This is a genomic window from Tenacibaculum sp. 1B UA (assembly GCF_033978845.1).
Classification (GTDB): domain Bacteria; phylum Bacteroidota; class Bacteroidia; order Flavobacteriales; family Flavobacteriaceae; genus Polaribacter.
This window is the reverse complement of record NZ_JAKVUA010000001.1, coordinates 288,357-346,027: the sequence shown is the minus strand read 5'-3', so window position 1 is coordinate 346,027 and position 57,671 is coordinate 288,357. Positions and strand designations below refer to the sequence as shown.

Here is a 57,671-nt window from a genome sequence, read left to right as displayed (position 1 = left end):
TCGACTCCCATTCAAAGCAAACTTTTTGTTGACTTAAGTGAAATCGAACAAAAAATATATGATTATTTACAAGTAAATGGTAAGCAGTTACTGGATGTTATTGCATTAGACTGTAATCTTCCTACCTATCAATTATCATCTATTTTAGTTCAAATGGAGTTGAAAGGAGCCATAAAACCTTTACCCGGAAAAATGTTTGAAGTTTAATCTACTTCAAAAGTAATCGGTAATGTATATCGTACATTTACATTTTTTCCATCAATCTTTGCTGGTATTATTTGGGGTAAATCTTCAACAAAGTTTATTATCCAATCTTCTACTTTTTGGCCTGGAGCTCTTGTTTTTATGTTAGAAATATTGCCCATCGTGTCTATTATAAATTGTGCATACGCTATTTCATTTTTTTTATATACTTCAAGTTTATTGAGTAGATCATTATCAAGTTTTTTTTCGATAAGACGATTAATGTCTTCTCCAAAACTAACTTTAGAGTTTTTGAATTTAGGCTTGATATCAACTTGAATAAAAGCGTACGGTTCATTTGGTTCTATTTCAATTTCACCCTCAACAATATCTCCCATAATTACAACTTCTGGAACACTATCTTTTTGAAATAATGGTTTCATTTTAGTATCATCTACAACAAATATTCCCTTTGTTAAAGGCGGTGGAGGAACTTTACGTTTCTTTTTTTGAATAATTGTGTCTTTATCAACCTTCAAAGAATCTATTGTTATTTCAATTTTAGGAATAGAATTAATTATTTCAACCTTTTCTATTTTTTGTGTTTTTCCTTTATCAGTTTTACAACTAAACAACGTAGTTCCCATTACAAATAACAACGATAAAATAAACAGTTTTTGAAACGTCAACGGTTGATAAAAAGTTGTTTCTGGTAGCTGAATTACAATACTATCTAATTGCTTTCTGTAAAAGTGACCACAAACTCTTTGTCCTTTGTTCGCTAGTAAATATTCTTGAATTTCTTTTGATGATTTTTGGGTAAAATCAACGACTGTTTTTGCACAAGAGCTGCAAAATTTTCCTTTTTCATTAGGTGTCATAGTATTCCAATCTTCGTGACATGGTTTTGGAATCGTAAGTTTGTAGCTTTTCATAGTAAGTAGTTTTTGTTAAGAATCAACAAATATTATTCCAAAAAAATAAATTGAATTATCTTTGAAAAAAAAGGCTTTTTAATGTCAGAATATAAACTCATATCACAAAAAAAACCAGCGTTTCCTGTTAACAAAAAACTAGGAAACTACTTAAAAAGGCATAACAGAACTATTAAAATTCCTATTTTTTATGACGATTTGTTACGTTTTCAAGGGGCAGTTGCTGTGTATGATAAACACGATAATGATACCTTATGGATACGCGTTTTTTACAATGAGTTTGAGCGAGCCGAAATTGATTTATACCTTAAAAAGGTATATAATATTTTACACTCTAACGGTTCTGATGCCAGTATTAAACACCTAAATGTTGATGCTATCGACTTTTGTACATTTGGTAACTCTAAACCTTTTCGTATTAAAATTAGAAATATTTTAAATGATAACTACACATATTTTTACGTAAAAAAAACTGATGCTTCTCGTATTTACGGGCTGGAGTTAGAGGATATTTTATCGCCTTATAACTTAAACTTTTTGGTATATGAAGACACCTTGATAGAAGAACATATATCAGGAATTCCAGGTGATGTTTTTATTAACGATTATTTAGAGGATTGTTTAGATATTGAAAAAGCGCAATTAGCCAAAGAGTTTGTAAAGTTTAATGAACGTTGTATGATTCGTTTGTTGGGTGACATGCGTTCGTATAACTATGTAGTAGTACCCACACACGATTTTGAAAATGTTGTGTATAAAATTCGTCCGATAGATTTTGACCAACAGTGTTACGAAGGAAAGTTTAAAGTGTATTATCCGCAATTTTTTAAAGAAAACATAAAACTCGTTCAACTAGTAGGAGATAAGCTTACTTCAGAGTCTATTGAGCAATATCAAATAGAAGAGCGATCAATTGTTGCTAAAAGAATTTTAGGTTCACGTTCTCGATTAAACCGTTTGCTTACTGCCATGAAATCTGATAATATTTCTACTCCTAAAAATATTGAAAAGCTAAAGTCTGAAATTTTTGAATTCACAGGTGATATTAACTTTAGGGATAGTGATGGTATGGGAGAGGTTTTAGATAGCGCACTCACTTTTGTTCGTAGAAATTATGAAGATGTGAGTATGAAAACCATTATTCAACAACAGCAAAGACTACACTAACCTTTTCTACTTCGAATACTTTCAATAATTACGGTTGTTAAAATCAAACTTCCTCCAACATACGTGTTCCATGTGGGGATTTCGTTTAAAAAAATAAACGCTAACAAAATTCCGAAAACAGGTTGAATACTACTAATTATACTTGCCGTTGATGCAGAAAAAAACTGTAATGAATGTACCATTAAACTATGTCCGATAGCCGTAGTTAACAACCCTAATAGTAACAAATAGGGGAGTTGCTCTCTAAAACCTGAAATATCCATAAAAAACAGTACAGGAACCAATAAAACGGTAATAATTACCGTTTGATAAAACATTAACATCACTCCGTTATATTGCTGTACATATTGCTTTAAAATTAAAATTCTAACAGCATAACACAATGCGGAAAGTAAACCAAACAAAACTCCTTGTACTTGCGTGTTTTTAATATCAAATTCTGGTGCTAAAATGTATAACCCAAGTAGTACTAACAAGCCTAAAATTATATGAATCGGATTGAATTTTACCTTTAAAAACAAAGGTTCTAAAAAAGCAATCATTACCGGAAAGGTATATAAAGAAAGTATTCCGATTGCAACATTAGATAGTTTTAAAGCATAAAAATAGGTAATCCAATGCGCTGCCATAAAAACACCACCTATAATAAACGGAAGCACATGCCTTTTCGATTGTATTTTTAAATCAATCTTTCTAAACCGACAAAAAGCATATAAAACTACCATGGCAAATACTGAACGAAACCAAACAATCACTTCCGAAGGCATTGCAATATACTTACCCAACACACTTGAAGTACTTATAAAAAAAGTGGCTAATAATAACCCTGAAATATTTTTTACGTGGTTGGTTTGCATGGGCGTAAATGTATGTCATTTCAACTAGAGGGAGAAATCTTAAGAATATGAGTTACTTCATTGAGTGAGATTTCTCGCTACCGCTCGAAATGACGTTTTGTTCATTCTCGTCATTACGAATGGACACTAAGCGAAGTCGAAGTGGAAAATAAAGCAATCTTTTGGTTATGAATTTAATTGTCACATCGAGTGAATTTCTTTTTCGATAGAGAAAAGAAATTTGTATCGAGATGCATATAAACTAGTTCTCGATACAATTTTCACTCATTCTAATCGTGAAAACCACTCGAACAGACAATCTTAACTATTAAACTTCTTTTTTGCTAAATTAGGTAGTTTTTCAAACTCATTATTTATAAGAGCTTCCTTTTTTTGCTCTTGACCATTTTTTAATTTGTTTTTCTTTTTCAATAGCCATTTCTACATTAGTAAATTCACAATAAAAGACTAATTCTACAGGTCTTCTTTTTGAAGTATAACTATCTTTAAAAGTTCCATTTTGATGTTGAAATATTCGTTGAGAAAGGTTGGAAGTTACTCCTGTGTAATAGGTTTTGTCTGAACATTGTAATATGTAAACAAAGTATATTTTCATTTTAAATTTTATCAACAAAATAGTTAATTTTTACATTGCGAATGGACACTGAGCGGAGTCGAAGTAAAAATGAAGCAATCTTCTGGTTATGAATTTAATTGTCACATCGAGTAAATTTCTTTTTCGATAGAGGAAAGAAATTTGTATCGAGATGCATATAAACTAGTTCTCGATACAGTTTTCACTCATTCTAATCGTGAAAACCACTCGAACTGACAAATCTTAATTATTAAACTTCTTCTTTGCTAAGTTCGGTAGTTTTTCAAACTCATTATTTATAAGAGCTTCTTTTTTTGCTCTAGACCATTTTTTATTTGTTTTTCTTTTTCAATAGCCACTTCTACGTTGGTAAACTCACAATAAAAAACTAATGAAACAGGTCTTCTTTTTGAAGTATAACTATCTTTAAAAGTTCCGTTTTGGTGTTGAAATATTCGTTGAGAAAGGTTGGAAGTCACTCCTGTATAATAGCTTTTATCTGAACATTGTAATATGTAAACAAAATATACTTTCATTTTAAAGTTTATCACCGAATTAGTTACTTTTTACAAAAATGACAATTCTTTATTCCGTAATTGTTAAGTGAGCATACCCATATTTTGGTTGCGAGCTTAATTGTCACATCGAGTGAATTTCTTTTTCGATAGAAGGAAGAAATTTGTATCGAGATGTATAGACTAGTTCTCGATACAATTTTCACTCATTCTAATCGTGAAAATCCCTCGAACAGACAACTTCTTTGTTCCTTCATTGCGAGTGATGACGTTTTACACTTTTTTTAAGGTTTCTAACGCTTTATGTACACTATCAATTTTAATAAATGTGATAAGTAAACGCAATCCGTTTTTGGTTTTCTTTTCTTTCATTACACAACTCTTCGGATTTTGCTGTACATACCTCAACATTTTGGTAAACGCTTCGGTTTGATAAAAAGCACTTTGCTGATCGGATACAAAATATCCTATTAATCGTTTTTGCTTTAAAATCACCTTTTCTAAACCTAGTTCTTTCGCTAACCATTTAATACGAACGCTGTCTAATAAATCGGCTACTTGGGTTGGGTATTCTCCAAAACGATCGATAATTTCTGTCTCAAAGGTTTGTAATTCCTCTTCCGTAGTTAAAGTTCCTAACTTGTTGTATAAACTCAAACGTTCGGTTACTGAGTTGACATAATCATCTGGGAACAGAATTTCAAAATCGGTATCAATTTGCACCTCTTTTACATACTCTTTTGGTGCATTTTCATCCGTAGGATATAAGTCTTTAAACTCATTTTCCTTCAATTCTTCAATGGCTTCTTGTAAGATTTTCTGATAGGTATCAAACCCAATATCGTTTATAAATCCGCTTTGTTCCCCTCCTAGTAAATCTCCAGCACCACGAATTTCCAAGTCTTTCATGGCAATATTCAATCCGCTTCCTAAATCAGAAAACAGTTCTAATGCCTGAATTCGTTTACGTGCATCGTCGGTCATATGATGATACGGTGGCGTGATAAAATAACAGAAGGCTTTTTTGTTTGAACGCCCTACACGACCACGCATTTGGTGTAAATCTGACAGTCCGAAATTGTTGGCATTATTGATGAAAATCGTATTCGCATTCGGTACATCCAATCCACTTTCAATAATCGTAGTAGAAACTAGTACATCAAACTCATTGTTCATAAAACCTAGCATGAGTTCTTCTAACTTTTTTCCTTCCATTTGTCCGTGACCAATACCAATTTTAGCACTTGGTACCAAACGTTGCAACAACCCTGCTACTTCTTTGATGTTTTCAATACGATTATGGATAAAAAACACCTGTCCTCCACGTGAAACCTCGTACGAAATCGCATCGCGAATAGTTTCTTCACTAAAGCGAATTACATTAGTTTCTATGGGGTGACGGTTAGGTGGTGGTGTTTTAATGACCGATAAATCTCTCGCCGCCATCAAACTGAACTGTAAAGTACGCGGAATTGGCGTTGCCGTTAAGGTCAACGTATCTACGTTTTCTTTAATGGTTTTTAGTTTGTCTTTCGCTGCTACCCCAAATTTTTGTTCCTCATCAATAACCAATAATCCCAAATCTTTAAACTGAACTGCTTTATTGGTTAACTGGTGTGTTCCTATTACAATATCTACACTTCCATCAGCAATCCCTTCTAACACGCCTTTACGCTGTTTTGTGGTTCTAAAACGGTTTAGGTAATCAATCGTAACCGGAAAGTCTTTTAATCGCTTAGAAAAGATTTTAAAGTGCTGAAATGCTAAAACCGTCGTTGGTACGAGCACCGCAACCTGCTTTCCGTTATCTACCGCCTTAAAAGCGGCTCTGATGGCAATTTCTGTTTTTCCAAAACCAACATCACCACATACCAAACGATCCATCGGTTGTTCTTTTTCCATATCGGCTTTTACCTCTTGGGTAGAAGAAAACTGATCGGGCGTGTCTTCGTATAAGAAACTCGCTTCCAACTCGTGTTGCATGTGCGTATCGGGTCCGAAAGCAAATCCTTTTTGTAGTTTTCGTTTTGCGTATAACTGAATTAAGTTGAACGCAATATGTTTTACGCGGGCTTTGGTTTTTTGCTTGACTTTTTTCCAAGCGTTCGACCCTAGTTTATATACTTTAGGCGGTTTCCCGTCTTTTCCGTTGAATTTAGAAATTTTGTGTAGCGAGTGAATACTTACGTATAAAATATCACGGTCGCCATAAATTAACTTGATGGCTTCCTGTTTTTTGCCTTCTACATCTATTTTTTGCAGTCCGCCAAACTTTCCAATTCCGTGGTCGATGTGGGTTACATAATCACCTACGTCTAATTTGGTGAGCTCTTGTAGGGTGATGGATTGCTTTTTCGCGTATCCGTTTTTCAATCGGAATTTGTAATAACGCTCAAAGATTTGATGATCTGTATAACAAACAATTTTGCTATCAATATCCACAAACCCTTGATACAACGGAAACACAATGGTTTCATAAGAAACCTTTTCTTCGTGGTCATCAAAAATATCGTGGAAACGTTGTGCTTGCTGTTCGTTAGAACATAAAATATAGTTGGTAAATCCTTTTGCCGAAAACTCGTTGAAATTCTGAATTAACAGGTCGAATTTTTTGTTGAAAGACGGTTGGGGGTGGGTATCGAAGTTGATACTTGGAACACCTTCATGAGATTCTTCTCTTCGTTCAGAATGAAGGTTTTTACCGATGTCAACCGTTATAAAATCTTGTAACTGGCTTCGAATTAACTCGCCGTTGCAAAACAGTTCTTCGGGTTTTGCGTGCTTGATTTCTGTAGAGAGTTCGTTGAACGACAATTCTGCTTTTCGGTAAAATTTGTCTAATGAATCGCTTAACAAGTCTACATTCTTCACAAAAACAGCCGTTTTAGCCGATATGTATTTTAAAAAACTTTCTCGCGATTCCTGCAATGTTTTGTTTTCTACATTCGGCATAATGCTCACTTTCTTCAGTTTTTCTTTAGAAAGTTGCGTTTCTACATCAAAGGTTCGGATGCTGTCTACCTCATCGCCAAAAAACTCTATACGATAGGGTTCGTCGTGAGAAAACGAAAACACATCAATAATTCCACCACGTACCGAAAACTCTCCTGGTTCGGTCACAAAATCAACACGTTTAAAATGGTATTCGAACAGTACTTCGTTGACAAAATCGAGCGATACTTGCTCGCCCACCATCACTTTTAGCGTGTTTTTTTCTAACTCTTTTTTGGTCACCACTTTTTCGAACAGGGCAGTAGGATAGGTAACAATAATCGCAGGTTTTTTACGAGAATTGATACGGTTTAACACCTCTGAACGTAGCAGTACATTGGCATTGTCCGTTTCTTCAATCTGATACGGTCTGCGATACGAACCCGGATAAAACAACACGTTTTTATCGCCCAATAACTGCTCTAAATCGTTTAGATAATAAGCAGCTTCTTCCTTATCGTTACAAATTAACAAGTAGGGTTTATCGGCTTGTTTAAAAGTTTCGGAAATGACAAAAGACAACGAAGAACCGACCAAATTCGTTAGTTGAAAATGGTGTTGTTCTTGTTGAAGCTGATGAACAATCTGTTTTACATTCTCAGATTGTTGATAGTGATTTACAATTGCTTGCTTGCTCAACGTACAAAAATTTTACGCAAATGTACGAGGATTATTTTTTTGTGTAAAATATGTTTTAGAAAGTTTAAAACTATATTATTCAATAAAAAAATTGTTTATAGTTTTACTGGTTGCAGACACTGTATCTTTCATCTACTTTACTATATAAATAATCTGTAAACTCCTTTGATTTAGCAATGTTAATAAGGTTTGATGAAGGATTTTCAGATAAATAACTATCTATTGAATTATTCAATAAACTAATTGATTCTTTAAACACATATTCATTAATATCATCCATATTTATTGTAGAAATCTCATTCAAACTAATATTTTTCTTACTCAATAAAACTTTAGGTAATAAACCACCTAAATGAAGTTTAAAATTAGAAGTTTTGTTTTTTTCATTGGAATCAGAATGCTTTAACCAAAAATTATGTCCCTTTCTATATATTAAACAGCATTTTAAATAGATATTAAAATCTTTATTAGGATTAAAAATTTTCTTATACGATGCTTCTGTCTTAAGTAATGATGTAGGTCTAGATCTTGCTGTATGTGGATCATCATAAGCAATAGATTGTATTGCTTGAGCAGTTAGCTGAATACTAAATATTTTTGTTGCAGGTTTTCCTTGGTTCTTATAATAGTTCTTACGTCTATCATAATAAAAACCTTCATTTAAAAAGAATAATTCTAAATTCCTTTGAATCGGTTCAGTTGCTCGAAGTAATGTTGCTGAAACTGGGTTCTGACTATTGGTACTTGCAATTATATGATCTGTAGTTTCTTTGTTATTATTAATTATAACTTTAACAAGAACTGAACGATTATCACTAGTATCTTCATTATGATTGTTAAAAATAGAATAAGAGGTTTGAAGACCGTTAACAATTTGAATATTCTCTATTGACAATTTTTTACCAACTTCTTTCGGTTCTTCAGCAATTATTGTAATTCCATTATTTAACCACCAAAAATCTTCACATGATGGATTTTCAATTGTTGATTTAATTTTTTTATTTACATCTACTAGACCTTGAAAGTGTCTTATATTACTTTCAAAAAGATCATCTCTAATGTCTCCATTTTCTGATTTAAGAAATTGTTTATAGTTTGCTAATTTAACTGTACCAATGTATCCTATTCCGTTATCTCCAAAATCAGTAGAGAGGGGTCTATCCTTAAATTCAATTGAAAGACGATTAGACTTTTGTTTTTGATAAAACTCTAAAAGTTCGGTACAACTATAACTTGAAAAAGTCACTGATTGACTAGATAAACAATTTTTAGTGATGTCTATTAATTGATCTACTTTTTGTTTAAATACATTATTTATAGTTATTTCTTGTGCATTACAAGTATATATATAATCTAATGAGATTTTACCTCCATTAATAGCTGTTTTCTTCCATACTTCAATTAAAAGTAATGCTTGTGTTACTAAATCAGAGTTAAACCTACTTAATAATTCTGTTTCGTTTTTCTCAAGATCTAATAATACTGGAATAGTTGTAATCAGCTTATCAATGGCTTTTTCTTTAAACGAATTCTCTTTTTTGCATTGAGTAAGAATAAATTTTGCTTCAGTCTTATTAGAGAAATTAAAATTTTCTAGATCATCAATATTTTCAACGAATTCTTCATCCATAAAAACCATTAAAGAATCTATCCCTCCATCATTTCCTCCATCTACAATAGCAGAAATAATATTTTCGTAAGTAATGTTTCTATCTTTATGAATTTGAGTTAATGAAAACACTTCAAAAGTTTCACTTTCAGAAAGTTCAATTTCATTTGTATCTTTAAAAGCTTTGATACAACCTTCCAATATTATTTTATTATTACTCATTGTTATTTATACTATTTAATTAACTTATTGTTTTCTTCTCAAAACTAAACATACACAACCACGATTCTTTACGACAATCCATAAAGAAGTGTTTGTTGTTACTTTTTTAATAAAAAAATAGTTGAGATAAGGGGTAGTACTACTTTTTGTTTTTTAGCATGTTAAACATAGTAAAAAAAGAGGAGGGATGCAAACCTTTTTGTTATTACGAGGGAAGTTATGACCGAAATAGTCTGTTCATTTAGAACTCGTAACAGAAAGATTGCTTTGTTTTAGCCTGTCTTGAGCGACAGTCGAAAGGCTCGCAATGACGGATAAGAAGCAATGGCGAGGTAACTGTTGTTTTGTACAAAAAAATAGTTGAGATAAAGGATAACACTACTTTTTTAGTTCACACTAAAGTCGCTACTCCTAAAATAGCCAACCCCGAAAAAGAAAAGCAACCCAAATGAAACTAAATGAGGAAATAACTAAACCAGCTATTGCAAGTCCTCTGGGTTTTTTAAATATTCCAACTAAAGAAAAAATAAATCCTAAAGCCCATATGAGCCATCCTAAAAAAGGAAACCATCCAAAAAATAAACCTATCACTGCTAAAATAAATCCTACTATTCCAACTCCATTTATTTTAGCAGTAAAACGTTTTTTCTGTTTCTTGTTTACAATAATTGTTTTACTTTGATTTTCAATATTTTGGTCTTTTAGATTTGCAATTTCTCTCATAGTATCTAGTTTTATATTTTCTTTGCAAATACATACCTATTCAACCACCATTCTTCACAGTAACCCATAAAAAAGTGTTTGTTGTTACTTGTTGTTTATAAAAAATAGTTAAGATAAGGGGTAGTACTACTTTTTGTTTTTTAGCGTGTTAAACATATTAAAAAAAGAGGAGGGAGGCAAACCTTTTTGTCATTTCTAACTGGAGTGCAACGGAGGTGAGAAATCTTACAGTCGTGTGTTAGTGACTTCTAAGAATATTTGTAACTCAAATGAATGAGATTCCTCTCTTCGTTCGGAATGACGAACCTAACGTCATTTCGAACTGAAGTGCAATGGAGGTGAGAAGTCTTATAGTCGTATGTTAAGTACTTTTAAGAGTGTTTGTGACTCCTGTGAGTGAGATTTCTCCCTGCGGTCGAAATGACAACTTATACGTCATTTCGAACTGAAGTGTAACGGTGGTGAGAAATCTTATTGTTATGTGTAGGGAACTTTCAAGAGTGTTTCTGACTCCCGTGAATGAGATTTCTCACTAGCGCTCGAAATGACAGGATGCTAAGAATGAAAAACAACAACTCCAAAGTCATTTCGAAGGAGGACACGACTGAGAAATCTTATTGTTGTGTGTAGGGAACTTTCAAGAGTGTTTCTGACTCACATGAATGAGATTTCTCGCTATCGCTCGAAATGACCGTATTAATTAAAACACTTCATTATTTAAAAAATTCCATTCAGGATTGAAACTATTAATCAGGCTTTCTTTCTTTTCTCTGCGCCATTTTTTCAATTCTTTTTCTCGATAGATTGCTTCGTTTATCGTTTCAAAAGCTTCATAATAAATCAAATAATAGCAATTATATTTTCCTGCAAAGGATTTTTTAGCATGTTCACTATCAAAATAATGTTGAGATAATCGTTTTTGGAGGTTGTTAGTCACACCAATATACAGCGTGGTTTTGTTCTTGTTTGTGATGATGTACACAACATATTTGTCTAGCATTTTTTATTTTAAAGATATGAAAAATTCTAAACGTCATTTCAAAGGAGCTACGACTGAGAAGTCTCAAGATTCAGCAGAGCTAAATCTTATAATGGTCTATTAGGTATTTTCAATAATGCTTCTAACTAGAATTAAACAGATTTCTCGCTATCGCTCGAAATGACAACTCATTACGTCATTTCGAAGGAGGCACGACTGAGAAATCTTACAGTCGCGTGTTAGGTATTTAAAAGAGTGTTTCCTACTCAAATTAAGCAGATTTCTCCCTACGGTCGAAATGACAGGACACCATGCAACCTCAACGTCTTTCTTATGTTGTACAAGGATTTTTTTTGTAGAAAAAAGTTTGTACAAAAAAAGGTTTTATTCCTTACAAATAGTAATCGCTCCAACTCGTGCTAACTGACTTACAAAATCAAATACATCCATCAATTCCCAAGTAGGAGTGAGGTGGTTTTGTAGTTCTTCAAAGCTTATGGTTTCTCCTGTGTTTAGCTTTTCTATAATTGTGCTTAGTTGTGAGTTATTGCTAACTACAACCTCGTTTCCTCTTGCCATTATGCTGGTTTTCTCTGTATTTTCTGTATGTAACAACAACGGAAAAATTGTTTTTCCCATAATTTGAAATGGCGGATTGAGTAAGCCTTCTTTGTTTTGAAGTATTGATGGGTTTAATACTCCTGCGTTACTTTTTAGTTGGGTTATGTATTTTGTAAGTGTGTTTTTGTATTTATTTTCCCACGTTTTTGAGTTTAATAAGGGATTCCAATCCAATTCTTCGGTTGTGGTATCTACAGGTGGTAAGTACCCTACTTTTGGATTTTTTATTAACTCACTAGACGCTATTTGTGTAGCAATTGTTTTTTCTAAATAGTCTCTAGACGGATTGATATAATCCATTACCACACTCAACGAAAATTCATCAGTTTTTGCAATATGATATACATGATACGGAATAAACATGGCTGATTTTGCTTTTAACGGATATTTTGTAGATGTTGATAACATTGCATTTACCTCGTGGAACACTTTGGTATGGTGTTCTATTTGGTTGTATTCTTCAATATCCCAAGTGTAAAAACCTTTATCATTTGGGCCTAAGTGAAACAAAAAACCATCTTCTCCTTTGGCATCTTTATGAATTCCGAAAGGGGTAAAACCATAATTTCCCATAAAAAACAAAAAAGAAAGTCCGCCCAAGGGCATTCCTGCTTTTTGAAGTAGTGGAGCAACTATATGGCACATTCTCTCTGTAAACTCATTGCTAAAGGTTTCTAAGCTATTGAAAACAACTCCGAATTTTTGATCTCCAAAGAGCTTTATACACCACTGTTCAATAGTTTCATTTTCTTTGGGTCTATTGGCAGCCATTTCTTCTGCAATTCCGTTTTGAAGCTCATGATTTATGTATACTTTGATGCCTTTATGCAATTCTCCTTTGTCTAAAAACCGATTGATGATGTTTTTTAATTCTTGTTTTAAAAAGGTTACATCGTCATCAGAAAGTATACTGTTTATTGATGTTGGTTTTGTGAGTTCTTGTGAGTTATGGTAAAGTTTTTTCCAAGTTTCAGAATTCTTTTCGTTATTCATAGGCTGGTTTTAAAGCTTCTGCTCATAAAAATAAGGTACTTTGAAAATTATTTTTATGCTTTTATTCCCTTATTTTAATCAGTTATACCACCTCAACGTTATTTCGAAGGAGTAGGTGACCAAAACAATCTGTTTGTTGAGATCATATAAAAGAAAATTGCTATCTAATTTACAAACATTTACCTGATTCAAAACCTTCTTTAGTAATTGGTTCTCCGTTAATTGTATCAGTATCCCAGTCTTGTGAAATTAACCATACACCATTCTTTTTATTAAGTACCACGTGGAACCTACCGTATACAATACGTGGTTCTTTGTCTTTTTCGGTATATATAACTCGGTAATAACCTACTTCATAACCAGTACTTTCTTTGTAAGTTCTTTGATTGAAACAAAAATCTATTTGTCTTTTCTTAGTCGTTGGTTTTTGATAAGATGTTTGCACTGATGTTTTGTATTCTTCACCTATACGAATTCCATACTTATTAACTCTTAAAACATCATTAATATGCAAACTATTAAATGTATTCCAATCTCTAGCTTCAAAAGATTTTTTAAATGGTTGCCATATTTGTTCGTTGACTTCTTTTTCTATTACTCCTTTATTTTGTGAAAAACTAAACGTAATTGAAATTAGAAAAATTAAAATAGTGTATGCCGTTTTCACTTTGATAAGATTAAAAATTCATTTGTTAACAAGTTAGTAATTTTAAAAACGAAATTAAGATTTATTGATTCTTTTTATGTGTTCTATAAGTATTCTCTATTAAATTTTCTTTTTTCTATTTTTTTTATTAAAACCTGTTTAATCGCTATTTTAAAGAATAAAAAAACACTAGTATAAACATTCGTATTAACTAAAAATAAAAACTCTTTAAAACACCTAAAAAATAGCTGTTATTTATTAGTAGTTTTTATGTGTTTTTAAATTACAATAAAAAAAAATAATACTTTGTTTTTGGTTAGAATTGTTAACTTTCGGCGGTATTTATGTGACTTTATTTAAACTTTGCTTCTAAATAAATACCACTTACTTTCAATCATAAAAAAACAAAAAATTATGTCAATATCAGATTTATATTCAACCGGAAAACATAAACAAGAAATAGGGCACTTTGCTAGTGTAGTAAAAATTGCTGAGACTGATGGAATTATTTCAGAAGGGGAACAGTTATTATTAGACAGAACCGCAAAGAAGTTAAATATTAGTGAAGAAGAATATAAGCTAATTTTAAAAAGTCCTGAAAAATATCCAATAAACGCCCCTGTAAGTTATGATGAGCGTATTGAGCGCTTATATCGTTTAACAAGAATGATTTTTGCTGATGAAAATGTAGCTAAAGAAGAAGTTGGTATACTTCGTAAAATTGCAGTAGCTTTGCATTTCTCTGCAGAAAATGCTGAGAAAGTTTGTGATGAAGCCGTTCATTTAGTTTTAAATGATAACAACTTAGATGATTTTACCGCAGCTATTAAAAAGGTGAATGCCAATTAATTTAATTATACTAAAAACTTATTAAACCAGTTATTACTCTAAACACTTATCTCCCGATGAAACATAAAATTTTATTCATAGCAATCTTTACCTGTTTAACAACATCCGTTTTTTCTCAAAATTTAAACGACTCTTGGCAAATAGGTGTAGGTTTTGGAATAACAAAATTTAGTGAAAGTGACGCTGCTTTTATTGGCGATCAATATTTATTTCAAGTACCTACTGTAAGTTTAACTATGCCTATTGGTGATCGTTTTTCTTTAGATGGTGCTGTGTCTTTTAATACTATTGATGATGTTGGTTTTATTAAAAATTCGGCAAAGTATTTTTCTATGGATGCTTCATTTCGTTATAACTTAAATGCAGTGTTAGATAAATTTGCTCCGTATGTTTTTATAGGAGGAAGTGTAGTAGATTCTGAACGTAAAATGACACCTACACTTAATGTTGGTGCTGGTGGAATTTACTGGGTTAGCGATAATATCGGTATTAATCCACAATTATACTATAAGCATTCTTTTGAAGGTTATGAAAGTATGCGTTCGCACATTCAAGGAACTTTAGGTGTTGTTTTCAAATTAAACTGGAACAATGGTGGTGATAACAATGGTCGTAATGCTGCAAAACATTTAGGAGGTTGTATGTTTTAAACTTCTCTAATTTTATAAAATAAGAAAGCCGCTTTTAAAGCGGCTTTCTTATTTTTATGATAATGCGTTTATTGCATTTTGTATTCTTGTCATGGTCATTTCTTTACCAATCATTGTCATAATTTCAAACAAATCGGGTCCTGCTAATTTACCTACCAAACTTAAACGAAGTGGCTGCATCACTTTACCAAAGCCTATTTCTTTAGAGGTAATCCATCCTTTAATTTCTGTTTGTGCATTTTCAATTGAAAAGTTTTCTATATTAGAAATGACTTCTATTAACTCTTGCATTAGCTCACTCGTAGTGTCTTTCCATTGCTTTTTAACTGCTTTAGCATCGTATTCTGAAGGGTTTTCAAAGAAAAAGCTAGATAACTCCCAAAAATCAGCTACAAACGTCGCACGCTCTTTTATTAAAGAAACTACTTTTTCTGCCTGATCTTTATATGTACTTATACCTTTTTCTTCAAGAATAGGTAAGAATAACGCTGTAAGCTCTTCGTTAGACTTTTGCTGTAAATACTGTTGGTTAAACCATTTTGCTTTATCAGGGCTAAATTTAGCTCCTGATTTGCTTACGCGCGCTAAATCGAACGCTTCTGTTAATTCTTCTAAACTAAAAATTTCTTGTTCTGTTCCAGGATTCCACCCTAAGAACGCTAACATATTTATAAAAGCATCAGCGAAATAACCGTCTTCTTTATATCCACGTGAAACATCTCCTGTTTGCTCATTGGTATATTCTAACGGGAATACTGGGAAACCTAATTTGTCACCATCACGCTTGCTTAATTTACCTTTTCCTACTGGTTTTAAAATTAATGGTAAGTGTGCAAATTTTGGTGCTTTCCAATCAAACGCACGATATAATAACTCATGTAGTGGGAGAGAAGGTAACCATTCTTCACCACGAATTACATGCGAAATTTCCATTAAATGGTCATCTACAATATTTGCTAAGTGATAGGTTGGCATTCCATCAGATTTAAACAATACTTTATCATCTAACGTGTTTGTTTCCACTTTAATCGTACCACGAATTTCATCTTGTAAAATCAACGTTTCATCTTGTGGAGTTTTAAAACGGATCACATACTTTTCTCCTGCACTAATCTTAGCTGCAACTTCATCAGCAGAAAGAGCCAACGAATTATTTAACTTTAAACGATTATGCCAATTATAGATAAACGTTTTTCCTTGCTCTTCGTGATTTTTACGATGTGCATCTAACTCTTCAGCTGTATCAAATGCATAATACGCCCAACCGCTTTCAATTAATTGATCGGCATATTTTTTATACAAATCTTTACGTTCTGACTGACGATACGGTCCGAATTTTTCGTTTTTACCTGGACCTTCATCAAACGGAATGTTACACCATTCTAAAGAATCGATGATATATTTTTCTGCATTGGCTACATAACGAGTTTGGTCTGTATCTTCGATACGTAAAACAAAGGTTCCGTTATGTTTTTTAGCAAATAAATAATTGAATAAAGCAGTTCTTACACCACCTATGTGTAATGGTCCTGTCGGACTCGGAGCAAAGCGTACTCTTACGTTCTCAGTCATTTTTTTATTGATTTGAAAGCGCAAAGATAGTTGTATGTTAATAGAAAAGAAAAAGGAGGAAAGAGAAAAAAGAAAAAAAGCGAGTTAAACTCGCTTTGTGTTATCTTATTTATACTGGCAGTAACCATGGAAACAATACATATCCCTTCTCGGACAGTCTTGATCATATCTACACCTGGTAAGTCCGAAACCTCCATTAATATTTTTCTGTTCAGTCTTTTTTAAGGTAGTACCTAAATTTGAAATGTTCTTTAGCATAATATATTTTTAAGATATTTGACAATAACCCCAGTAACAAAAGAAAACTTCATTTTCCATTCCTGGTAAAGAATTAAGAATACTACAATCACTATTCGAATTGCATTGCATACGTCCTCCTCTAGAACCACCATTAATAAATTTTTGTTCTTTTTTGTTTAGGGTAGTACCTAAATTTGAAATGTTTTTTAACATCTTTAAAGTTTTTAAAATTAATACTAGCAATTTAATTAAACTTTAAATACTCAACACTTTTTTTGCCTTACCTTTTGTAAGGCAAAACCTTACTTTTTTATTGATCAATAAAAAAGCGAGCTAATGCTCGCTTTGTGTTATCTTATTTATACTGGCAGTAACCATTAAGACAAAAAGAATCCCAAGGTGGACAATCTTTATCGGTATGGCATCTAATGTTTCTCCACCCTCCATTGATATTTTTTTGTTCTTTTTTCTTTAGGGTAGTACCTAAATTTGAAATGCTTTTTAACATCTTTAAAGTTTTTAAAATTAGTACTAGCAATTTAATTCAACTTTAAACACTCGTCGTCTATTTTACCTTACAAAAAGTAAGGAAAAACCATACTTTTTAAAATTTATGATACAATCCGAAACTCAATGCTGGGGCTTTGGCAACATTTCTTCCTGCAAAAGCTCCTCCGAAACCAACATTAGCTCCAAAAGATTTATTGAACTCACCTATAAGTTTTAATCCAAAGGCAGCATAGCTTTGATCGTTTACATACAAACCTGTAGCTAAATTTTCCTTAGATAATACTATATCTCCATTTTTTAAAGAAGCAACACCATCTAAAAACCCAGCTATCCATAACCAATTTAGTGCTTTATACCCTATTTCTCCTCCGAGTTTATAGTTAGAGCTATAATCATTAGTTCTAATATCAAACCCTGTGAACGCTTGTATATACCATGAATCAAAACCTCTACCTGTTAAAAACAACGGGGTAAATGTCCACGCATCGTAACCACTCCGTAATCCTGAATTTTCTTTATAGGTACTTGTATTTGCTTCTATAGAAAGTTGTCCTGAAAGTAACCATTTATTATTAGAAAAATTATGTTTTATTCCTAATTGAATATTCCCTAATAAAGTTTCTGAAGCTTCATCAATGGTAAAAGAAGGAAAAATTACTGACATGTCTTCGGTAAAATCGCCTGTTTTTACCATTTTTAAAGGAATGTTAGCAAATAGTGTTGTTTTGTCAGTTACACCATATTCTCCGTATAGTTGTACTGTATTATCGGTTATTTCTCGTTGTGGTTTATAGTCTGGGTTTCCATAGATTTTATCATAGCTTCCAATGGTAGTATATGATACTTGAATATATCCTTCGTTTTTATTTTTTGTCCATGGACTTTGAGAAAAAGCATTAAGTGTAATTAAAAATAATGCTGGTAAAACTAGTTGTTTCATGCTAAAAAGATTTTATAATTAGTTTACAAAAGCTTTCGTTCCTTACAAAAGACTTATTTTTTAAGTAACATTTTTTTATTATTAATTACACTTCACAGAAAAGCAGCATTAAATTTAATACTGCTTTCATACATTCTACTTGAAGTTTTTAACTTATGCAACACAATCCATTTTGTATAATTCCTACACAGCTTATATCATATGGCGTATCAAATGCACATGGATTTCCTTCTCCAAAACCAACATACCCATTTCCTCCAGGGTATCTTTCATGACAACCTGTAATATCACATTCATTATTTCCTGAAAACCCTCCATTAATATTTTTTTGAGCTACTTTATTCAGTAGAATACCTAAGTTTGAAATGTTTTTTAACATCTTTAAAGTTTTTAAATTAGTACTAGCAATTTAATTCAACTTTAAATACGAATCACCTATTTTACCTTATAAAAGGTATGGAAAGTCCTTATTTTTTCTTTAAATACTATTTTAAAATGATTTATTAAGAGGATATGTGCGTTTAAATAAATCTTTAACTAAGATTTCTTCATAAAACATGTATTTTTATACTTAGATATGAAAGATTTTAATAAAATACAACAAAAGCTACAGCAGTTTAGCAAGAAGTTTTACACTAATGAATTGATAAAAGGAAGCATTTTATTTGTTGCATTAGGATTAATCTATTTACTTTTCACACTGTTTATTGAATACTTTTTATGGTTAAAACCTACAGCTAGAACTATTTTGTTTTGGTTATTTATTGTGGTGGAAGTATTCTTACTATTCCGTTTTATTTGTTTTCCTATTTTTAAAATTGTGGGATTACAGAAAGGAATTTCTTTTGAAGAGGCTTCTAAAATCATCGGAAATCATTTTCCTGAAGTAAAAGATAAATTATTAAATGTTTTACAATTACAGCAAAACAATCAGCAGTCTGATTTATTAGCTGCTAGTATTGAACAAAAGTCGAAAGAGTTACAACCTGTTTCTTTTAATAAAGCTATCGATTTTAGTGGAAATAAAAAATATATAAAGTATGCTTTAATTCCTTTTCTTATTTGGGGTATTTCTTTGCTTACAGGAACTTCTACTAAGCTTTCGCAAAGTTTTAATCGTGTGGTAAATCATTCCGTAGCTTATAATCCTCCAGCTCCTTTTTATTTTAATTTAACTGCAAAAGATTTACGTGTTATTAAAGGAAAAGATGTAACCGTGTATTTACAAACAGAAGGGGAGGTAATACCTGAGGAAACTAAAATTCATTTTAATAATCAACAATACTTTATGGAGAATGAAGGAAATGGTTTGTTTTCGTATACGTTTTCAGAAGTTCAAAACCCAATTACTTTTTACGCAAGCGCCAACGGAATTGAATCTAATGAGTATAGTATAACAATTATTAAAACTCCTTCTATTCAAAATATTTCATTGAACTTAACGTATCCGTCATACATACGAAAAGCTTCTGAAACTATAAACAATACCGGAAACTTAAATGTTCCACAAGGAACAATTATAAAATGGGGTATTAAAACTTCTGAAACCGATACAGTTACCTTTATTGAAAAAGAAAAAAGAACAATTTTTAAACAAAAAGAAAACAACGAATTTGAGTATTCTAAACGTGTGCTAAACAATACGAATTATCAAATAACTACCTCTAATCAAAACCTAACAGATTACGAACAGCTACAGTTTTCTATTAATGTAACCAAAGATGAATATCCTACAATTACCGTAAATTCAAATATTGATAGTATTTCGAGAGGTAACGCACAGTTTGTAGGTCAAATTGCTGATGACTACGGTTTTAAGAAGTTACAATTGGTTTATTATGATAAGAATAACATCCAAAACACTTATAATCAATTAATTAACATTAAAAAAGAGATTATTCAGACCTTTTATTTTGAGTTTCCAGGAAACTTAGGTTTAAAGAAAGGAATAGACTATGAAATGTACTTTCAAGTATATGATAATGATCTTGTAAATGGTAGTAAAAAGACCATGAGTAGAAAGTTTAGTTATCGTCAAAAAACCGAAGAGGAAATAGAAGAAGAACTATTACAAGAGCAAAAAAACTACATTCAAAACATCACTAACTCGTTAGATCAACAACAAAAAAGTAAGAAATATTTAGAGAAAATTCAGTTTGATTTACAAAACAAAAAGAATATTAACTGGAATGATCAAAAGAAAATTCAGAATTTAATAAAGCGTCAGGAGCAATACAAGCAAATGATGCAACGTCAAACACAAAAATTACAAGAAAATTTTTCTGAAAAGAAAGAGGAAAATGAAACACTTCAAGAGAAAAAAGAGAACCTTAAAAAGCGTATTGAAGAACTTAAGAAATTAGAAAAGCAACAAAAATTATTAGATGAATTATACAAGCTAGCTGATAAACTTAAAAAAGAAGATTTAATTAAAAAGACAAAAGAACTAGCTGAACAAAACAAACAACAAGAACGTAGTTTGGAACGTATTTTAGAAATGACTAAACGTTTTTATGTTGAACAAAAGATGAATCAACTAGCTAATAAACTTGATGATTTATCTAAAAAACAAGAAGAGTTAAGTAACAAAGAATCTAGTAAAGAAGAACAGCAAGAGGTTAATGAAGAGTTTACAAAAGCAAAGAAAGAATTAGACGACTTAGAAAAAGACAATAAAGAGTTAAAACACCCCATGGATATGCCTTCTATGGAAGATTTAGAAAAACAAACTCAAGAAGAACTAAATAAAGCTGAGGAAAACTTAGATAAAAATAATGCTTCAGAAACTAAAAAAAACCAGAAAAAAGCTGCTAAAAAGATGCAGGAAATGAGTCAAAAAATGCAACAGTCAATGCAATCAATGAGTGCTGAAATGGAGGAGGAGAACATGGAAGGATTGCGTCAAATTTTAGAAAATTTAATTAAATTTTCTTTTGACCAAGAAGCACTAATGGATGAGTTTTCTTCATCGAATTCATCGCATCCAAATTTTGGTAAAAACCTACAAAAACAACATCAGCTTAAAACCTATTTTGAACATATTGACGATAGTTTATTTGTGCTTTCAATGCGAGTTCCTAGTATATCTTCAAAAATTCAAGATCACCTAGCACAGGCACATTATAATTTAGATCAGTCTTTAGATAACTTTGCAGACAATTATTTCCAGACTGGAATATCAAACCAACAGTATGTAATGACTTCAGCAAATACATTAGCTGATATGTTGAGTAATACTTTAGATGCCATGCAAAACCCTAAACCCGGTAACGGAAAAGGAAAGGGGAAAGGGAAATCGTTTAGCTTACCGGACATCATTCAAAAACAAAACAAATTGATGGAAAAGATGAAACAAGGTATGCAAAAGAAAAATCAAGGAAAACCAAAAGACGGAAAAAATGGTAAAAAGAAAGGCGAAAAAGAGGGACAAAACGGAGAACAAAGTGATGATTTAGATGGCGAGTTATATCAAATTTATAAAGAACAATCACAGTTAAGAGAGCAATTAGAAAATGCTATTAGGGAAGGAAAAAGAGGGAATGGTGATGCTAAAAAAGCATTAAAGGAAATGGAACAATTAGAAAATGAGATTTTAGAAAAAGGGTTTACGCAAGAAAGTATAAATAGAATGCAACAGTTAAACTATGAGTTACTAAAATTAGACAAAGCATCTTTTGAACAAAATAAAGATAAGCAACGTAAATCGAATACCAATTTACAAGAGTTTAATAACAATACTTCTAAAGAATTGAAGTTTAAAAAGTTGTTTTATAACCAAACAGAGATATTAAACAGACAATCACTACCTTTGCGCCAAAATTACAAAAAGAAGGTGCAAGAGTATTTTAGCCTTCCAAAGGATAAAAAATAACACATTAAAAAGCCTTTAGATTATACAAATACTATCGCTTTTTAATTGATTTTTTTTTAAGACATTAACAATAGTATTTGATATAAAGAAATGATTGCATTTAATTACGAAACCGAGTTTCAATTAAACAATGAAGAAAACACTTCTAAATGGATACAAGAATGTATCGAAAAAGAAGGTTTTGAATTAGGAGAAATCAACTATATTTTTTGTGACGATGCCTATTTACATAAACTCAATATTGAGTTTTTACAACACGACACTTTAACTGATATTATCAGTTTTGATTATACGTTGGGTAAGTTAGTAGGGGGCGATATTTTTATTTCTATAGAAAGAGTAAATGATAATGCTAACGAGTTTGGTACTTCTTTTAAAGATGAATTACACCGAGTGATAATTCATGGTATTTTACATTATATGAAATACAAAGACAAGACTGAGAAAGAGAAGCAAATGATGCGCTCTAAGGAAAATGAATGTTTAGAAATTTTAGATAAAATATAAAAAAGTTCCACGTGGAACTGACTATAAAAAATGAGTTTAGTTAATACAACATACGATGTAATTGTAATAGGAGGTGGACATGCTGGAAGCGAAGCAGCTGCAGCAAGTGCAAACATGGGAGCACACACTTTGTTAATTACAATGAACTTACAAAACATTGCTCAGATGAGTTGTAATCCTGCTATGGGTGGAATTGCAAAAGGGCAAATAGTACGAGAAATTGATGCTTTAGGTGGTTATAGTGCTATTGTAACTGACAAGACAGCTATTCAGTTTAAAATGCTTAATAAATCAAAAGGACCTGCTATGTGGAGTCCAAGAGCTCAATCAGACAGGATGCAATTTGCAGAGTGTTGGAGAACGATGTTAGAGCAAACAGAAAATTTAGACTTTTATCAAGATTCTGTTAATGGATTATTGTTTGATGGAGATGCTATTACAGGTGTTAAAACTGCTTTAGGTTTAGAAATAAAAGCTAAAACAGTAATCGTAACAGCGGGTACTTTTTTAAATGGTTTAATTCATATTGGTGATAAAACTTTTGGTGGAGGTAGAGCAGGTGAAGGAGCTTCAACAGGTATTACTGAAGATTTAGTTGCGAAAGGCTTTGAAGCTGGTAGAATGAAAACTGGAACTCCTCCTCGTGTTGATGGACGCTCTTTAGATTATTCTAAAATGACGGAACAACCTGGTGATGATTCTCCAGAAAAATTCTCGTATTTACCTATTACAAAAACATTAACTAAGCAACGTTCTTGTTATCTTACTTACACCAATCCTGAAGTACATGATATACTTCGTGAAGGGTTTGAACGCTCGCCAATGTTTAATGGTAGAATTAAATCTACAGGACCTCGTTATTGTCCTTCAGTAGAAGATAAGATTAATCGTTTTGCAGAAAAGGAACGTCATCAGATTTTCGTAGAACCAGAAGGTTGGAATACAGTTGAAATTTATGTAAATGGTTTCTCAACATCTCTTCCAGAAGATATTCAAGATAAAGCTATTCGTTCTATCGCTGGTTTTGAAAACGTAAAGTTTTTTAGATACGGTTATGCCATCGAATATGATTATTTTCCACCAACACAATTAAAACATAATTTAGAAACTAAGTTAATTAATAACTTATTTTTCGCTGGACAAATAAACGGTACAACGGGTTATGAAGAAGCAGCTGCACAAGGTTTAATGGCAGGTGTAAATGCAGCCTTAAAAACTCAAAATAAAGAACCATTTATTTTAAAAAGGAGTGAAGCTTATATAGGTGTTTTAATTGATGATTTAATTACAAAAGGAACAGAAGAACCTTATCGAATGTTTACTTCTCGTGCAGAGTATAGAACTTTATTACGACAAGATAATGCTGATTTACGTCTTACTGAAAGATCTTATAAATTAGGATTAGCTTCACAAGAAAGAATGGATAGAGTAGAAGAGAAGCAAAACAAAACTCAAAGTTTAATAGATTTCATTACTAAATTAAGTATTACAAAAGAAGAGGTAAATCCTATTTTAGAGAATAAGAATTTAGCAACCATTAATCAATCTATGAAATTATATAAGATTGCTGCTAGACCACAATTATCTTTTTCAGATTTTAGATCGATTGATAAGCTTGAAAATTATATTCAAGAAAACGATATTGATGAAGAAATAATAGAGCAAGTTGAGATTCATTTAAAATACTCTGGCTACATCGAAAAAGAAAAGAATAATGCCGATAAATTAAATAGATTAGAAAACGTACCTATTCCTTCTACATTTGATTATAGTAAAGTAAAATCTTTGTCGTATGAAGCTAGAGAAAAGTTATCTAAAATACAACCTACTTCAATTTCACAAGCAAGTAGAATAAGTGGAGTATCACCAAGTGATATATCTGTACTACTTGTTTACATGGGTAGGTAAATTCTAATTTAGAGTTATAAAAAATAAAATGTTCCATGTGGAACGTTTTGTTTTTTATATGTATAATTGTCCGATAAAAAATAATGTTCCACAAGGAACACTCAACACATTTTATTAGTTTGATTACAGATAAAGAATTCTACAGGAACTTAAAACCTTTTTTAAACTGTATTGATCATACAGTATCAAAAGAAAGTTATGAGGTAATGAGGAATGAAGATTACAATATGTTGGTAACTTCACCTGTACCTAACAACTTAGAAAAATATTATGCTAGTGAAGATTATATTTCACACACAGATAGTAAAACTTCTCTTTTTGATAAAACATATCAGTTTGTAAAAAATTACACTTTAAAGAAAAAACTAAAATTGATTAACTCTTTTAATACAGAAGAAAAATCAATTTTAGATATTGGAGCAGGTACTGGTGATTTTTTAAAAGTATGTGAAAAAGATGGATGGAGAATTAATGGAGTAGAACCTTCTGAAAAAGCTAGAGATTTTGCTAAAAACAAAAACGTAAATCTTATAAAAGATATTTCTAAAATAGATAATAAGCAATTTGATGTTATTACACTTTGGCATGTATTAGAACACATTCCTAATTTAACAGAATATATACAACAACTTAAGTCTCTTTTAAAACCAAATGGATTTTTAATCATTGCTGTTCCTAATCATAAAAGTTTTGATGCAAAACACTACAAAGAATTTTGGGCTGCTTATGATGTTCCAAGACATTTATGGCATTTTTCAAAAACAGCTATTTCAAAAATATTTTTATTATTTGAAATGAGAGTTGAAAAAACACTTCCAATGAAGTTTGATTCATATTATGTTTCTTTATTATCAGAAAAATATAAAACAAAAAAATCAAGACCTATTCATGCTTTTTTAACAGGTTTAAAGTCAAATATGAAAGCAAAACGTTCTGGTGAATATTCTTCTTTAATTTACATCTTAAAAAGTAAGTAAAACTAAATTTAAAGCTATTTTAAGTAGTTTTAAACACTAAAACATACAAATACCTTATTAAAATTTAAAAACCTCTTAAAATTAGATTTTTAAGAGGTTTTTAAATAATAAATATTAATTATTTATTATGTTTTTAATAGTTTTTATCTATTTAATAAATATACGCCTAAAACTGCAATTATAAAGTAAACTGCTAAGGTCATCGCCCCTGCATAATCTTTTGCTAATCGTTGACCAATTAATAAAAAGATTAATGTTACTGCAGATAATTCTACACCAATTAAAGCGATGTTATGATTTCCTGTTGTTGATAAGTGGAAAATTCCAACAAACATTAATGCACCTGCTAATAATTCCATCACTAAAATAACGGCTAATAAAATTGGTACTGAATTTTTTAAAGGTGAATCTTTAAAGTGGCCTCTAATAAAAGACAAATTTCCTTTCCAGTCACTCACTTTATCAATTCCCGATTGTAAAAAAGTAACGATTAAAAAAAGTAAGATTAAAATTTCTGTTATGCTTTGTTGTATAAGTTCCATGTAATTGATTTTTTACAAATATAATTTTAAAAAAATAATTGTAACAATTATGAAAAAATTCGTCCTATAAATATCTACTATTAAGTAGTATCTTTATCAAAAAAATTACTAACATTTAAATATTAAAAACTATGTCAATTTACATGTATCCGGTTATTGCTATCGGGGTTATCGTTTTATTATCTTCATTTTTTATTGTTAAGCAACAAACCGCTGCGATTATTGAACGTTTTGGTCGTTTTCAAAACATCCGTCAATCTGGTTTACAATTAAAAGTTCCTATTGTAGATAGAATAGCAGGGAAATTAAGCTTAAAAATTCAGCAATTAGATGTAATAGTGGAAACAAAAACCTTAGACGATGTATTTGTTAAATTAAAAGTTTCTGTTCAATACAAAGTAATAAAAGATAAAGTGTATGATGCTTTTTATAAGCTAGATTATCCACATGATCAAATTACTTCTTATGTATTTGATGTAGTACGTGCAGAGGTACCTAAAATGCGTTTAGATGATGTATTTGTTAAGAAAGATGATATTGCAATCGCTGTTAAAACAGAATTGAATGATGCAATGATGGATTATGGTTATGATATTATAAAAACTTTAGTTACCGATATTGATCCTGATGCTCAAGTAAAAGCAGCTATGAACCGTATTAATGCAGCAGATAGAGAAAAAACTGCGGCTCAATATGAAGGTGATGCACAGCGTATTTTAATTGTTGAGAAAGCAAAAGCGGAAGCTGAAAGTAAACGTTTACAAGGACAAGGTATTGCTGATCAACGTCGTGAAATTGCCCGTGGATTAGAAGAATCTGTAGAAGTATTAAATAAGGTTGGTATTAATAGTCAAGAAGCTTCTGCTTTAATTGTTGTTACCCAGCACTATGATACATTACAATCTATTGGTGAAGAAACAAACAGTAACTTAATTTTATTACCTAATTCACCACAAGCGGGTAGTAATATGTTAAATGATATGGTAGCAAGCTTTACAGCTAGTAACCAAATAGGGGAAGCTATGAAAAAAGCTCAAGAGAAAAAAGACAAAGAATAATATGATATTATCAACTACACCTTTGTTAGAAAATAGACCTGCTAAAGAATATTTAGGTATTGTTACAGGTGAAACAATTATTGGTGCAAACATTTTTAAGGACTTTTTTGCTGGTATTAGAGATATAGTAGGAGGTAGGTCTGGTTCGTATGAAAAAGTTCTAAGAGAAGCTAAAGAAATAGCTTTAAAAGAAATGACTGAAAGAGCTCGTAGTTTAGGAGCAGATGCAGTCGTAGGAATTGACTTAGATTATGAAACTGTGGGTTCAAATGGTGGTATGCTAATGGTCACAGCCTCAGGTACTGCCATAAAAATATAACTAAATAAAAAACCGAAACATTAAATGTTTCGGTTTTTTTTATTTGTGATACGTACTAATCTTATTTTTTATCTTCTGCTTTATCAGTATTCTCTTCATCTTCATTTTTAGTAGCATCTTTAAATTCTTTGATACCTGTTCCTAAACCTCTCATTAATTCAGGTATTTTTCTACCTCCGAATAATAATAATACTAATGCAACGACAATAGCTATTTGCCATGGTCCAATCATGCCTAAAAATATAGTAAGTAAATTCATTTTTATTAAATTTTGCGCTACAAAGATACGAAATTAACTTCGGTGTTCAATTACTCCACCAATTACTTTTTTGTCTCTAAATACTTCTGGTTTACCTTTGTAAAAAATGGAACCTCCAAACGATACTTTAGCATCTAGTGTTTCTCCAGACTGTACTTCAACCTTAGAACCAGATCCAGCTTTTACAGTGGTCATTTGTTCTACTAATAATTTATATCCATGATACATTCCACCTAAATCAGCATTCACATTTTGATTCTTGGTTGTACCAGAAAGCTTAATAACAGCTCCTGAAGAACTTTTTACATTCAAATGCTTAACATGAACCACAAGATTGATAAAAGCCCCTTCTTGAGCTCTAATTTCAACTTTTTGTTGATTAATATCTTTTCCTGTAATTGTTGCTCCTTCATTTGCATCAATGATTGATAAAGTTTTATTGTAATATAACGTTGCTTTAACTTTACCATCGGCAGTAGTTTCTGGGAATCTTAATAATACTTTTAAGGTAGTTCCATCCAACTTAATTTTAACTTTATCTGTTTTTTCACCAGTAACTATTATTTTAGATTCATCAGATTTTACGAGTTTTAAATCTATGCCATTATACACTTTTACGATTGAAAAGTCTCCTAAATTTTTAGTTATAGTTGTTTGAGCTGATGCTAAAACGGTCATCAAAAACAAACTTAATATTGCTAACTTCTTCATAATTAATTCCATTAGTTAATTGAGTATAACCAATAATTATACCAATACTATAAAGGTAAATCTTAATTTTTATTGTTTAAACTGTACAAATTAGTGTGAAATCAAATTGAAATCAAGATGTTTACGTTCCAAATCGGTGTGTTTTACTTTTACTACTACTTCATCACCTAGTTGAATCATATTCTTAGTCGATTGTCCAATCACAGCATATTGTTTTTCGTCAAAGATATAATAATCATCCTTAATATCTTTGATTCTAACCATACCTTCACATTTATTAGATTTAATTTCAACATAAATTCCCCATTCGGTAACCCCAGAAATTACACCTTCAAACTCTTGATCTTTATGATCTTGCATGTATTTTACTTGCATGTATTTAATAGAATCTCTTTCGGCTTTAGAAGCTAATTCTTCCATTTTTGAAGAATGCTTACACTTTTCTTCATAAATTTCTGCTTTTGGTGAATTTCCTCCGTCTAAATAATGCTGTAATAAACGATGTGTCATTACGTCAGGATAACGACGAATAGGTGAGGTAAAGTGGCTATAATAATCAAATGCTAATCCGTAGTGACCAATATTTTGTGTAGTATATTCAGCTTTACTCATAGAACGTATTGCTAAAGTTTCTACCATATTAGCTTCCCCTTTACCATGAACGTCTGATAATAATTTATTTAAACTATCTGATGTTTTTTGGCGGTTTTCTGTATCTATTTTATATCCGAACTTGCTAACAATATTTTGTAATGATGCTAACTTTTCAACATCTGGTTCATCGTGTACTCGATACACAAATGTTTTCTTACTTGGTTTTCCACCAGAAAAACCTATGAACTCAGCAACTTTTTTATTTGCTAATAGCATAAATTCTTCGATTAGTTTATTGGCATCTTTTGCTTCCTTAAAGAAAACTCCAGTAGGATTTGCATTTTCGTCTAATTCGAATTTAACTTCAACTCTATCAAAAGAAATAGCTCCAGATTTCATACGTTTCTTACGCATCTTTTTTGCTAATTCATCTAATTTTAATGTAGCTTCAACAATATTTTCGTCAACTTCATAGGCTTCACCTGTTAAAGAAACATCAGCAGGTATAATATTATTTTTGTTTTCAATTATGGCTTGTGCTTCCTCATAAGCAAAACGCTTGTCTGAATAAGTAACTGTTCTTCCAAACCATTGGTTGATAACTTGTGCTTTCTCATTCATTTCAAATACGGCAGAAAAAGTCAATTTTTCTTCATTTGGTCGTAATGAACAAACTCCATTACTTAACATTTCTGGTAGCATTGGTACCACTCTGTCAACTAAATATACTGAAGTAGCACGATCGTAGGCTTCATCATCTAAAGTTGTCTTTGGTTGTAAGTAATGAGAAACATCTGCAATATGAATTCCTATTTCATAATTTCCATTTTCAAGTTTGGTAAATGATAAAGCGTCATCAAAATCTTTTGCATCTTTAGGATCGATAGTAAAAGTTAAATCACCACGCATATCTCTACGTTTAGAAATTTCTTCTTTAGTTATTTCTATCGGTAATTCTGAGGCTTCTTTTTCTACTTCTGTAGGAAATTCGTACGGTAAACCGTACTCTAGTAAAATAGAATGAATTTCAGTGTCATGGTCTCCTGGTCTTCCTAAAACTTGTGTAATTTTTCCAAACGGATTTTTAGAATTCTCAGGCCAATCAGTCATTGTAGCAACTACTTTATCACCATCTTTTGCACCATTAAGTTTACTTTGTGAAATAAAAATATCGGCATACATTTTATTGCTATCAGGTATCACAAATCCGAAGTTTTTATTCATTTGTAAAACACCAACAAATTCTGTTTTAGCTCTGTCTATAATTTCAACAACATCAGCTTCAAGTTTATTACTTCTACGTTTTTTATACACATAGGCTTTAACAGTATCGTTATGTAAGCCTTTTCCTAAGTTTACGGAAGGAACAAAAATATCGTGTTCAAAATCATCACAAATAAAATAAGCATTACCGTTAGAAGTAGCATCTAATGTACCAATATGATACTTACGATCTTCGTTTATTTGATATTTACCTCTGTCAACTTCTTTAATTTTTTGATTGGCTGTTAATTCAGCTAGTTTCTTAATAATCTGATTTTTACCGTCAGTATCAGAAACCTTCAATTTGGCAGCAATTTGCTTGTAATTATAATTTTTATTACTGTCTTCGTTAAGTATTTTGAAAATGTTTCGGGTAAGATCTTTAATTACTTTACCCTTTTTTTTGTAGATTTTTTTCTTTCTAGTCATTAATCTTTCGTCTTATTAAATTTTCAACCAAAGTACAAATAAAATTAATGCTAGTAATTTAAATAACTGTTATAAATTCATTTCGTACTTTTCCATTCTTTATTTAAAGTATTTGTATGAATAATTCTTGGTTTGTTATTGTTAATCCTGCAGCTGGTAATGGTAATTTTAATAAATATTGGTCTGAAATTCAGCAGGGATTAAAAGCAAATGATATTACTTATGAATATGTTAAAACTGAGTATTCAAATCATGAAAAAATAATTGTTCAACAAGCTATTAATAAAGGGTATAAAAAAATAATTTCAGTAGGTGGTGATGGTACTTTACATCATATTATTAATGGAATTATGACACAAAATACTATTAATTCAAAAGAAATAACTGTTGCTGTAATACCTTTAGGTACTGGTAATGATTGGATTAAAACCTATACTACTCCTAAAAATGTAAAAGCAGCTATTAATTTAATTAAACAGGAAAAAACCATTTTTCAAGACATCGGTTACTTGGAATTATCAGATATTACTTCTTACTTTAATAATGTTGCAGGCATTGGTTATGACGGATATGTTGTTAATAAGTTGAATAAATTGAAAAGATTTGGACCTATAGCGTATTTAGTTAGTGGAATAGCAGGTTTATTACTCTATAAAAAAACTACTTTTAAAGTAGACATTGACAAAAAATCTATTAAAACTAAGTGTTTAATGACTTTGTTTGGTATTTGTAAGTATTCTGCTGGAGGTATGCAATTAACTGATTATAAAAACTCTAATAATGGATTATTTGATATAACAATAGCTAAAAATCTATCTTTTTTGGATTTTTTTTTCTATAAAAAAATTATACAACAGAAAAATTCTTCAGCATAAAAAAGTAGAAACATATACTTCAAAATCATTGTTAATAACTCCAAAAAACAGAAAGAATCTTCCTTATATTCAGGCAGATGGAGAGTTAATAGGTAAAGGAAAAGTAAGAGTTAGTATTATTAAAAGTGCTGTTCGAATAGTAGTTCCTTAAAAAGTTAAAAAAAACTTAAAGAAATTGTAACGTTTCTTAAACTCATACGTCTTTATAATAAGAAAGTCGTTATAAATGAAAAACTTACGCAAAATAATAGCGCTGTTTATTTTTATATTTATTACAGGAATTATCGTAACTGTAGTAAGTATTAATACGACTTTGAATAAAAAAACTCCTTCTGAAGTAGTTAAAGCTAAAGACACTCTTAACCTTATCAAAGCTTATAAAAAAGCCGTTTAAAGCACTTCTTTACATTTATTACCACTTATCAACAAACGTAGCATTAATACCTTATTTTTTGCAATTTGCCTACTAGAAACACAGAAAGGATTCTAATTTATTTAATCTCTCATATTACAAGTAAATTATTTAAAGTTCAAAAAAACTGTTGTTAACATATTATATAATATATATAAAAGATTTTTAAAATTTAAAAAAAGAAATGATTGTTATAATAGTGTGTTAATATGTAGCATAAAAAGTAGATTTTATTTTTGGTAAAGTGACTTATTAAAATAAATAAACAAGTTATTAGTTGAATAAAATCTTAAAAATCAACTACAAAATGGAGTTATTAACAAAAGTTATAAACAGCAATTCACTAAAAATTATGAATAGTTAATTTCATTTTAAATGTAAAGAAAGGGTTAATTTTATGTTGATAAATGTTCATTAAAATCTCAAAAAAAAAGTTGCATAATTAATTCTTGTTCTTGTATTGTAAAAAATATCTAGAAAATCAAATTTTCTTTTCAGAATCTATTACTAGTTCTTAACAATTTGGTAATACAGTTTAACCCCTTAATTTTAAAGAGGTTATTAAGAATGCTAAAAAAAGCATTGTTAATTACTGTTGATAACCGTGAATAACTGTATTTTTGTAGCTCACAACTGAATTAAAATCAACAAATTATGACAATCGCTGTAGGAAATGATCACGCAGGTACCGAATACAAATTTGAAATAGTTAACCTATTAGAAGAATTAGGACATAAGGTAATTAACTTTGGTACAAATGAAACCGATAGTATGGATTATCCAGATACCATTCACCCTACTGCTGAAGCTGTTGAAACTGGTCAAGCTGAAATGGGTATTATTTTATGTGGAAGTGGCAACGGAGCGCAAATGACAGCTAATAAACATCAGGGTGTAAGAGCTGCTTTATGTTGGAATAATGAATTAGTTGAATTAACACGTCAACATAACGATGCTAATATTTTAACGATTCCTGCTCGTTTTGTATCGTTACAACAAGCCTTAGGGTTTGTTAAAATATTCTTATCTACCGAATTTGAAGGTGGTCGTCATGCTAATAGAGTAAATAAAATAGCTTGTGATTGCTAATGGAATTTAAAGTTAAAAATTTTCAAGAATTAACAACTTCAGAACTGTATGAATTACTTCAATTACGTTCTGAAGTTTTTGTTGTTGAACAAGATTGTGTATATCAAGATGTTGATGGTAAAGATCAAAAAGCTTTACATGTTATAGGTGTAAAAGAAGGTAAAATTATAGCCTACACACGATTATTTAACAGTGGTGAATATTTTGATACACCTAGTATTGGTAGGCTAGTAATAAAGGAAACCGAACGTAAATATGGTTATGGACATAATTTAATTAAAGCTTCTATCAAAGCTATTGTTGATAACTATAATGAAACAACTATTACCATTTCTGCGCAAACGTATTTACAGAAATTCTATGAATCTCACGGTTTTAAACAAGTAGGTGAAGGATATTTGGAAGATGGAATTCCGCATATAAGAATGGTTAGAAACTAGTTTCTAATTAAAGCAAAAGCTCCATTTTTAGTTTCTCCATTAGTAAAAATTATTTGATACCAGTATGTATTACTAGGTAATGGTAATCCATTGCATAAACCATCCCAACCAATAGTATTTGCTTTAATCTTACTTACCATTTTACCAAATCTATCAGTAATATAAATATTTTTAATAAGATTGTTATTAGCGTTTACAACCCAAGTATCATTATTTCCATCGTTATTAGGTGTAAAGAAATTTGGTATAGTAATATCTTTTTGTTCAATGGTGATAGTAAAACTACTTTCATTATTACAATTTAAATTGGCTGGATTAGCATTATAAATAAAAATTGTTTGAGATTTATTTATAATATCTCCAGAGATTAATTGATTTCCATTACCTCCAGATTCAGTATAATAATTTCCGTTTGTTAGATTAGGTAAAGTAAATTCATTAAAAGCAAAAACATCATTTAAAATATCAACATCAGGTGAATTATTAATAGTAATCTGAAAAGAGGATTCATTAAAACAAGAAGGATTGTTAGGATCTTCATTGTAAATAAAAATTGTTTGTGATGAAGTTATAATATCTCCCGAATTTAATTGATTTCCATTTCCTCCACTTTGTGTATAATATTTACCATTAGATAAATTAGGTAAAGAGTAATTATCACAGGTAATAACATCATTTAAAGTATTTACTGTAATAGTACATGTAGTTTGGTTACATTTGTTTATATCTTCTTTAAAAACCGTATTATCGTCTATTTGAGTCCAGTTTACTGTACTGTAGTTAGCATTATCAACTAAAACACAAGTAAGGTTGGGGTTATATCTTAAATCAAAACTATTTGACAAAATATTAGTGTTGTTATTGTTTCTTATATCAACATTAGTTAATTGATTGTATCTACAGTTTAAAAATGTTAGTTCTTTATTATTAATTAAATTTAATTCTTTAATAGAGTTATTAAAACAATCTAATCTTGCTAATTTTAAATTATTACTCAAATCTAAACTTGATATTTTATTAAAATAAATATCCAACCAATATAAATCAGGATTGTTAGAAGTATTTAGTTGGGTAAGATTATTACTTGAACAACTTAAAAACCTTAATTTAAGATTATTTGAAATATCTAACACACTAAGGTTGTTACCATAAATAACAAAGTGTTCTAAATTAATATTCTTAGTAACATTTATACTAGAAAGTTTTGAATCATTAACAGAAAGAAATTTTATTAAAGTATTATTTTTTATATCTAATGTATTTAGATTACTTGCACCACAAATCAAGGTTTCTATTTTTATAAGTTTACTAACATCAATATTGGTAAAAAAATTATCAGAACAATCCAAGTATGTTAAAGAAACAAAATCTTGAATACCAGTCATATCACTAATATTCTTATTTTCTATATCTAATTTTTTTATTGTTTCAATATTACTAGTTAACACATAGTCATCTAAAGGACCAGAATCATATCCAAGGTTTATTAACTCTTGTTCAAAATTATCATCGGGTACATAAGTATTTTGTGAATAAGAAAATAAAGTAAAAAAGAAAAGAAAGAGGGTTATATATTTTTTCATAGCTTTTTATAAAGCTGTAAAAATAATAAACTAAATCAATTCCTCAACCTCTTTAACTTCACCAGAATCCATTTCACCTAATGCAATATCACCCACGCGAACTCGTACCAAACGTAGGGTAGGAAATCCCACTGCAGAAGTCATTTTACGTACTTGTCTAAATTTTCCTTCCGTTAAGGTAACTGATATCCAAGGTGTAGGACCATGACGAGCATCGCGAATTTTTTTAGAGCGTTCAGGAAAATTAGGAGTATCAATCATCTTAACCTTACAAGATTTAGTCATGTATTTTTTTCCATCAAATCCAATTTCTACTCCTTTTTGTAATTGTTTAACAGCTTCAAATGTAATTGCTCCATCAACTTGCACATAATACTCTTTTTCAACCTTGCCTCTTGTGGTAATAAAATCACTTACTTTTCCATCGGTAGTTAATAATAATAATCCTTCTGATTTTACATCTAATCTACCGACAGCCATAGTTCCTTCAGGAAAATTAAATAGTTCTCCTAACAATTTATGTCTACCACCTTTTTTTTGATTGGTAATAAATTGCGATAAGAAACCATATGGTTTGTAAATCATGAAGTGACGATGGGTTGGCATCTTTTCTTTTTTTAAGAAGCACAATATTACAAAATGTAACATAAAAAGATAGGATATTAAAGCTAGTTTTTCATAACTTAGCCGTTCTTATTACTTAAAATAATTAGCACGATTTATGGCAGCAGATAAAGAAAAAGAAGCGAAATTAAAAGCGCTTCAACTTACACTAGATAAGTTAGATAAAACGTACGGTAAAGGAACCGTAATGAAGTTAGGAGATAGCCAAGTAGAAGATGTAGATGCAATATCGTCAGGTTCTTTAGGATTAGATTTAGCCTTAGGAGTAGGAGGGTATCCTCGTGGAAGAATTATAGAAATTTATGGACCAGAATCATCAGGTAAAACAACATTAACCATACATGCCATTGCAGAAGCTCAAAAAGCAGGAGGAATTGCTGCTTTTATTGATGCAGAGCATGCTTTTGATCGTTTTTATGCTGAAAGTTTAGGCGTTGATGTTGATAACTTAATTATTTCTCAACCAGATCATGGTGAACAAGCTTTAGAAATTGCTGATAATTTAATTCGTTCAGGTGCTATTGATATTGTGGTAATTGACTCGGTTGCAGCTTTAACACCAAAATCTGAGATTGAAGGTGAAATGGGGGATTCTAAAATGGGACTTCATGCACGTTTAATGTCACAAGCCTTACGTAAATTAACAGGAACAATTAGTAAAACTAACTGTACGGTATTTTTCATTAACCAGTTACGTGAAAAGATTGGAGTTATGTTTGGTAACCCTGAAACAACTACTGGTGGTAACGCTTTAAAATTCTATGCATCGGTTCGTTTAGATATTCGTCGTAGAACACAAATTAAAGATGGTGATAAGGTAATTGGTAACAGTACCAAGGTTAAGATTGTAAAAAATAAAGTAGCACCACCATTTCAAATGGCTGAGTTTGATATTATGTATGGAGCTGGAATATCAAAAGTTGGTGAAGTATTAGATATTGGTGTAGATTACGGAATTATAAAGAAAAGTGGTTCGTGGTTTAGCTACGGAGATACTAAATTAGGTCAGGGTAGAGATGCTGTAAAAGGTGTTATTAAAGACAACCCGGAACTAATGGAAGAGTTAGAAAATAAAATAAAAGATGCTATTGAAAACCAAGATTAAGATTTAAATTAAAAAGTTCTAACTATTACTAAAAAGCTGTTGAAATATTTCAACAGCTTTTTTTTTGTAAATTAAATGTTGTCAATTTAAGACAAAAGTAAAACACTAATCCTAGCATAAATTTGCATTGTGGAAACAAAAGAATTCTATAAAAACCGGTTACAGCAAGTTGTTTCTTATTTACGATCTAAATACAATGAAAAAATTTCTATTAAAGAGCTTGAAGAGTTTTCAAACTTTTCATACAGAAATCTTCAAAGGGTATTTAAAGCATACTATAAAGAAACTATAGGAGCTTATGTTACAAGAATAAAGGTAGAAAACGGTGCTAAAATGTTAGTGTACTCTTCTACAGAAATTAAATTAATAGCTGAAGAAGTAGGATATTCTGATGTACAAACATTTAGTAAATCATTTAAAAATCATTTCGGAATTTCGCCAGCAAAGTATAGAAATAAAAAAGAAGAATTATTTCAAAAAAAGAATCAAATAAATATAGAAATTATGCCTTTTTTTGAAGAAAAAATTACTGTTTTACCCACAAAAAAAGTACTATATACTACTTTTAAAGGAGATTATAATAGTACAAAGTTAACTACTATTTGGGATGAGTTTTTAGAAGAAGCATCTGCACAAAATATAAATATTAATACAGCTGAATGTTTTGGAATTATATGGGACGAACCTAGTATTTCAGAAGCTATAAACTATGATTACGATGCTTGTATTGAAGTTAATTTTACAGAAAAAATACCTCAAAAAAAATTTAAGGTAAAAACTATTCCAGAACAATGTTATGCCGTATTTACACATGTTGGGTCGTATCAAAGTATTTCTAAAACGTATGACAAAATTTTTACAAGGTGGTTATTTACTACAAATTTTGAAGTTTCAGAAAAACCATTTATTGAAAAATATATAAAACATGAAGGAAATACAAATAATGAAAGTGAATTTGAAACAGAAATTTATATACCTTTAAAAAAGACGATTTCACAACACTAACAAAACATGAAGAAAATGAAGTTATTAGCTATTTTATGCAGTATAGTTTTTACAATGAAATCTTGTTCAAGTGATGTAGCAATTACAAATAAAAACACTGAAATAAGCAGTCAAAAATTATATTACAACGCAAAAATCTATACAGTAGATGAAAATAATCCTTTAGCACAAGCATTATTGTTAGAAGGAAATAAAATAATCTTTGTAGGAACAAATAAAGAAGCAAAATTAAAAGCCAATAAAAATGCTAAGAAAATTGATTTAAAAGGAAAATTAGTATTACCAGGTTTTCATGATGTTCATATGCATCCTATGGAGGTAGGATCTACTACCACAGATTTTGTGTTAAATGAAGAAGAAACTAATGCAGAAAATTATATTTCAACCATCCAAAAAGCTTCAAAGGACAATCCAAATGTTGAGTGGTTAATTGGTTTTGGGCATTCTATAAATACACTATTTAATGCAAAAAGAAATCCATTAGAAATTATAGATGAAGCTGTTTCAGACAGACCTGTAATTATTATGGAACAAACATCACACTCAATGTGGATAAATTCTAAAGGTTTAGAATTAGCAGGAATTACGAATTCTACAAGCAATCCTCAAGGTGGAATTATTATGAAAGAAGGAGGGAAGTTATTAGGAATTTTAATAGATAATGCTGGCGATGTAGTTTTTCAGCAAGCAGTAGCATCATTAAAAGATACAGATGGTGAGTATGACGGAATGGTTTCTTATGTACTACCGGAATTAGCAAAATACGGTATAACATCAGTTTCTGATGCAAGAACTTACTGGAAAAGAAAACAACATGAAACTTGGAAAAATTTAGCTAATGATGGTAAATTAACTGCTCGATTTAATTTAGGTTTATGGGCATATCCAACCGAAAATGATAAAGAACAATTAGCATCGCTAAAATCATTGTTTTCAAATGATGAAAATAGCCTGTTAAAAATTAATCAGATAAAATTATATTCAGACGGAATAACACATAATACCACAGCAGCGTTACATTCAAACTACAAAGAAGATTTTTTTGGATTAAAAACAAATAACGGACTTAATTATTTTACACAAGAAAGGATTGCAAAGTATATTGAAGAACTAGAATTGATTTGATTTTCACATTCATACTATAGGAAATAGAGGGGTAACAGAAGCTTTAAATGCCATTGAACAAAATGGAACCTCAAAAGGAAGACATCGATTAACGCATGTAGAAATGATAAATAATTCTGATTTAATTAGGTTTAAACAATTAAATATAACAGCTGATGCTCAAGTAGCTGGAGATTTCACCCAACCACAATATTGGCATGAAAACAATCATTTACTAGGTGCAGAATTATCTGACAATCAAGTTCCAATAAAATCATTAAAAGAAGCTGGAGTTAGAATAACATTGAGTAGTGATTGGAATGTAAGTACTTTAAATCCGTTTGTAGGAATTCAGAATGCCGTTACAAGGGCACCGCAAAATATATCGTTAAAAGAGGCCATTAAAGCGTATACAGTTAACGGAGCATATGTAATGCGTCAAGAAGATAAAGTAGGGTCTATAAAGGCAGAAAAACTAGCTGATTTTATTGTTCTTAATCAAGATATTTTTACAATTTCATCAAATACAATTAAAACAACTAAAGTAGTTTTAACGGTTTTTAATGGTAAAGAAATATATGAAAGTAAATAAACAAATTGTTTTGAAAATTATATAAAAAGAAGATTTAGTGTAAATCTAAAACTAGTAAATAATTATACTGTTTTTATAAGTAATTTTGTATTTAAAAAGACAATGATTAATGTATCTAAAAGCATACAATTAAAAGAAATGTTGAGTTCCGATTCAACATCTCTTTTTAATTTAATGGAAGAAATATATCCAGCAGCATACAGTCATTTTTGGAAAGATGCAGGTAGTTGGTATGTGCAAACTCAATTCTCTAAAAGTAATTTAGAAAAAGAATTACTGGAAGATAAAACAAGCTACTATTTTATTCTTTACAAGGGAGAAATAATAGGGGTTTTTAGAATTCTATGGGATGAAAAATTATCAGGGATTGAGAATAAAAAATCATTAAAACTCCATCGAATTTATTTACATAAAAGCACTCAAGGTAAAGGTGTTGGTAAACAATTATTAGCTTGGTTAGAAGAGGAAGCTAGAAAAAAACAATATGAATTAATATGGTTAGATACTATTGATGAGCAACCGCAAGCTTTTGAATTCTATAAAAAACTAGGGTACCAACATCATTCACATTGTTTTTTAAACTTTGAATTATTGTTTGATGAAGTTAGAAAAATGAGTCAAGTATATAAAAATATTACTTAAACTCCAGTACTTCCAAAACCACCGGCACCACGTTCAGTTTCGTTTAAAACTTCTACTTCTTGCCAGTTTACACGTTCATGTTTTGCAATAACTAATTGCGCAATACGTTCACCATCATTTACAATAAACTCTTCATTAGATAAGTTGACTAAAATAACGCCAATTTCACCACGGTAATCCGCATCAACAGTACCAGGAGAGTTTAATACAGTAATTCCTTTTTTAGCTGCAAGTCCACTACGTGGTCGAACTTGAGCTTCATATCCAACAGGAAGAGCAATAAATAAACCTGTTTTTATAATAGCTCTCTTTAAAGGTTTTAAAGTAATAGCAGCATCTATATTTGCACGCAAATCCATACCTGCAGAACCTTCGGTTTCATACGTTGGAGTTTGGTGTTTTGATTTGTTTATGATTTGTACATTCATAATTCTTGATTTTCAATTTTCAAATATAATAACCTTTAAGTTTAGAGAGTCGTTTATAGATTTCTTAATTTTGTAATACAAACAAATACTACTTATGAGCAATCAAACTAGAATAGCCGTTTTAGGAGGAGGAAGTTGGGCAACAGCTATTGTTAAAATGTTATCTGAAAACTTAGAAACTATTGGTTGGTATATGCGCAGCATATATGCTATTGAACATATTAAACGTAACAAGCATAATCCTAGTTATTTAAGTTCTGCAGAATTACATCCAGAGCAATTAGATTTGTCTGAAGATATAAACTATATTATTGAAAATTACGATGTGTTAATTTTTGCTATTCCATCTGCTTTTTTAAACACCGAGCTAGAAAAACTAACAGCTTCTTTAGAGGGAAAAATTATTTTTTCAGCTATCAAAGGAATAGTTCCTGAATCAGGATTAATTGTTGGTGAACATTTTCATACATCATATAATATTCCATACGAAAATATTGGAGTGATATCAGGACCCTGTCATGCAGAAGAAGTGGCAATGGAGCGCCTATCGTATTTAACATTGGCGTGTCAAGATGAAGACAAAGCAAAAAAACTTAGCAAAGCTATAGCAGGACGCTATATTAAAACTAAAATATCTGATGATATTATTGGTACCGAATACGCAGCAATGTTAAAAAACATCTATGCCATAGCAGCTGGAATTGCTCACGGTTTAGGATATGGAGATAATTTTCAAGCGGTATTAATGAGTAACGGTATTCGTGAAATGAAACGCTTTATTAAAAAGATTCACAAAATGAAGCGTAATATTAATAACTCAGCATACTTAGGTGACTTATTAGTTACAGGCTATTCAACATTTAGTAGAAATAGAATGTTTGGAAACATGATAGGTAAAGGGTACACTGTGAAATCTGCAATGTTAGAAATGAGTATGGTTGCTGAAGGATATTACGCAACAAAAAGTGCCTATAAAATCAATCAAAAAAACAAAGCTAAAACTCCAATAATCGAAGCTGTTTATAACGTATTGTACGACAAAAAAGAAGCGAAAGATGAGTTTTTAAAGTTAACAAATAGATTAGATTAGTTGTTTGCATTTGTACAAATAATCCTTCTTAATATATAATTAAGAAGCCCCATCAATCGCTTCTAATAAATTGAGTTGTGTATAGGTCTTGTATACAAGATACAATAGTAACAAATTTAGTTTAAAAATCTGATTAACAAAGTTTTTAATTAAATATATTACAAATTAAAAATATAGTATAAATTCACTTTTAATTGTATTTTTGTTACTTTTAGTTTAAAATTAAACAAGCATGAAAACAATTCAAGAAGCTGTTGAAATTACCATCAGAAAAACTCCTTTTATAGAAGAGGCTTTAAATGAGAAGTTAATTAATGTATCATCGTTAGCAAGAGAAATTTTACCAGAAGTTTCTAAACTGTTAAAAAAAGAAGTAAAAGTTGGTGCAGTTATGATGGCTATTAATAGGTTATCTCCAGCAAACGAATTGAGAGTTCGTAAAAATATTAAACGACTTGCATTGAATTTAGGAGATGTAATTGTACGTTCAGATTTGTGCGATTTCACTTTTAAAAATACCACATCATTACTAAAAGAAATTGCTAAAATTTTAAGTAAATCAGCTGATAGTAAAGATTACTTTTTAACGGTTTCTCAAGGTATTTTTGAAACCAATATTGTTACAAGTAAAAACTTAAAGCCTTTTGTTGAAGAAATTTTTAAGAAAGAAGCATTAATTAATAACGTAAACGATTTAGCTTCCATAACTATAAAACTTCCAAAAGGTAATTTAGATCAATCAGGTATTTATTATTTCATTTTAAAACAATTTGCTTGGGCAAATATAGCGGTACAAGAAGTAATTTCTACGACACATGAAATGACCATAGTGGTAAAAGAAAGAGATGTGAATGAAACATTTGCTATTTTAATGGATTTGAAACTAAATTAATTAATGGAAAAAAAAGATCCCTACGCTTCCCTAAGAATCAAAGAGTTTAATATTTTTCTTTTAGTACGATTTGCCCTAGTATTTGCATGGTCTATGCAATTTATTATTATAGAATGGCAAGTATATAGTATCACTAAAAACCCATTATCACTAGGAATTATAGGTCTAATGGAGGTAATTCCAGCAGTATCTATGGCGCTGTTTGCAGGTCATATTGTAGATCAAAAAGAAAAGAGGAATTTATTAGCGTTGTGCATTGGGTTATTTTCACTCATTAGCTTAGGACTATTCTTTTTAACCTTACCTAGTTTTATTGAAGGGTGGAATAAGAACACAGTATTATACGCTATTTATGCCTTGGTATTTTTTGGTGGATTGCTACGTTCATTTTTCGGACCAACTATATTTTCATTAATTGCATTAATAGTACCTAAAAAATTATACCCAAACGCAGCAACTTGGAGTAGTTCAACATGGCAAATAGCTTCTGTACTAGGACCTGCTTTTGCAGGATTTACCATTTCTTGGATTGGAGTACATTGGTCATTATGTGTTGTATTTGGTTTAGTATCTATATCATTTCTAACAGTATTTTTCATTAAAAAGAAACCAATTTTAAACCCTAAAATTGGTGAGCCAGTAATGAAAAGTTTAAAAGAAGGAGTACGTTTTGTGTATAAAACAAAAGCTATTTTAGGAGCGCTTACGTTAGATATGATTTCAGTATTATTTGGTGGGGCAGTAGCATTGCTTCCAGTATATGCTCAAGATATATTAAAAGTAGGGCCGGAAGGTTTTGGTGCTTTACGTGCTGCACCAGCCATAGGAGCTTTTTTAACAATGTTAATAACTGCTTACATACCTATTAGTAGAAATGCAGGAATGAAGCTTTTAGCAGCTATATTTGGTTTTGGAATTTGTATTATCGTATTTGGATTGTCTTCTGTTTTCTGGATTTCAATTGTAGCGCTATTTTTTAGTGGTGTAACTGATGGAGTTTCGATGGTGATTCGCCAAACAATATTACAATTAAAAACACCCGATCATATGCGTGGTAGAGTGGCTTCAGTAAACTCTATGTTTGTAGGTTCTTCTAACGAATTAGGAGCTTTTGAAAGTGGTGTAACAGCAAAATTAATGGGTACCGTTACAGCAGTTGTTTTTGGTGGTACCATGACTTTAATTACCGTTATTACTACGGGAGTTTTAAACCCAACGTTACGAAAGTTAGATTTAACTAAAGATTTAGAAGAGCATGAGAAGGAAGAATAACAAGTTAACTATTTTAATAAGTAAATCAATTATGACATATCGAAATAATTAATTTTTGTAATTTTTTTAGTTGCTTGATCAAAATCTATGTTAATAAAAACATCACAATTATCACATTCGGCATATAAAATACTTTTAGAGCCATTTCTACCAGTACTTAAGGTAACATTACCTAATTTACTAATAGAATCCCCTACAGCAACTGTAATTCCTTTAATTGTAAAAGAGGCTTCATCACTTAAAACATCTAAAGATTCGATGTAAGGCTTTCTTCCAGAAGTAGAAAAATCAAGTTTTAAACCATTGAATTTAAAATAGTAGTAGAAACCATTATCTTCAAAAGAAGTAGTCGCACCCAATAAAGATTCTACCTTTGCTTGTTTTCCAAAGGTCTTTTTTATATCAGTTAAAGCAACATTATTTATTTTAATATTATCAAAATCTGAATTAGAAATAATATTAGTTTGACTTTTTGCTAAAAGAGTGGTTAATAGAAAAAATACGAGTACTAGTTGTTTCATATTACTTAAAAAATTAATTGTACAAACCTTTTTTGTAGCTAAATTTTGCAGTCGCCAAAGATATAATACTCGATTAATTTTCTAGATAAAAACTAGTTAAAATTTAAGGTTAAAGCTATTTTTTTATCCAACTCTTGTTTGTGTTTTAAAGATGTGTTTTTATTCCAATTAAAACGTTTGGTAAACTCTTGAATAATAAAGTTTTTGTATAGATCTACACTTGGTTTATCAAAAAACAAACGACCAGTTCTTCGCATAAAAAAGTCGGTAGGAGTACAGGTCATTTCGTGTTTTATGGTAAACCATACTTCTGCTTTTAACAAACGTTCTTGCATATTTTTTTCATTTAGCTCATCAAACTTATCTAAAATAAGTTCAGTTTGTTTACCATAGTTGTGCACTAAATAGCTAGCATCTTTTTCTGAAAAACCAAATGATTTTATACGTTTATAAACCTGATTACTATATAATTTTACTGATTTATAGTTTTGAAAAGGACCTCCTGCTAAAACAATTTCTTCAGTTTGAATTGGGTCAAATTCTACCTCAAAGCGGCGTTTCATTTTTTTAGCGACAATATCTATGATACGTTCTGCCATTTTTCTGTAACCTGTTAGCTTACCTCCTGCAATAGAAATTAACTTGGTATCAGATACAAAAATTTCATCTTTACGAGACAATTCCGAAGCCGATTTTCCTTCTTCATGAATTAACGGACGTAATCCTGCCCAAGATGATTGAATATCATCCATAGTTAATTGGATGTCAGGAAACATATTATTTACTGCTTCAATTAAATATAAAGCATCTACCATTGAAGTTTCAACGGAATCTTTGTCTTGTTGATAATTGGTATCTGTAGTTCCGAAATAGGTTACTTTTCCACGAGGAATAGCAAACATCATACGACCATCAGGAATATCAAAATACACCGATTGTTTTACAGGTAATTTTTCATGCGGAACGACCAAATGAACCCCTTTGGTTAAGTGTAAACGTTTTCCAATTTTAGAATTGTTAATTTGGCGTAATTCATCTACCCATGGTCCTGCTGCATTTACTACATATTTAGCTTTGATATCGTAACTTTCATCAGTAAAAGTATCGGTTACCTTAGCACCTATGACACGTTTATTTTCGTAAATAAATTCGTCTGCGTGCGTATAGTTCAATATTTGTGCATCGTATTGGCTAGCAGTTTTTAAAACCTCTATGGTTAAACGAGCATCATCCGTACGATATTCAGCATAAAAACCAGCGCCATTTAAAATACTTTCAGGTAACAAAGGTTCTTTTTCTAATGCTTCCTTTTTATCAAGCATTTTACGTTTATCATCTCCTTCAACAGAAGCTAGTACATCATATACTTTTAATCCGATAGATGTTAACCATGAACCGTAAGTTCCGCCGTCAATTAACGGTAAAATCATTTTTTCAGGAATTACCAAGTGCGGAGCTAATTTATGAACAATAGCACGTTCAGTACCTACTTCTTTCACCAACCAAAAATCAAACTGTTTTAAGTAGCGTAAACCTCCATGAATTAATTTGGTAGATTTACTTGAAGTACCCGAAGCAAAGTCGTTTTTTTCTATTAAAGCAACTTTCATTCCACGTGAGGCTGCATCTAAAGCGATACCTGCACCGGTAATACCACCACCAATTACTAGAATATCAAATTCAGTTGTTTGTAATTCATGTTGAATGTTTTTTCTATTAAAAGAAGAGAAATTATTCATAGAGCTTTCTTTATCAACCAAAAATAAGAATAAAAAATAACCAAAAAACAAAAAAAGAGCTGGATTTATCCAGCCCTTCATCCCCCTAAATAAATGAATCAATTACTGATTCACTGTTCTCCAATTTATATCTGCTTGTTTTTTGAGTTTTTCAGGATTTTCTTTTAACCACATTTTTAATGTATTGGTACCCCAAGAATTATAAAATAAATACAGTTTACCATCTCGTATTTCAAAAGTTTTCGGGTTAATATCAACCTTTGCTCCAGTTTTACCAATTGCATAGGCGCAATATCCACCATATTGTGGATTGTATTTTTTAGGATTTTTAAGAAAAGTACCTAAATTTTCTTTTGATGAAAAACGAAAGGAAACGTTGTTATATTTAGTCGTAAATTTTTTATTCCCTTTTTCGGCTATATCATGAAAATAACTAACTACATCATAACCTTTAACAGCTACACCGTTTTTAGTATTGTATTCTTGTGAGAAAGTAATGGTTGAAAAAAGTAGAAAAATTATGAATAAATGTTTCATGTTAATTCTTTTTATGCTTTAGTTCTTCCCAATTTATATCTCCTTGAGCTTGTAACTTTTTAGTATTACCATTTCTCCAATCATCAAGTTTACTAGAAATCCAAGAGCTATAAAAAAGGTATAGTTTACCATCTCTAATTTCATAAGCTTCAGCATCAATGTACATTTTTGTTTTTTTAGCAGCTACAGCATAAGCACAATATCCTCCATATTGAGGAATGTATTTTGTTGGATTTTCTTTAAATAGGGATAAGTTTTTTTCTGAGGAAAACTTAAATTTTGCTCCGTCGTAAGTTGTTTGAAACTTCTTTTTTCCTTCAATAGGTTCACTATTTGTAAAGTAAGAAACAACGTCGTAACCTTCTGACACGTAGCCTTTTTTGGTGTTATAATCAGTTTTTTGAGCGTATAATGCAGTAGAAATTACTACCAAAAGCAGTGTAAAAAAGTTTTTCATTGTTTGTAGATTTTATGAGTAGTCGATGAAAAGCAATGAACATTACAATTACAGTTAGGAATTGTTTAATAATTGCCAAGGTTTTTGAATTTTACCTTTTCTAATGGGTAAAATTTCTCCGAATTGAAGAAAAACAAATTCACTTTGGTGTGGTCTTAAAAACACAAACTCATCTACTTGTAAAGTTATATTTTTAGGAATATTAATTATGGTTTGATTGGTAGATGCTCCAAACAAATTATTCTGTTTTATTCCTTTCGGATAGTAATAATCAGCTTTCCAAAAACCACCATAAATAAATGCTGATTTTTTAGTGAATAGATTCTTTAAAGTTTCTAATCCTGGTAACGTAGTGTTTGAAAAAGTTTTTAAAACAGGTGTGGCAATAAAAGCTGCAGGAATGTAGTTTTTTAAAGAAGGAATGTCAAAAGCTGTAGGTTTTACAAAGCATGAGCCAATGGCAATATCGTTTATTGGAGAATTTTGTTCTTTATGTAAGTTTAAGGTTGGGCTTCCGGCTCCGTTAAAAGTTAAATTCTCGTTCCATAATAAAGGGAATTCTTTTTGAAGCAAATTTTTACATTGTTCATAAAACTGATTGGCCAATTGTAATGCCTTTTTTTCAGAACGAATAATTGTTGGAAGTTTTACCACATGAGGATCGTAGCCCATAAATCCTGAAAACGCCACAAATTCTTGATTGTTTTCAATCAATGATAATCCTTTTGATAAATTTTTTAGAGAAGAAAATCCACCGCGATGTAACCCCACATCAATTTCAATGTTTAATCGTAATTTTTGATTGAGTTGTTTGGCTAAGTTGATGTATTCTTTAATTCTTTTTTCGGTATCTACCAACCATTGAGTTTGTGTAAACGGATTAAACCCGTTGTGTTGCTGAGGTAAGTTGTTGTAAAAATATTCAGCAGTTTTTATAGGCATGGGTTTACCCAATAAAACATCCGATTTGTTATCTAATCGAGAGGCTAAATCGGTTAAAAAAGGTTGATGAAAAACCATCAACTTATTTGAGTGTGTTTTTTCTAATATATATTCAATTAATTGAAATGAAGGTAATGATTTCACTACAACTCTAAGCGAAGTATCTTTTCTAAAATTAGAAATTACTTCTGTAATATTTTCATCTAAAATATCTAAATCTACTAACAAACAAGGAATCGCTCGTTGGTAGTTTTTTAATTCTTTATTTAGGGTTTTAAAATACATATCCATAGAATTAAATACCTAGCAGTTTTTGAAGATACGGATTCACAAATATATTTTCTGGGTCATGCTCTTTTCTGAAAGCCATAAAATTGGGGAATTTAGGATACATTCTAGCAATATCTTCTGAAGTGAATGTATTCATTTTACCCCAATGAGGTCTTCCATTATAGGCTTTAAAAACTTCTTCTAAAGCAGTAAAATAAGCACTGCTATCCTTTTTATTGTAAACATGGCAAGCGATATATGCAGAATTTCTATTGTAAGCAGGACTCATGAAAACGTCATCTCCTTTTACCCAACGATTTTCAATCGGAAAATGAATATTGAATTTTTTAGAATTGACAATTTTTTGCACATCTTTAAATACATCTTGGTAAGTTTCTGCAGGAATATTATACTCCATTTCATGGAATTTTACCATTCGTTGCGTAGCATATACTTTGTGACTGTGATATACTTTTTTCACATTGCTTATACTGGCCGCAGTGATGTTAGCTACTGTTTTATTTTGTGATGGAAAAAGGTTAGCATATTCACACATGAGTTTAAAAACATGGTTTTCTAGTATATATTCAGTCCAGTAGTTGAAAAAATTCACTTTATCGGGTTCAGAATCTTCCACAATGTTTGAAGTTTTTGTCCAAGCAGTATCGGTATAAGGAATCCAGTAAAATTCAAAATTTCTATTTTGAGAGTTTCTTTCGTTCAAGGTTGCCAAAACATCACTTAATTTTTCTTTTTTGTTTTGAAGTTTTAGTTTGTAGGTTGGCACACATTGTAAAGTAACTTCTGTAATAATTCCTAAGCATCCTAAAGACAATTGTGCTGCTTTGAATAGCTCTGTGTTTTTTGAGGTAGAACACTCCATAATTTCACCCTTTCCATTCACAAATTTTAATCCGATTACTTGGTTGCTGATGGATTTAAGTCCGACACCTGTTCCATGTGTTCCTGTACTTATGGCCCCTGCAATTGATTGAACGTTAATATCGCCCATGTTTTCCATAGCTAATCCTTCATTAAATAATAATTCTCCTAATAAAGAAAGCTTCGTTCCTGTTTTTACAGTAGCTTGATTTTTTTCTTTGTTTACCGAAATAATTCCTTGAAAATTATCGAGAGTTACTAATATTTCATCAGTACTACACAAAGAAGTAAAAGAATGTCCAGAACCAATAACTCTGATTTTTTGGTTAAATTGAATAGCTTTTAAAACAAGTTGCTGAATTTCATTTTCCGAATGAGGAAATGCAACAGTTGATGGATTCCACTGTACATTTTCTGCCCAGTTTTTCATAATACCTTGAACTAATAGAGGTTAATAGCAAGGTAAGATAGCAAAAAATAAAAAAGGATTACAAAACCATTAAATTACAACCACGAATATCAGAGTTATCAAAACGACCGATAATTTCAAAACTATTGTCTTGGTATACTTTACCTAAATCTTGTGTCGCAATAAAAGAACAAGAATTATAGTTTGCCAAATCAATAACATTAATTCCGCCTGATTTTTCTTTAGGTAAGATAGTTAAAGCATCTTCAGTATCACGAGTTAAGATTTGCATCCAAGGTGGACAGTTAAAAACACCGTTTCCTTTTGAATATCCTTGACTTAACAACTCTGTCATTCCATATTCAGAATGAATTTCATTTACACCAAACCCGTTACTTAAAATAGTATGTAGTTCGTTACGAATAAGTTCTTTTCTTTTTCCTTTCATTCCACCAGTTTCCATAATGATAGTATTAGAAAGATTGAAATCATATTGTTCTATTAAATCTAACAAAGCAAAAGAAACACCTATAAGTAATACTTTTTTTCCTTGTGAATCTAAATGTGTAAGCTTTTGAGCAAGTTCATTTAAATTATTGAGGTAAAACCCACTTTCAGGGTTTTTAGAACGTTTAATTAAATCATCTACCATATAAATTAAAGAAGATCCTTTACGTTCTAAATAATTAGGTAACAAAGCTAATACTACATAGTGCTCTATATTTCCATAAAAATAATCAAACCCTTTTAAGTAACTGGTTTCGTACCAAGATAAATCGGTAACTAAATGTTTACTGGTTGTATTTCCTGTAGTTCCTGAACTTGTAAAAGTTTCTTGAATTTCTTCGGTAGAAGAAAGTACCTCACGAGTTTTAAAAAACTGAATAGGTAAAAACGGAATTTGTTCAATAGTGTTTACATCAGATGGATGAACATATATTAAATCGCAAAAAGAACGATACACCTTGTTGTTTGTAAACTGATGTTTAAAAACTTGTAGTGCAGTTTTATTGAAATCTTCTGTAGACTGTATGTTAAAAATGGTGTTTTTCATAAACTTCTACAAAAGTAAGAGTATTCGACGCAACCTTTTTAATTTTTTTTCATCTAGTATATAAACCATAGAAAATTAAAATAATAATAACCCCAATTATATATGTCATGAAAAAAATTTTAATCCTTTTTTTAAGTGTATTTACGTTTTATTCTTGTTTAGATGATGACGGCCCTAATGTTAGGTATGAGTTTTTAAAGGTTGATAGTGCCACAACCCCTGAAAGTTTTACATTCGGAGAAGTTGATACAATTAAGATAAAGTATACGTTGCCTAATAGTTGTTATTCTTTTGATGGATTATACTACCAAAAAGTAGATACAACTAGAATTGTAGCTGGTACAGCAATAGTAGCTCTTGATGTTGCTTGTACTGAAGATATAAGACAAGAAGAATATGCTTTTCCTGTTGAGGCAACTCAGGAAGAAGATTATGTTTTTAAGTTTTGGAAAGGTAAAAATGATGAAGGAGAAGATGTATACGAAGAAGTGGTAATTCCAGTAAATTTGTAACATCAATTTAGAAAAACTCATACAAGGATGCTGTCATCAAAATATCACAGCGCAAGCGCAAGTTTACCAGTTATTTTCTGGTAAACTTTTTGCGCTGTGTTTAAAGTATTCACGTAATTCTCAAGATGCGGAAGATACTTTACAAGATAGTTTTTTAACTATTTTTAAAAAGATGCCTCAATATCAACATAAAGGTTCTTTTGAAGGATGGATGAAAAGAATAACCATAAATACAGCATTACAAAAGTATAGAGAAAAATCACCTTTACACTTAGTTTCAGAAGCTCCTGATGAGGAAATAGTTGAAAAAGTAGCCCTTGAAACAGAAAATGTTAATATTGATGTTTTGTTAGATTTAATTCAAAATTTACCAGACAGGTATCGTTTAGTTTTTAATCTTTATGTATTAGATAATTACTCACATAAAGAAATAGCAGAACTATTAAATATTTCTGTAGGAACATCAAAATCAAATTTATCACGAGCAAGACAGATATTGAAAAAGGAAATGGAACGATATCAAGTAAAAGAGGAAAACGCATAACTGATGGAAGAAAAAAACATCGATAGACTATTTCAAGAGAAGCTTAAAGATTTGGAGGTAACTCCTAATGAAAGCGTATGGAATGCTATTGAAGAAAAACTACAAAAAAAGAAAAAACAACGTGTTTTTCCTATTTGGTGGTTTTCTGGAGGGGTTGCTGCTATACTTGTTTTAGGTCTTTTGCTTTATCCATTTACTCACGAACAAGAAAATATAGAAGATACAGATGTAATTTTGGTTGAATCGCCAAAACCTGAACCTAAAGAGCAAGAAAAGAAAAATGAAGAATTAAAAGATGATTTATTGATAAAACCAACCAAAGAAAACTTAAGGGAAACACTTGTAGTAAAAGAAGAAACGAAAAAGAAAAAAGTATTGAAAGAAAAGCTTCATGAAAATGAAGTTTTAACCGCTAATCATGTTGTGAAGGTTAGTAAAAAAGAATTGCAAGAAAAAGATAGCAATAACGTGTCAAGTAGAGTAGTTGAAGGGGCTTTACTGGCTAAAAAAGATGTTGTGAAAGAAGAAAACTCTACTGGCAAGCTTGAAAATAGCTTGCCAGTTCTTAAAAACGAAGAAAAAAGTGTTTTCAAAAAAGAAAAGGATACAATTTATAAGGTTGTAAAACCTAAAAAAGACTTTTTAGCAGTTGTAAATGATGAAGAAAATAGAAAAGAAGAGGAAGAAAAAAAGAAACTGTGGACTGTTTCACCAACTGTAGCTGTATTAAACTCTAATTCATTTTCTGAATCATCCCCTATAGATGTAAATTTATCAAACACTACAAAAGGAAATACAAGTTATTCCTATGGTGTTCAAGTTGCATATCAATTAAATAAAAAATGGACACTTCAATCGGGGATACATTTACAAGAAATGGGGTATTCTAATACTAATGTAGCTGTAAACCCTGTAGAATCAAGTAGCTCTAATGTAGCCTTTAGTTCTGGAGAGAATTATACATTAAATGATACTTCTCAAACAGATTTTAGTACAAATTCAGTATCTATAAGTTCAGGAAGCCTTGATGGTGAGTTAAATCAAAGTTATGGGTATATTGAAGTTCCAGTAGAAGTTAAGTATAGTGTATTAGAAGGAAAAAAGCTAAAAACACAATTAGTTATGGGTTTTAGTTCTTTGTTTTTAAGCAAGAATGATGTAAACTTAAAAACTACTGATTTTTCAACATCAGGAGAAGCAAACAACTTAAATAGCGTTAACTTTAGTGGAAATTTAGGGATAGATCTTAGTTATAAGTTCAGTAAAAAATGGTCTCTAAATATTAATCCAATGCTAAAAACCCAGTTAAATACATTTAAAAATGATTCAAATGGGTTTCAGCCATATTTTATTGGTATTTATACAGGTTTAAACTATCAGTTTTAATCGTTATAAATTTTAATTACTAAATGACCGTTATCATCCATTGAAGCACGATACATTCCTGCAGTATTAAATTCAAAAGACATATTACCATTTTTATCTAAAGCAACCACACCACCAGTTCCACCAAGCTTGGTTAGTTTATTTTGAATAACATCTTTAGTAGCTTCTTTTAATGATTTTTGTTGGTATTCCATTTGAGCAGAAATATCATAAGCTACTTGAGTACGGATAAAATATTCACCCCAACCAGTTGAAGAAACACCACAAGTTTTATTATTTGCATAGGTACCTGAACCAATAATAGGAGAATCTCCAATACGCCTCCAACGTTTGTTAGTCATACCACCAGTAGAAGTTCCCGCAGTAATATTTCCATTTTTATCTAAGGCCACACAACCAACAGTACCAAACTTACTATTTTTAATATCAGTATCGTAAAAAGCAGCTTCTTTATCATCATGGTCTAATGCTGTTTTTTCTTTGTCCTTAATTCGTTGTAAAGATTTGAAACGATTTTCAGTATAAAAATAACTTGGGTCTACAATTTCCAATCCTTGTTCTTTAGCAAATTGAGAAGCTCCTTTTCCTGATAACATCACATGGTCAGAATTTGTCATTACAGTCCTAGCAGCCTCAATTGGACTTTTAATAGTACTTACACCTGCTACAGCTCCCGCATTCAATGTTTTTCCATCCATAAAAGAGGCATCAAGTTCATTCGTTTCATCATGGGTAAACACAGCTCCTTTTCCCGCATTAAACAGAGGAGATTCTTCCATTACTTGAATGGTTTTTACAACAGCATCACCACTAGAACCTCCGTTTTTTAAAATTTCATATCCTGTTTTTATAGCTTCTTCTAGTTTAGCTTTATAAGCAGCTTCTTTTTCAGGGGTCATATTCTTTTTTAGAATAGTTCCAGCTCCTCCATGAATAATAATAGCGAACTCATTTACAGGAGTATCATTTTGTTTATTTGAAGTTGTTTTAGGCGAATTACAAGCTGTTAATGTTACCAGTAAAGAAAGAAAGTAATAAATGTTTTTCATGATTATTTGTTAATTTTTAAACAAAAACAACTGTGTTTGTTTAATTTATTAATTGTAAAATTATTCGTAGTTTTGAGCTTTAAATTTAAACAACTAAAATTAGAATATAAAAATATGGCAGATTTTGGTATTAAAGAAGCGTTAGCTACTTTAGGCTTACAAGAAATAAATAAAGGAACTTCAACAGGTTCAGTAAACTTTTCAAACGGTGAAATTATAGAATCATACTCACCAGTAGATGGAAAGTTAATAGGAAAAGTAAAAGCTTCTACCAAAGAAGATTACGAAAAAGTGATGGATGCCGCTACTTCAGCATTTAAAAGTTGGAGAACAATGCCTGCACCTCAACGTGGAGAAATTGTACGTCAGTTTGGAAACAAATTAAGAGAGTTAAAAGAGCCTTTAGGAAAATTAGTTTCTTACGAAATGGGAAAATCTTACCAAGAAGGTTTAGGTGAGGTGCAAGAAATGATTGATATCTGTGATTTTGCTGTAGGTTTATCTCGTCAATTAAACGGACAAGTAATTCCTTCAGAAAGACCAGGACACGTAATGAGAGAGCAATGGCACCCATTAGGAGTGGTTGGTATCATATCAGCATTTAACTTTCCTGTGGCTGTTTGGGCTTGGAATACAGCTTTAGCTTGGATTTGTGGTAACGTATGTGTATGGAAAGGTTCAGAAAAAGCACCTTTATGTTCTGTTGCTTGTCAAAATATTATTGCTGAGGTTTTAAAAGATAACAATTTACCACAAGGAATTTCTAGTATTGTTAATGGAGACTATAAAGTTGGTGAATACATTACTGAAGATACACGTATTCCTTTAGTATCTGCTACTGGTTCTACAAGAATGGGACGTATTGTTGGTACTAAAGTTGCGGAGCGTTTCGGTAAATCATTATTAGAATTAGGAGGAAACAATGCAATTATTATTACTCCAACTGCTGATTTAAAAGTAGTAGTTCCAGGTGCTGTATTTGGAGCTGTAGGTACATGTGGACAACGTTGTACATCAACACGTCGTTTAATTATTCACGAATCTGTTTATGACAAAGTAAGAGATGCGATTGTTGGAGCTTATGGTCAAATCAAAATTGGAAACCCATTAGATGAAAATAATCACGTTGGACCATTAATTGATAAAGACTCTGTAAATACTTATTTAGCTGCTATTGAAAAAGCAAAAGCTGAAGGAGGAAACGTATTAGTTGAAGGCGGTGTTTTAGAAGGTGAAGGTTACGAAAGTGGTTGTTATGTTAAGCCAGCAATTATTGAAGCTGAAAACCATTTTGAAATTGTTCAACATGAAACATTTGCTCCAATTTTATACTTAATGAAGTATTCAGGAGATGTTGAAAACGCGATTGAATTACAAAACGGAGTTGCACAAGGATTATCTTCTTCAATCATGACAAATGAAATGAAAGAAGCTGAAAAATTCCTATCGTTTGCAGGATCTGATTGTGGTATTGCAAATGTAAACATTGGTACCTCAGGAGCTGAAATTGGAGGAGCTTTTGGAGGTGAAAAAGAAACAGGTGGTGGACGTGAGTCTGGATCTGATGCTTGGAAAGTGTACATGCGTCGTCAGACAAATACTGTAAACTATTCTGATGAATTACCTTTAGCACAAGGAATTAAGTTCGATTTATAAGAAAACATAGTTTTCAAAATATGAAAAAGTCTCATCATTTTGATGAGACTTTTTGCTTTTAAACAAGTTTTATATTATTTTTCTAAAGCAACAGAAATAACTTTATAGGCCTCATGTGCTTTCGACATTTTAGCATATTCTAAGGCAGTATATCCTCTTTCAGACTTTGTTTTCAACTTGGCTCCGCTATCAATCAAAAGTTTAACGATGTCTACTTTGTTATATCTAGCAGCAAACATTAAAGGAGTTAATCCAGTAGATTTTCTGTTAATATCTGTTCCGTTTTCAACCATAGCTTTTACAGCTTCAAAGTTTCCAACTCTAATTAATTTACAAAAAGTACTTACGTTAGGATATTCTAAGTTAGTTTTAATAGGTGCTTCATATGAAGTTGAAGCAGCAGTAATAGTTCCGAAAGATAAAGCGATTGCTAAAGCAGTTAATACAAATTTTTTCATGATGTTAAGTTTTTTTATGATTAGGTTACAGCTAAAAGACGCCTATAAAAACAAAACGTTTCAACAAATACATAGACTTAACAATTATTTAAGATAAGCTTTTAAAAATCTCTTAACAGATTTAATGTTTTTTAATAAATTAAAAATCAGTAATTTAACTAGCTATTAACCGAATAATTAAATCATGAATTGGTGTATATTAATTTCATTAGCAGTAGTAGTAATTGCCGCTATTTTAGGCTATTTATTAGGAAAACTATCGAGTAAAAATATTAGGAAAGACGAGATAGTTCTTTTAAAGAATAAAATAGTAAAATTAGAATCTAGTTTAAGGAACTGTAAAGAAAGTAAGTCAGTATTAGAAACTGATTTAAAATTAGCAAAATCTAGTATAGCACCCTCTATATCTGAAGAACAAAAACCATTTAATACAAATGAAATTAAAAAGGTGTTTGGTAGAAAAATAAAAGAGAATGATTTAAAAATAGTTGATGGAATAGGACCTAAAATTGAAGAACTTTTTTATAATTTTAATATCAATACATGGAAATTACTATCGGAAACATCTGTAGAAAAATGCCAAGAAGTATTAAAAAGTGGAGGAAATCGTTATAGAGTTCATAAACCTAATACATGGCCCAAACAAGCAAAACTAGCTTACAAAGGTAAATGGAAAGAGCTTAAAAATTTGCAAGATAATTTAGATGGCAAAAAGGAATGAAAGACATAAACTTCATATTTTTAGTATTAGCTTTAATTGCCGAAATTATTGGAACAATAGGAGGTTTTGGTTCGTCTGTTTTTTTTGTTCCAATAGGAAATTTTTATTTCGATTTTTACTCTGTGTTAGGTCTTACAGCTATTTTTCATTTGTCTAGTAATGTGAGTAAAATCTTCTTATTTAAAAAAGGCCTAGATAAAAAATTGTTGATAAACATTGGAATTCCTTCAGTGGTTTTTGTGATTTTAGGAGGTATATTATCAAAATATGTGAACAGTGCCTATTTAGAAATATTTTTAGGAGTCTTTTTAGTGGGGTTTAGTGCTTTCTTCCTGATTAAAAATAAATTCATTGTTTCCCCGAATAAAAAAAATGCCATTATTGGAGGTTCATTTTCAGGATTTTCAGCGGGATTGTTAGGTACAGGAGGAGCTATTAGAGGGTTAACCATGGCAGCTTTTAACTTAGAAAAGAGTGTGTTTATAGCGACTTCAGCCTTTATAGATTTTATGATTGATTTTTCAAGAA

58 protein-coding genes and 2 pseudogenes (2 of these 60 cut by a window edge) are annotated in these 57,671 nt (G+C 30.7%); 29 read left to right on the top strand and 31 right to left on the bottom strand.

Going from position 1 to position 57,671, the window contains the following annotated elements:
• On the top strand, nt 1-207 hold the final stretch of the coding sequence (gene dprA / locus MK851_RS01715; RefSeq protein ID WP_320240889.1) for a DNA-processing protein DprA. It extends 891 nt beyond the left edge of the window; only the last 207 of its 1,098 coding nucleotides appear in the window; the start codon falls outside the window, past its left edge; it ends in the stop codon at nt 205-207.
• On the opposite strand, the gene MK851_RS01710 is transcribed toward dprA, so the two are convergent.
• Nucleotides 204-1,118, bottom strand: a complete 915-nt coding sequence (locus tag MK851_RS01710) for a hypothetical protein (protein ID WP_320240887.1) — start codon at nt 1,116-1,118, stop codon at nt 204-206. The two genes, dprA and MK851_RS01710, sit on opposite strands and share 4 nt — an antisense overlap.
• 81 nt (nt 1,119-1,199) lie before the next feature.
• On the opposite strand from MK851_RS01710, the gene MK851_RS01705 reads away from it, so the two are divergent.
• Nucleotides 1,200-2,285, top strand: a complete 1,086-nt coding sequence (locus tag MK851_RS01705; protein WP_320240885.1) for a hypothetical protein — start codon at nt 1,200-1,202, stop codon at nt 2,283-2,285.
• Here MK851_RS01705 and MK851_RS01700 read toward each other — a convergent pair.
• The 9 genes and pseudogenes from MK851_RS01700 to MK851_RS01660 all read right to left on the bottom strand — a co-directional run bounded on the left by MK851_RS01700 (nt 2,282) and on the right by MK851_RS01660 (nt 13,675).
• Nucleotides 2,282-3,142 carry a DMT family transporter gene (locus tag MK851_RS01700; protein WP_320240883.1) on the bottom strand — a complete coding sequence of 287 codons (861 nt, stop codon included), beginning with the start codon at nt 3,140-3,142 and terminating at the stop codon, nt 2,282-2,284. The two genes, MK851_RS01705 and MK851_RS01700, sit on opposite strands and share 4 nt — an antisense overlap.
• Nucleotides 3,143-3,442: 300 nt before the next feature.
• A pseudogene (locus tag MK851_RS01695) lies at nt 3,443-3,737 on the bottom strand (GIY-YIG nuclease family protein).
• Nucleotides 3,738-3,959: 222 nt separating this feature from the next.
• Nucleotides 3,960-4,252: pseudogene (locus tag MK851_RS01690) on the bottom strand (GIY-YIG nuclease family protein).
• 252 nt (nt 4,253-4,504) lie between these two features.
• Nucleotides 4,505-7,861 carry a transcription-repair coupling factor gene (gene mfd / locus MK851_RS01685; RefSeq protein ID WP_320240881.1) on the bottom strand — a complete coding sequence of 1,119 codons (3,357 nt, stop codon included), beginning with the start codon at nt 7,859-7,861 and terminating at the stop codon, nt 4,505-4,507.
• Nucleotides 7,862-7,964: 103 nt separating this feature from the next.
• The gene (locus MK851_RS01680; RefSeq protein ID WP_320240879.1) at nt 7,965-9,692 is read right to left on the bottom strand and encodes an AIPR family protein; all 1,728 of its coding nucleotides are present in this window, start codon (nt 9,690-9,692) and stop codon (nt 7,965-7,967) included.
• Between the two features lie 411 nt (nt 9,693-10,103).
• On the bottom strand, nt 10,104-10,415 hold the full coding sequence (locus MK851_RS01675) for a hypothetical protein (RefSeq protein WP_320240877.1): 312 nt from the start codon (nt 10,413-10,415) through the stop codon (nt 10,104-10,106).
• A 700-nt stretch (nt 10,416-11,115) separates the two neighbouring features.
• Nucleotides 11,116-11,415 (bottom strand): GIY-YIG nuclease family protein, encoded by a 300-nt coding sequence (locus tag MK851_RS01670; RefSeq protein WP_320240875.1) that lies wholly within the window; start codon nt 11,413-11,415, stop codon nt 11,116-11,118.
• 363 nt (nt 11,416-11,778) lie between these two features.
• Complete coding sequence (locus MK851_RS01665) at nt 11,779-13,008, bottom strand: RNA methylase (RefSeq protein WP_320240874.1); 1,230 nt, start codon at nt 13,006-13,008, stop codon at nt 11,779-11,781.
• 169 nt (nt 13,009-13,177) lie between these two features.
• Nucleotides 13,178-13,675, bottom strand: a complete 498-nt coding sequence (locus MK851_RS01660) for a hypothetical protein (protein WP_320240872.1) — start codon at nt 13,673-13,675, stop codon at nt 13,178-13,180.
• A 393-nt stretch (nt 13,676-14,068) separates the two neighbouring features.
• Between MK851_RS01660 and MK851_RS01655 the strand changes: the two genes are divergently transcribed.
• Both MK851_RS01655 and MK851_RS01650 read left to right on the top strand, forming a co-directional pair.
• Nucleotides 14,069-14,503: a TerB family tellurite resistance protein gene (locus MK851_RS01655; protein WP_303504953.1), complete on the top strand. Its 435-nt coding sequence runs from the start codon at nt 14,069-14,071 to the stop codon at nt 14,501-14,503.
• Nucleotides 14,504-14,559: 56 nt separating this feature from the next.
• Nucleotides 14,560-15,153 carry an outer membrane beta-barrel protein gene (locus MK851_RS01650; protein WP_115899651.1) on the top strand — a complete coding sequence of 198 codons (594 nt, stop codon included), beginning with the start codon at nt 14,560-14,562 and terminating at the stop codon, nt 15,151-15,153.
• A 54-nt stretch (nt 15,154-15,207) separates the two neighbouring features.
• Here the strand turns inward: MK851_RS01650 and gltX are convergent, their stop codons facing one another.
• From gltX to MK851_RS01625, 5 genes are all read right to left on the bottom strand, one after another.
• Entirely contained in the window at nt 15,208-16,725 is a 1,518-nt protein-coding gene (gene gltX / locus MK851_RS01645; RefSeq protein WP_320240869.1) for a glutamate--tRNA ligase, read from the bottom strand.
• 267 nt (nt 16,726-16,992) lie between these two features.
• Nucleotides 16,993-17,178, bottom strand: a complete 186-nt coding sequence (locus MK851_RS01640; protein ID WP_303504946.1) for a hypothetical protein — start codon at nt 17,176-17,178, stop codon at nt 16,993-16,995.
• A gap of 142 nt (nt 17,179-17,320) precedes the next feature.
• Nucleotides 17,321-17,473: a hypothetical protein gene (locus tag MK851_RS01635; protein ID WP_303504944.1), complete on the bottom strand. Its 153-nt coding sequence runs from the start codon at nt 17,471-17,473 to the stop codon at nt 17,321-17,323.
• Between the two features lie 96 nt (nt 17,474-17,569).
• Nucleotides 17,570-18,415 carry a hypothetical protein gene (locus tag MK851_RS01630; protein ID WP_303504942.1) on the bottom strand — a complete coding sequence of 282 codons (846 nt, stop codon included), beginning with the start codon at nt 18,413-18,415 and terminating at the stop codon, nt 17,570-17,572.
• Nucleotides 18,416-18,563: 148 nt separating this feature from the next.
• Nucleotides 18,564-18,794 carry a hypothetical protein gene (locus MK851_RS01625; RefSeq protein ID WP_115899646.1) on the bottom strand — a complete coding sequence of 77 codons (231 nt, stop codon included), beginning with the start codon at nt 18,792-18,794 and terminating at the stop codon, nt 18,564-18,566.
• Nucleotides 18,795-18,992: 198 nt separating this feature from the next.
• Between MK851_RS01625 and MK851_RS01620 the strand changes: the two genes are divergently transcribed.
• The 4 genes from MK851_RS01620 to MK851_RS01605 all read left to right on the top strand — a co-directional run bounded on the left by MK851_RS01620 (nt 18,993) and on the right by MK851_RS01605 (nt 25,678).
• Entirely contained in the window at nt 18,993-22,286 is a 3,294-nt protein-coding gene (locus tag MK851_RS01620) for a DUF4175 family protein (RefSeq protein WP_320240866.1), read from the top strand.
• Nucleotides 22,287-22,376: 90 nt separating this feature from the next.
• Nucleotides 22,377-22,793: an rRNA maturation RNase YbeY gene (gene ybeY / locus MK851_RS01615; protein WP_320240864.1), complete on the top strand. Its 417-nt coding sequence runs from the start codon at nt 22,377-22,379 to the stop codon at nt 22,791-22,793.
• Between the two features lie 30 nt (nt 22,794-22,823).
• A complete protein-coding gene (gene mnmG / locus MK851_RS01610; protein WP_320240862.1) occupies nt 22,824-24,701 on the top strand; it encodes a tRNA uridine-5-carboxymethylaminomethyl(34) synthesis enzyme MnmG in 1,878 nt (625 codons plus the stop codon).
• A 119-nt stretch (nt 24,702-24,820) separates the two neighbouring features.
• A complete protein-coding gene (locus MK851_RS01605; protein WP_320240860.1) occupies nt 24,821-25,678 on the top strand; it encodes a class I SAM-dependent methyltransferase in 858 nt (285 codons plus the stop codon).
• Nucleotides 25,679-25,821: 143 nt separating this feature from the next.
• On the opposite strand, the gene MK851_RS01600 is transcribed toward MK851_RS01605, so the two are convergent.
• On the bottom strand, nt 25,822-26,220 hold the full coding sequence (locus tag MK851_RS01600) for a DoxX family membrane protein (protein WP_303504928.1): 399 nt from the start codon (nt 26,218-26,220) through the stop codon (nt 25,822-25,824).
• Between the two features lie 131 nt (nt 26,221-26,351).
• On the opposite strand from MK851_RS01600, the gene MK851_RS01595 reads away from it, so the two are divergent.
• Nucleotides 26,352-27,278, top strand: a complete 927-nt coding sequence (locus tag MK851_RS01595; protein ID WP_303504926.1) for an SPFH domain-containing protein — start codon at nt 26,352-26,354, stop codon at nt 27,276-27,278.
• 1 nt (nt 27,279) lies between these two features.
• Nucleotides 27,280-27,597, top strand: coding sequence for a heavy metal-binding domain-containing protein (locus tag MK851_RS01590; RefSeq protein WP_303504924.1), 318 nt, complete (start codon nt 27,280-27,282; stop codon nt 27,595-27,597).
• A 61-nt stretch (nt 27,598-27,658) separates the two neighbouring features.
• On the opposite strand, the gene MK851_RS01585 is transcribed toward MK851_RS01590, so the two are convergent.
• The 3 genes from MK851_RS01585 to rnr all read right to left on the bottom strand — a co-directional run bounded on the left by MK851_RS01585 (nt 27,659) and on the right by rnr (nt 30,853).
• Nucleotides 27,659-27,856 (bottom strand): twin-arginine translocase TatA/TatE family subunit, encoded by a 198-nt coding sequence (locus MK851_RS01585; RefSeq protein ID WP_115899639.1) that lies wholly within the window; start codon nt 27,854-27,856, stop codon nt 27,659-27,661.
• 33 nt (nt 27,857-27,889) lie between these two features.
• On the bottom strand, nt 27,890-28,567 hold the full coding sequence (locus MK851_RS01580) for a head GIN domain-containing protein (protein WP_320240854.1): 678 nt from the start codon (nt 28,565-28,567) through the stop codon (nt 27,890-27,892).
• 90 nt (nt 28,568-28,657) lie between these two features.
• Nucleotides 28,658-30,853, bottom strand: coding sequence for a ribonuclease R (rnr, locus tag MK851_RS01575; RefSeq protein WP_320240852.1), 2,196 nt, complete (start codon nt 30,851-30,853; stop codon nt 28,658-28,660).
• Nucleotides 30,854-30,969: 116 nt separating this feature from the next.
• Between rnr and MK851_RS01570 the strand changes: the two genes are divergently transcribed.
• From MK851_RS01570 to MK851_RS01550, 5 genes are all read left to right on the top strand, one after another.
• Nucleotides 30,970-31,728, top strand: a complete 759-nt coding sequence (locus MK851_RS01570; RefSeq protein WP_320240850.1) for a diacylglycerol kinase family lipid kinase — start codon at nt 30,970-30,972, stop codon at nt 31,726-31,728.
• Nucleotides 31,729-31,756: 28 nt separating this feature from the next.
• Nucleotides 31,757-31,879 (top strand): hypothetical protein, encoded by a 123-nt coding sequence (locus MK851_RS01565; RefSeq protein WP_320240848.1) that lies wholly within the window; start codon nt 31,757-31,759, stop codon nt 31,877-31,879.
• A gap of 75 nt (nt 31,880-31,954) precedes the next feature.
• Nucleotides 31,955-32,122, top strand: coding sequence for a hypothetical protein (locus tag MK851_RS01560; protein WP_170136987.1), 168 nt, complete (start codon nt 31,955-31,957; stop codon nt 32,120-32,122).
• A gap of 672 nt (nt 32,123-32,794) precedes the next feature.
• The gene (rpiB, locus tag MK851_RS01555; protein ID WP_303504910.1) at nt 32,795-33,229 is read left to right on the top strand and encodes a ribose 5-phosphate isomerase B; all 435 of its coding nucleotides are present in this window, start codon (nt 32,795-32,797) and stop codon (nt 33,227-33,229) included.
• Nucleotides 33,229-33,669, top strand: a complete 441-nt coding sequence (locus MK851_RS01550; protein ID WP_320240843.1) for a GNAT family N-acetyltransferase — start codon at nt 33,229-33,231, stop codon at nt 33,667-33,669. Before rpiB ends, MK851_RS01550 begins: the two co-directional genes overlap by 1 nt.
• Here MK851_RS01550 and MK851_RS01545 read toward each other — a convergent pair.
• Nucleotides 33,666-35,252: a T9SS type B sorting domain-containing protein gene (locus MK851_RS01545; protein ID WP_320240841.1), complete on the bottom strand. Its 1,587-nt coding sequence runs from the start codon at nt 35,250-35,252 to the stop codon at nt 33,666-33,668. The genes MK851_RS01550 and MK851_RS01545 overlap by 4 nt on opposite strands.
• A gap of 30 nt (nt 35,253-35,282) precedes the next feature.
• The gene (locus MK851_RS01540; protein ID WP_320240839.1) at nt 35,283-35,858 is read right to left on the bottom strand and encodes a pseudouridine synthase; all 576 of its coding nucleotides are present in this window, start codon (nt 35,856-35,858) and stop codon (nt 35,283-35,285) included.
• 115 nt (nt 35,859-35,973) lie between these two features.
• On the opposite strand from MK851_RS01540, the gene recA reads away from it, so the two are divergent.
• The 5 genes from recA to MK851_RS01515 all read left to right on the top strand — a co-directional run bounded on the left by recA (nt 35,974) and on the right by MK851_RS01515 (nt 40,324).
• The gene (recA, locus tag MK851_RS01535) at nt 35,974-36,981 is read left to right on the top strand and encodes a recombinase RecA (RefSeq protein WP_303504904.1); all 1,008 of its coding nucleotides are present in this window, start codon (nt 35,974-35,976) and stop codon (nt 36,979-36,981) included.
• Nucleotides 36,982-37,110: 129 nt separating this feature from the next.
• A complete protein-coding gene (locus tag MK851_RS01530) occupies nt 37,111-37,986 on the top strand; it encodes an AraC family transcriptional regulator (RefSeq protein ID WP_303504902.1) in 876 nt (291 codons plus the stop codon).
• A 15-nt stretch (nt 37,987-38,001) separates the two neighbouring features.
• Nucleotides 38,002-39,111: an amidohydrolase gene (locus MK851_RS01525; protein WP_320240836.1), complete on the top strand. Its 1,110-nt coding sequence runs from the start codon at nt 38,002-38,004 to the stop codon at nt 39,109-39,111.
• Nucleotides 39,112-39,118: 7 nt separating this feature from the next.
• Nucleotides 39,119-39,682: an amidohydrolase family protein gene (locus tag MK851_RS01520; protein ID WP_320241271.1), complete on the top strand. Its 564-nt coding sequence runs from the start codon at nt 39,119-39,121 to the stop codon at nt 39,680-39,682.
• 102 nt (nt 39,683-39,784) lie between these two features.
• The gene (locus MK851_RS01515; protein ID WP_303504898.1) at nt 39,785-40,324 is read left to right on the top strand and encodes a GNAT family N-acetyltransferase; all 540 of its coding nucleotides are present in this window, start codon (nt 39,785-39,787) and stop codon (nt 40,322-40,324) included.
• Here MK851_RS01515 and dut read toward each other — a convergent pair.
• Nucleotides 40,321-40,752, bottom strand: a complete 432-nt coding sequence (dut, locus tag MK851_RS01510) for a dUTP diphosphatase (protein ID WP_303504896.1) — start codon at nt 40,750-40,752, stop codon at nt 40,321-40,323. The two genes, MK851_RS01515 and dut, sit on opposite strands and share 4 nt — an antisense overlap.
• A gap of 94 nt (nt 40,753-40,846) precedes the next feature.
• Here dut and MK851_RS01505 point away from each other — a divergent pair, with 94 nt between their 5' ends.
• From MK851_RS01505 to MK851_RS01495, 3 genes are all read left to right on the top strand, one after another.
• Complete coding sequence (locus MK851_RS01505; RefSeq protein WP_303504894.1) at nt 40,847-41,842, top strand: NAD(P)H-dependent glycerol-3-phosphate dehydrogenase; 996 nt, start codon at nt 40,847-40,849, stop codon at nt 41,840-41,842.
• Between the two features lie 232 nt (nt 41,843-42,074).
• On the top strand, nt 42,075-42,734 hold the full coding sequence (locus tag MK851_RS01500) for a hypothetical protein (protein WP_099214943.1): 660 nt from the start codon (nt 42,075-42,077) through the stop codon (nt 42,732-42,734).
• Between the two features lie 3 nt (nt 42,735-42,737).
• Nucleotides 42,738-44,006 carry an MFS transporter gene (locus MK851_RS01495; RefSeq protein WP_115899625.1) on the top strand — a complete coding sequence of 423 codons (1,269 nt, stop codon included), beginning with the start codon at nt 42,738-42,740 and terminating at the stop codon, nt 44,004-44,006.
• A gap of 29 nt (nt 44,007-44,035) precedes the next feature.
• Here the strand turns inward: MK851_RS01495 and MK851_RS01490 are convergent, their stop codons facing one another.
• The 7 genes from MK851_RS01490 to MK851_RS01460 all read right to left on the bottom strand — a co-directional run bounded on the left by MK851_RS01490 (nt 44,036) and on the right by MK851_RS01460 (nt 50,817).
• Nucleotides 44,036-44,527 carry a hypothetical protein gene (locus MK851_RS01490; protein ID WP_303504887.1) on the bottom strand — a complete coding sequence of 164 codons (492 nt, stop codon included), beginning with the start codon at nt 44,525-44,527 and terminating at the stop codon, nt 44,036-44,038.
• Nucleotides 44,528-44,619: 92 nt separating this feature from the next.
• Entirely contained in the window at nt 44,620-46,266 is a 1,647-nt protein-coding gene (locus tag MK851_RS01485; RefSeq protein WP_320240828.1) for a glycerol-3-phosphate dehydrogenase/oxidase, read from the bottom strand.
• Nucleotides 46,267-46,368: 102 nt separating this feature from the next.
• Nucleotides 46,369-46,803 (bottom strand): YHS domain-containing (seleno)protein, encoded by a 435-nt coding sequence (locus MK851_RS01480; RefSeq protein ID WP_320240826.1) that lies wholly within the window; start codon nt 46,801-46,803, stop codon nt 46,369-46,371.
• Between the two features lies 1 nt (nt 46,804).
• Nucleotides 46,805-47,260 (bottom strand): YHS domain-containing (seleno)protein, encoded by a 456-nt coding sequence (locus tag MK851_RS01475; protein WP_303504881.1) that lies wholly within the window; start codon nt 47,258-47,260, stop codon nt 46,805-46,807.
• A gap of 54 nt (nt 47,261-47,314) precedes the next feature.
• Nucleotides 47,315-48,487 carry an alanine racemase gene (locus MK851_RS01470; RefSeq protein ID WP_320240824.1) on the bottom strand — a complete coding sequence of 391 codons (1,173 nt, stop codon included), beginning with the start codon at nt 48,485-48,487 and terminating at the stop codon, nt 47,315-47,317.
• Between the two features lie 10 nt (nt 48,488-48,497).
• Nucleotides 48,498-49,784: a D-arabinono-1,4-lactone oxidase gene (locus MK851_RS01465; protein ID WP_320240822.1), complete on the bottom strand. Its 1,287-nt coding sequence runs from the start codon at nt 49,782-49,784 to the stop codon at nt 48,498-48,500.
• A gap of 58 nt (nt 49,785-49,842) precedes the next feature.
• Nucleotides 49,843-50,817 carry an acyl transferase gene (locus MK851_RS01460; protein ID WP_303504873.1) on the bottom strand — a complete coding sequence of 325 codons (975 nt, stop codon included), beginning with the start codon at nt 50,815-50,817 and terminating at the stop codon, nt 49,843-49,845.
• 107 nt (nt 50,818-50,924) lie between these two features.
• On the opposite strand from MK851_RS01460, the gene MK851_RS01455 reads away from it, so the two are divergent.
• Genes MK851_RS01455 through MK851_RS01445 form a run of 3 tightly spaced genes read left to right on the top strand, consistent with a single transcriptional unit; the run spans nt 50,925 to nt 53,259 of the window.
• Nucleotides 50,925-51,329, top strand: coding sequence for a hypothetical protein (locus MK851_RS01455; protein ID WP_320240819.1), 405 nt, complete (start codon nt 50,925-50,927; stop codon nt 51,327-51,329).
• Entirely contained in the window at nt 51,322-51,873 is a 552-nt protein-coding gene (locus MK851_RS01450) for an RNA polymerase sigma factor (protein ID WP_320241269.1), read from the top strand. Before MK851_RS01455 ends, MK851_RS01450 begins: the two co-directional genes overlap by 8 nt.
• Before the next feature lie 3 nt (nt 51,874-51,876).
• Entirely contained in the window at nt 51,877-53,259 is a 1,383-nt protein-coding gene (locus MK851_RS01445) for an outer membrane beta-barrel protein (RefSeq protein WP_320240817.1), read from the top strand.
• Here MK851_RS01445 and MK851_RS01440 read toward each other — a convergent pair.
• Nucleotides 53,256-54,308, bottom strand: a complete 1,053-nt coding sequence (locus MK851_RS01440; RefSeq protein WP_320240815.1) for an isoaspartyl peptidase/L-asparaginase — start codon at nt 54,306-54,308, stop codon at nt 53,256-53,258. The genes MK851_RS01445 and MK851_RS01440 overlap by 4 nt on opposite strands.
• A gap of 114 nt (nt 54,309-54,422) precedes the next feature.
• Here MK851_RS01440 and MK851_RS01435 point away from each other — a divergent pair, with 114 nt between their 5' ends.
• A complete protein-coding gene (locus MK851_RS01435; protein WP_320240813.1) occupies nt 54,423-55,964 on the top strand; it encodes an aldehyde dehydrogenase family protein in 1,542 nt (513 codons plus the stop codon).
• 74 nt (nt 55,965-56,038) lie between these two features.
• Here MK851_RS01435 and MK851_RS01430 read toward each other — a convergent pair whose 3' ends face one another.
• On the bottom strand, nt 56,039-56,422 hold the full coding sequence (locus MK851_RS01430) for an ankyrin repeat domain-containing protein (protein ID WP_303504863.1): 384 nt from the start codon (nt 56,420-56,422) through the stop codon (nt 56,039-56,041).
• A gap of 184 nt (nt 56,423-56,606) precedes the next feature.
• On the opposite strand from MK851_RS01430, the gene MK851_RS01425 reads away from it, so the two are divergent.
• Nucleotides 56,607-57,143, top strand: a complete 537-nt coding sequence (locus tag MK851_RS01425; RefSeq protein ID WP_320240811.1) for a hypothetical protein — start codon at nt 56,607-56,609, stop codon at nt 57,141-57,143.
• Nucleotides 57,140-57,671 carry the 5' portion of a sulfite exporter TauE/SafE family protein gene (locus MK851_RS01420; protein WP_320240810.1) on the top strand. Its footprint extends 200 nt past the window's final position, so the window shows 532 of its 732 coding nt (coding positions 1-532); it begins with the start codon at nt 57,140-57,142; the stop codon falls past the right edge of the window. Before MK851_RS01425 ends, MK851_RS01420 begins: the two co-directional genes overlap by 4 nt.

Coding starts and splice junctions, on each gene's coding strand:
- MK851_RS01455 (WP_320240819.1), top strand. CDS start 50,925: ATGAAAAAAATTTTAATCCTTTTTTTAAGTGTATTTACGTTTTATTCT.
- gltX (WP_320240869.1), bottom strand. CDS start 16,725: ATGACTGAGAACGTAAGAGTACGCTTTGCTCCGAGTCCGACAGGACCA.
- MK851_RS01600 (WP_303504928.1), bottom strand. CDS start 26,220: ATGGAACTTATACAACAAAGCATAACAGAAATTTTAATCTTACTTTTT.
- MK851_RS01545 (WP_320240841.1), bottom strand. CDS start 35,252: ATGAAAAAATATATAACCCTCTTTCTTTTCTTTTTTACTTTATTTTCT.
- MK851_RS01675 (WP_320240877.1), bottom strand. CDS start 10,415: ATGAGAGAAATTGCAAATCTAAAAGACCAAAATATTGAAAATCAAAGT.
- MK851_RS01495 (WP_115899625.1), top strand. CDS start 42,738: ATGGAAAAAAAAGATCCCTACGCTTCCCTAAGAATCAAAGAGTTTAAT.
- rnr (WP_320240852.1), bottom strand. CDS start 30,853: ATGACTAGAAAGAAAAAAATCTACAAAAAAAAGGGTAAAGTAATTAAA.
- MK851_RS01490 (WP_303504887.1), bottom strand. CDS start 44,527: ATGAAACAACTAGTACTCGTATTTTTTCTATTAACCACTCTTTTAGCA.
- recA (WP_303504904.1), top strand. CDS start 35,974: ATGGCAGCAGATAAAGAAAAAGAAGCGAAATTAAAAGCGCTTCAACTT.
- MK851_RS01500 (WP_099214943.1), top strand. CDS start 42,075: ATGAAAACAATTCAAGAAGCTGTTGAAATTACCATCAGAAAAACTCCT.
- MK851_RS01445 (WP_320240817.1), top strand. CDS start 51,877: ATGGAAGAAAAAAACATCGATAGACTATTTCAAGAGAAGCTTAAAGAT.
- MK851_RS01595 (WP_303504926.1), top strand. CDS start 26,352: ATGTCAATTTACATGTATCCGGTTATTGCTATCGGGGTTATCGTTTTA.
- MK851_RS01435 (WP_320240813.1), top strand. CDS start 54,423: ATGGCAGATTTTGGTATTAAAGAAGCGTTAGCTACTTTAGGCTTACAA.
- MK851_RS01560 (WP_170136987.1), top strand. CDS start 31,955: ATGAAAAACTTACGCAAAATAATAGCGCTGTTTATTTTTATATTTATT.
- MK851_RS01700 (WP_320240883.1), bottom strand. CDS start 3,142: ATGCAAACCAACCACGTAAAAAATATTTCAGGGTTATTATTAGCCACT.
- MK851_RS01590 (WP_303504924.1), top strand. CDS start 27,280: ATGATATTATCAACTACACCTTTGTTAGAAAATAGACCTGCTAAAGAA.
- MK851_RS01710 (WP_320240887.1), bottom strand. CDS start 1,118: ATGAAAAGCTACAAACTTACGATTCCAAAACCATGTCACGAAGATTGG.
- ybeY (WP_320240864.1), top strand. CDS start 22,377: ATGATTGCATTTAATTACGAAACCGAGTTTCAATTAAACAATGAAGAA.
- MK851_RS01430 (WP_303504863.1), bottom strand. CDS start 56,422: ATGAAAAAATTTGTATTAACTGCTTTAGCAATCGCTTTATCTTTCGGA.
- dut (WP_303504896.1), bottom strand. CDS start 40,752: ATGAATGTACAAATCATAAACAAATCAAAACACCAAACTCCAACGTAT.
- MK851_RS01425 (WP_320240811.1), top strand. CDS start 56,607: ATGAATTGGTGTATATTAATTTCATTAGCAGTAGTAGTAATTGCCGCT.
- MK851_RS01630 (WP_303504942.1), bottom strand. CDS start 18,415: ATGAAACAACTAGTTTTACCAGCATTATTTTTAATTACACTTAATGCT.
- MK851_RS01515 (WP_303504898.1), top strand. CDS start 39,785: ATGATTAATGTATCTAAAAGCATACAATTAAAAGAAATGTTGAGTTCC.
- MK851_RS01635 (WP_303504944.1), bottom strand. CDS start 17,473: ATGTTAAAAAGCATTTCAAATTTAGGTACTACCCTAAAGAAAAAAGAA.
- MK851_RS01540 (WP_320240839.1), bottom strand. CDS start 35,858: ATGCCAACCCATCGTCACTTCATGATTTACAAACCATATGGTTTCTTA.
- MK851_RS01665 (WP_320240874.1), bottom strand. CDS start 13,008: ATGAATAACGAAAAGAATTCTGAAACTTGGAAAAAACTTTACCATAAC.
- MK851_RS01625 (WP_115899646.1), bottom strand. CDS start 18,794: ATGTTAAAAAACATTTCAAACTTAGGTATTCTACTGAATAAAGTAGCT.
- MK851_RS01655 (WP_303504953.1), top strand. CDS start 14,069: ATGTCAATATCAGATTTATATTCAACCGGAAAACATAAACAAGAAATA.
- MK851_RS01585 (WP_115899639.1), bottom strand. CDS start 27,856: ATGAATTTACTTACTATATTTTTAGGCATGATTGGACCATGGCAAATA.
- MK851_RS01485 (WP_320240828.1), bottom strand. CDS start 46,266: ATGAATAATTTCTCTTCTTTTAATAGAAAAAACATTCAACATGAATTA.
- MK851_RS01480 (WP_320240826.1), bottom strand. CDS start 46,803: ATGAAACATTTATTCATAATTTTTCTACTTTTTTCAACCATTACTTTC.
- MK851_RS01705 (WP_320240885.1), top strand. CDS start 1,200: ATGTCAGAATATAAACTCATATCACAAAAAAAACCAGCGTTTCCTGTT.
- MK851_RS01460 (WP_303504873.1), bottom strand. CDS start 50,817: ATGAAAAACACCATTTTTAACATACAGTCTACAGAAGATTTCAATAAA.
- MK851_RS01670 (WP_320240875.1), bottom strand. CDS start 11,415: ATGCTAGACAAATATGTTGTGTACATCATCACAAACAAGAACAAAACC.
- MK851_RS01440 (WP_320240815.1), bottom strand. CDS start 54,308: ATGAAAAACATTTATTACTTTCTTTCTTTACTGGTAACATTAACAGCT.
- MK851_RS01505 (WP_303504894.1), top strand. CDS start 40,847: ATGAGCAATCAAACTAGAATAGCCGTTTTAGGAGGAGGAAGTTGGGCA.
- MK851_RS01550 (WP_320240843.1), top strand. CDS start 33,229: ATGGAATTTAAAGTTAAAAATTTTCAAGAATTAACAACTTCAGAACTG.
- MK851_RS01620 (WP_320240866.1), top strand. CDS start 18,993: ATGAAAGATTTTAATAAAATACAACAAAAGCTACAGCAGTTTAGCAAG.
- MK851_RS01470 (WP_320240824.1), bottom strand. CDS start 48,487: ATGTATTTTAAAACCCTAAATAAAGAATTAAAAAACTACCAACGAGCG.
- MK851_RS01465 (WP_320240822.1), bottom strand. CDS start 49,784: ATGAAAAACTGGGCAGAAAATGTACAGTGGAATCCATCAACTGTTGCA.
- MK851_RS01650 (WP_115899651.1), top strand. CDS start 14,560: ATGAAACATAAAATTTTATTCATAGCAATCTTTACCTGTTTAACAACA.
- MK851_RS01570 (WP_320240850.1), top strand. CDS start 30,970: ATGAATAATTCTTGGTTTGTTATTGTTAATCCTGCAGCTGGTAATGGT.
- MK851_RS01680 (WP_320240879.1), bottom strand. CDS start 9,692: ATGAGTAATAATAAAATAATATTGGAAGGTTGTATCAAAGCTTTTAAA.
- MK851_RS01640 (WP_303504946.1), bottom strand. CDS start 17,178: ATGTTAAAAAACATTTCAAATTTAGGTACTACCCTAAACAAAAAAGAA.
- mnmG (WP_320240862.1), top strand. CDS start 22,824: ATGAGTTTAGTTAATACAACATACGATGTAATTGTAATAGGAGGTGGA.
- MK851_RS01580 (WP_320240854.1), bottom strand. CDS start 28,567: ATGAAGAAGTTAGCAATATTAAGTTTGTTTTTGATGACCGTTTTAGCA.
- MK851_RS01525 (WP_320240836.1), top strand. CDS start 38,002: ATGAAGTTATTAGCTATTTTATGCAGTATAGTTTTTACAATGAAATCT.
- rpiB (WP_303504910.1), top strand. CDS start 32,795: ATGACAATCGCTGTAGGAAATGATCACGCAGGTACCGAATACAAATTT.
- MK851_RS01475 (WP_303504881.1), bottom strand. CDS start 47,260: ATGAAAAACTTTTTTACACTGCTTTTGGTAGTAATTTCTACTGCATTA.